This window comes from Megasphaera sp. SC8-1 (assembly GCF_024436295.1).
GTDB classification, from domain to species: Bacteria; Bacillota; Negativicutes; order Veillonellales; family Megasphaeraceae; genus Megasphaera; species Megasphaera elsdenii.
Window position 1 is genome coordinate 230687 of the sequence record NZ_JANFQH010000006.1, and the last position, 57671, is coordinate 288357.

The 57671-nt window shown below is 53.7% G+C and carries 54 protein-coding genes and 5 tRNA genes (2 of these 59 running past the window's edge); 17 read left to right on the forward strand and 42 right to left on the reverse strand.

Annotation, left to right across the window (positions count from 1 at the left end; genetic code table 11):
- The 3 genes from hisG to NOS26_RS02480 all read right to left on the reverse strand — a co-directional run.
- A protein-coding gene (gene hisG, locus NOS26_RS02470; protein WP_014015201.1) for an ATP phosphoribosyltransferase crosses the window boundary here: on the reverse strand, nt 1-111 show its beginning. It extends 525 nt beyond the left edge of the window; only the first 111 of its 636 coding nucleotides appear in the window; its start codon is at nt 109-111; the stop codon falls past the left edge of the window.
- A gap of 1 nt (nt 112) precedes the next feature.
- Nucleotides 113-1330, reverse strand: coding sequence for an ATP phosphoribosyltransferase regulatory subunit (locus NOS26_RS02475; RefSeq protein WP_027894995.1), 1218 nt, complete (start codon nt 1328-1330; stop codon nt 113-115).
- Between the two features lie 109 nt (nt 1331-1439).
- Nucleotides 1440-1655 carry a DUF951 domain-containing protein gene (locus NOS26_RS02480; protein ID WP_022497379.1) on the reverse strand — a complete coding sequence of 72 codons (216 nt, stop codon included), beginning with the start codon at nt 1653-1655 and terminating at the stop codon, nt 1440-1442.
- A gap of 147 nt (nt 1656-1802) precedes the next feature.
- On the opposite strand from NOS26_RS02480, the gene NOS26_RS02485 reads away from it, so the two are divergent.
- The 4 genes from NOS26_RS02485 (at nt 1803) to rbr (ending at nt 3970) form a co-directional block, all read left to right on the forward strand.
- A complete protein-coding gene (locus tag NOS26_RS02485; protein WP_014015204.1) occupies nt 1803-2111 on the forward strand; it encodes a hypothetical protein in 309 nt (102 codons plus the stop codon).
- Nucleotides 2098-2814 (forward strand): HAAS domain-containing protein, encoded by a 717-nt coding sequence (locus tag NOS26_RS02490; RefSeq protein WP_255917218.1) that lies wholly within the window; start codon nt 2098-2100, stop codon nt 2812-2814. Before NOS26_RS02485 ends, NOS26_RS02490 begins: the two co-directional genes overlap by 14 nt.
- Complete coding sequence (locus NOS26_RS02495) at nt 2815-3303, forward strand: hypothetical protein (protein ID WP_255917219.1); 489 nt, start codon at nt 2815-2817, stop codon at nt 3301-3303.
- A gap of 127 nt (nt 3304-3430) precedes the next feature.
- A complete protein-coding gene (gene rbr, locus NOS26_RS02500) occupies nt 3431-3970 on the forward strand; it encodes a rubrerythrin (RefSeq protein WP_014015207.1) in 540 nt (179 codons plus the stop codon).
- 72 nt (nt 3971-4042) lie between these two features.
- Here the strand turns inward: rbr and NOS26_RS02505 are convergent, their stop codons facing one another.
- The 10 genes from NOS26_RS02505 to NOS26_RS02550 all read right to left on the reverse strand — a co-directional run bounded on the left by NOS26_RS02505 (nt 4043) and on the right by NOS26_RS02550 (nt 9542).
- Nucleotides 4043-4750, reverse strand: a complete 708-nt coding sequence (locus tag NOS26_RS02505; protein WP_014015208.1) for a response regulator transcription factor — start codon at nt 4748-4750, stop codon at nt 4043-4045.
- Between the two features lie 32 nt (nt 4751-4782).
- Nucleotides 4783-5625, reverse strand: a complete 843-nt coding sequence (locus NOS26_RS02510) for a D-alanyl-D-alanine carboxypeptidase family protein (RefSeq protein WP_255917220.1) — start codon at nt 5623-5625, stop codon at nt 4783-4785.
- A 589-nt stretch (nt 5626-6214) separates the two neighbouring features.
- Entirely contained in the window at nt 6215-7015 is an 801-nt protein-coding gene (locus tag NOS26_RS02515; protein WP_027894990.1) for a CpXC domain-containing protein, read from the reverse strand.
- Nucleotides 7016-7018: 3 nt separating this feature from the next.
- Nucleotides 7019-7765 carry a macro domain-containing protein gene (locus NOS26_RS02520; protein WP_014015211.1) on the reverse strand — a complete coding sequence of 249 codons (747 nt, stop codon included), beginning with the start codon at nt 7763-7765 and terminating at the stop codon, nt 7019-7021.
- A 45-nt stretch (nt 7766-7810) separates the two neighbouring features.
- Nucleotides 7811-8728, reverse strand: a complete 918-nt coding sequence (locus NOS26_RS02525; RefSeq protein WP_074786899.1) for a metal-sensing transcriptional repressor — start codon at nt 8726-8728, stop codon at nt 7811-7813.
- 329 nt (nt 8729-9057) lie between these two features.
- A tRNA-Leu gene (locus tag NOS26_RS02530) sits at nt 9058-9143 on the reverse strand.
- Between the two features lie 25 nt (nt 9144-9168).
- Nucleotides 9169-9245: transfer RNA gene (locus NOS26_RS02535), tRNA-Asp, on the reverse strand.
- A gap of 33 nt (nt 9246-9278) precedes the next feature.
- Nucleotides 9279-9364: transfer RNA gene (locus NOS26_RS02540), tRNA-Leu, on the reverse strand.
- Between the two features lie 18 nt (nt 9365-9382).
- A tRNA-Phe gene (locus NOS26_RS02545) sits at nt 9383-9458 on the reverse strand.
- A 7-nt stretch (nt 9459-9465) separates the two neighbouring features.
- A tRNA-Asp gene (locus NOS26_RS02550) sits at nt 9466-9542 on the reverse strand.
- Between the two features lie 206 nt (nt 9543-9748).
- On the opposite strand from NOS26_RS02550, the gene NOS26_RS02555 reads away from it, so the two are divergent.
- The 6 genes from NOS26_RS02555 (at nt 9749) to NOS26_RS02580 (ending at nt 17853) form a co-directional block, all read left to right on the forward strand.
- Complete coding sequence (locus NOS26_RS02555) at nt 9749-11569, forward strand: phosphoethanolamine transferase (RefSeq protein WP_014015213.1); 1821 nt, start codon at nt 9749-9751, stop codon at nt 11567-11569.
- A 155-nt stretch (nt 11570-11724) separates the two neighbouring features.
- Nucleotides 11725-13086, forward strand: a complete 1362-nt coding sequence (gene amrA / locus NOS26_RS02560) for an AmmeMemoRadiSam system protein A (protein WP_255917221.1) — start codon at nt 11725-11727, stop codon at nt 13084-13086.
- 8 nt (nt 13087-13094) lie between these two features.
- On the forward strand, nt 13095-13946 hold the full coding sequence (amrS, locus tag NOS26_RS02565; RefSeq protein ID WP_036202451.1) for an AmmeMemoRadiSam system radical SAM enzyme: 852 nt from the start codon (nt 13095-13097) through the stop codon (nt 13944-13946).
- A gap of 116 nt (nt 13947-14062) precedes the next feature.
- Nucleotides 14063-15370 (forward strand): nickel-dependent lactate racemase, encoded by a 1308-nt coding sequence (larA, locus tag NOS26_RS02570; protein ID WP_014015216.1) that lies wholly within the window; start codon nt 14063-14065, stop codon nt 15368-15370.
- Nucleotides 15371-15846: 476 nt separating this feature from the next.
- Nucleotides 15847-16173, forward strand: a complete 327-nt coding sequence (locus tag NOS26_RS02575) for a cupin domain-containing protein (RefSeq protein WP_014015217.1) — start codon at nt 15847-15849, stop codon at nt 16171-16173.
- 375 nt (nt 16174-16548) lie between these two features.
- A complete protein-coding gene (locus tag NOS26_RS02580) occupies nt 16549-17853 on the forward strand; it encodes a dicarboxylate/amino acid:cation symporter (RefSeq protein ID WP_014015218.1) in 1305 nt (434 codons plus the stop codon).
- Nucleotides 17854-18043: 190 nt separating this feature from the next.
- Here the strand turns inward: NOS26_RS02580 and trpA are convergent, their stop codons facing one another.
- The 8 genes from trpA to NOS26_RS02620 all read right to left on the reverse strand — a co-directional run bounded on the left by trpA (nt 18044) and on the right by NOS26_RS02620 (nt 26286).
- Nucleotides 18044-18820: a tryptophan synthase subunit alpha gene (trpA, locus tag NOS26_RS02585; protein WP_074786903.1), complete on the reverse strand. Its 777-nt coding sequence runs from the start codon at nt 18818-18820 to the stop codon at nt 18044-18046.
- A complete protein-coding gene (trpB, locus tag NOS26_RS02590; protein WP_074786905.1) occupies nt 18813-19997 on the reverse strand; it encodes a tryptophan synthase subunit beta in 1185 nt (394 codons plus the stop codon). Before trpB ends, trpA begins: the two co-directional genes overlap by 8 nt.
- 4 nt (nt 19998-20001) lie before the next feature.
- Complete coding sequence (locus tag NOS26_RS11705; protein ID WP_014015221.1) at nt 20002-20604, reverse strand: phosphoribosylanthranilate isomerase; 603 nt, start codon at nt 20602-20604, stop codon at nt 20002-20004.
- Nucleotides 20597-21385, reverse strand: coding sequence for an indole-3-glycerol phosphate synthase TrpC (gene trpC, locus NOS26_RS11710; protein ID WP_014015222.1), 789 nt, complete (start codon nt 21383-21385; stop codon nt 20597-20599). The genes NOS26_RS11705 and trpC overlap by 8 nt, the downstream gene beginning before the upstream one ends.
- 11 nt (nt 21386-21396) lie before the next feature.
- Nucleotides 21397-22419, reverse strand: coding sequence for an anthranilate phosphoribosyltransferase (gene trpD / locus NOS26_RS02605; RefSeq protein ID WP_027894984.1), 1023 nt, complete (start codon nt 22417-22419; stop codon nt 21397-21399).
- A 36-nt stretch (nt 22420-22455) separates the two neighbouring features.
- Nucleotides 22456-23022, reverse strand: a complete 567-nt coding sequence (locus tag NOS26_RS02610) for an aminodeoxychorismate/anthranilate synthase component II (protein ID WP_027894983.1) — start codon at nt 23020-23022, stop codon at nt 22456-22458.
- Nucleotides 23019-24488, reverse strand: coding sequence for an anthranilate synthase component I family protein (locus NOS26_RS02615; RefSeq protein WP_054335920.1), 1470 nt, complete (start codon nt 24486-24488; stop codon nt 23019-23021). The genes NOS26_RS02610 and NOS26_RS02615 overlap by 4 nt, the downstream gene beginning before the upstream one ends.
- Before the next feature lie 502 nt (nt 24489-24990).
- On the reverse strand, nt 24991-26286 hold the full coding sequence (locus NOS26_RS02620) for an amino acid permease (protein WP_014015226.1): 1296 nt from the start codon (nt 26284-26286) through the stop codon (nt 24991-24993).
- A 597-nt stretch (nt 26287-26883) separates the two neighbouring features.
- Here NOS26_RS02620 and NOS26_RS02625 point away from each other — a divergent pair.
- Nucleotides 26884-27813 (forward strand): LysR family transcriptional regulator, encoded by a 930-nt coding sequence (locus tag NOS26_RS02625; RefSeq protein WP_027894981.1) that lies wholly within the window; start codon nt 26884-26886, stop codon nt 27811-27813.
- Between the two features lie 180 nt (nt 27814-27993).
- Here NOS26_RS02625 and nifJ read toward each other — a convergent pair whose 3' ends face one another.
- The 11 genes from nifJ to NOS26_RS02680 all read right to left on the reverse strand — a co-directional run bounded on the left by nifJ (nt 27994) and on the right by NOS26_RS02680 (nt 41364).
- Nucleotides 27994-31506, reverse strand: coding sequence for a pyruvate:ferredoxin (flavodoxin) oxidoreductase (gene nifJ / locus NOS26_RS02630; RefSeq protein WP_014015228.1), 3513 nt, complete (start codon nt 31504-31506; stop codon nt 27994-27996).
- Nucleotides 31507-31863: 357 nt separating this feature from the next.
- Nucleotides 31864-32295, reverse strand: a complete 432-nt coding sequence (locus tag NOS26_RS02635) for a YbjN domain-containing protein (protein WP_014015229.1) — start codon at nt 32293-32295, stop codon at nt 31864-31866.
- 110 nt (nt 32296-32405) lie between these two features.
- Nucleotides 32406-32957 carry a glutathione peroxidase gene (locus NOS26_RS02640; protein ID WP_014015230.1) on the reverse strand — a complete coding sequence of 184 codons (552 nt, stop codon included), beginning with the start codon at nt 32955-32957 and terminating at the stop codon, nt 32406-32408.
- A gap of 19 nt (nt 32958-32976) precedes the next feature.
- Nucleotides 32977-33429 carry a desulfoferrodoxin family protein gene (locus tag NOS26_RS02645; protein ID WP_014015231.1) on the reverse strand — a complete coding sequence of 151 codons (453 nt, stop codon included), beginning with the start codon at nt 33427-33429 and terminating at the stop codon, nt 32977-32979.
- Between the two features lie 148 nt (nt 33430-33577).
- Nucleotides 33578-34732: an autotransporter outer membrane beta-barrel domain-containing protein gene (locus tag NOS26_RS02650; protein ID WP_074786906.1), complete on the reverse strand. Its 1155-nt coding sequence runs from the start codon at nt 34730-34732 to the stop codon at nt 33578-33580.
- 37 nt (nt 34733-34769) lie between these two features.
- Nucleotides 34770-35756, reverse strand: coding sequence for an MBL fold metallo-hydrolase (locus NOS26_RS02655; RefSeq protein ID WP_074786908.1), 987 nt, complete (start codon nt 35754-35756; stop codon nt 34770-34772).
- Nucleotides 35757-35904: 148 nt separating this feature from the next.
- A complete protein-coding gene (gene pth, locus NOS26_RS02660; protein WP_095340558.1) occupies nt 35905-36468 on the reverse strand; it encodes an aminoacyl-tRNA hydrolase in 564 nt (187 codons plus the stop codon).
- Between the two features lie 17 nt (nt 36469-36485).
- Nucleotides 36486-37451, reverse strand: a complete 966-nt coding sequence (locus NOS26_RS02665; RefSeq protein WP_014015235.1) for a ribose-phosphate pyrophosphokinase — start codon at nt 37449-37451, stop codon at nt 36486-36488.
- Between the two features lie 32 nt (nt 37452-37483).
- Nucleotides 37484-38857, reverse strand: coding sequence for a bifunctional UDP-N-acetylglucosamine diphosphorylase/glucosamine-1-phosphate N-acetyltransferase GlmU (gene glmU / locus NOS26_RS02670; RefSeq protein ID WP_014015236.1), 1374 nt, complete (start codon nt 38855-38857; stop codon nt 37484-37486).
- A 118-nt stretch (nt 38858-38975) separates the two neighbouring features.
- Nucleotides 38976-39542, reverse strand: a complete 567-nt coding sequence (locus NOS26_RS02675; protein ID WP_255411307.1) for a peptidoglycan-binding protein — start codon at nt 39540-39542, stop codon at nt 38976-38978.
- A gap of 247 nt (nt 39543-39789) precedes the next feature.
- A complete protein-coding gene (locus tag NOS26_RS02680; RefSeq protein WP_014015238.1) occupies nt 39790-41364 on the reverse strand; it encodes a ClC family H(+)/Cl(-) exchange transporter in 1575 nt (524 codons plus the stop codon).
- Between the two features lie 204 nt (nt 41365-41568).
- Here NOS26_RS02680 and NOS26_RS02685 point away from each other — a divergent pair, with 204 nt between their 5' ends.
- The 6 genes from NOS26_RS02685 (at nt 41569) to NOS26_RS02710 (ending at nt 48135) form a co-directional block, all read left to right on the forward strand.
- A complete protein-coding gene (locus NOS26_RS02685) occupies nt 41569-42762 on the forward strand; it encodes a M20 family metallopeptidase (RefSeq protein ID WP_022497923.1) in 1194 nt (397 codons plus the stop codon).
- Between the two features lie 73 nt (nt 42763-42835).
- Entirely contained in the window at nt 42836-43810 is a 975-nt protein-coding gene (locus NOS26_RS02690; RefSeq protein WP_095340555.1) for an AEC family transporter, read from the forward strand.
- 298 nt (nt 43811-44108) lie between these two features.
- A complete protein-coding gene (locus NOS26_RS02695; protein ID WP_095340554.1) occupies nt 44109-45518 on the forward strand; it encodes an ammonium transporter in 1410 nt (469 codons plus the stop codon).
- A gap of 11 nt (nt 45519-45529) precedes the next feature.
- On the forward strand, nt 45530-45895 hold the full coding sequence (locus tag NOS26_RS02700; RefSeq protein ID WP_014015242.1) for a P-II family nitrogen regulator: 366 nt from the start codon (nt 45530-45532) through the stop codon (nt 45893-45895).
- 154 nt (nt 45896-46049) lie between these two features.
- Complete coding sequence (gene aroD, locus NOS26_RS02705) at nt 46050-46799, forward strand: type I 3-dehydroquinate dehydratase (RefSeq protein ID WP_095340553.1); 750 nt, start codon at nt 46050-46052, stop codon at nt 46797-46799.
- Nucleotides 46800-46959: 160 nt separating this feature from the next.
- On the forward strand, nt 46960-48135 hold the full coding sequence (locus tag NOS26_RS02710; RefSeq protein ID WP_095340552.1) for an MFS transporter: 1176 nt from the start codon (nt 46960-46962) through the stop codon (nt 48133-48135).
- 95 nt (nt 48136-48230) lie between these two features.
- On the opposite strand, the gene NOS26_RS02715 is transcribed toward NOS26_RS02710, so the two are convergent.
- The 10 genes from NOS26_RS02715 to yqeC form a co-directional block, all read right to left on the reverse strand.
- The gene (locus tag NOS26_RS02715) at nt 48231-48737 is read right to left on the reverse strand and encodes a shikimate kinase (protein ID WP_027894971.1); all 507 of its coding nucleotides are present in this window, start codon (nt 48735-48737) and stop codon (nt 48231-48233) included.
- Complete coding sequence (aroE, locus tag NOS26_RS02720; protein WP_255917222.1) at nt 48730-49560, reverse strand: shikimate dehydrogenase; 831 nt, start codon at nt 49558-49560, stop codon at nt 48730-48732. Before aroE ends, NOS26_RS02715 begins: the two co-directional genes overlap by 8 nt.
- Entirely contained in the window at nt 49535-50413 is an 879-nt protein-coding gene (pheA, locus tag NOS26_RS02725; protein WP_255917223.1) for a prephenate dehydratase, read from the reverse strand. Before pheA ends, aroE begins: the two co-directional genes overlap by 26 nt.
- Nucleotides 50413-51504 (reverse strand): chorismate synthase, encoded by a 1092-nt coding sequence (gene aroC, locus NOS26_RS02730; RefSeq protein WP_255917224.1) that lies wholly within the window; start codon nt 51502-51504, stop codon nt 50413-50415. The genes pheA and aroC overlap by 1 nt, the downstream gene beginning before the upstream one ends.
- A 1-nt stretch (nt 51505) precedes the next feature.
- Nucleotides 51506-52795 (reverse strand): 3-phosphoshikimate 1-carboxyvinyltransferase, encoded by a 1290-nt coding sequence (gene aroA, locus NOS26_RS02735; protein ID WP_255917225.1) that lies wholly within the window; start codon nt 52793-52795, stop codon nt 51506-51508.
- Nucleotides 52795-53865 (reverse strand): 3-dehydroquinate synthase, encoded by a 1071-nt coding sequence (aroB, locus tag NOS26_RS02740; protein ID WP_255917226.1) that lies wholly within the window; start codon nt 53863-53865, stop codon nt 52795-52797. Before aroB ends, aroA begins: the two co-directional genes overlap by 1 nt.
- The gene (locus tag NOS26_RS02745; RefSeq protein WP_255917227.1) at nt 53846-54733 is read right to left on the reverse strand and encodes a prephenate dehydrogenase/arogenate dehydrogenase family protein; all 888 of its coding nucleotides are present in this window, start codon (nt 54731-54733) and stop codon (nt 53846-53848) included. The genes aroB and NOS26_RS02745 overlap by 20 nt, the downstream gene beginning before the upstream one ends.
- 23 nt (nt 54734-54756) lie before the next feature.
- Complete coding sequence (gene aroF / locus NOS26_RS02750) at nt 54757-55779, reverse strand: 3-deoxy-7-phosphoheptulonate synthase (protein WP_255917228.1); 1023 nt, start codon at nt 55777-55779, stop codon at nt 54757-54759.
- Nucleotides 55780-56209: 430 nt separating this feature from the next.
- On the reverse strand, nt 56210-57088 hold the full coding sequence (locus NOS26_RS02755) for a polysaccharide deacetylase family protein (protein WP_255917229.1): 879 nt from the start codon (nt 57086-57088) through the stop codon (nt 56210-56212).
- 30 nt (nt 57089-57118) lie between these two features.
- Nucleotides 57119-57671 carry the 3' portion of a selenium cofactor biosynthesis protein YqeC gene (yqeC, locus tag NOS26_RS02760; protein ID WP_014015255.1) on the reverse strand. The gene runs 236 nt beyond the window's last position, so the window shows 553 of its 789 coding nt (coding positions 237-789); the start codon falls outside the window, past its right edge; the stop codon is at nt 57119-57121.

The window sequence follows — 57671 nt, forward strand, 5'->3', positions numbered from 1 at the left end:
GAGCTTGCGGCTTTCTTCGGAATACGTCGGGAAATCATAGCCGCTTTCGGCTAAATACTTCATGACTACTTTATGAATACGGCCCTTGGCCAGTGCAATATGAATCGCCATGTTACAACCTCCCCATGAGTGCTTCCAATTCTTCGGCCGTCATGGCCTTGCCGTCCTTGTAGTACGAGCCGTTGCGGTAAATAGCGTGGATACTGTAGTCGGCGCTGTCGATGAAGGACGAATCGGGATAGGCGGCGACGCGGAAGCCGCGGTCGCGCCAGTTCATGAGGTCCCGGACCAGGGTCTGGTCGCCCTGGGTGTAGGATACGGCCATCTGGAAGGACGGTTCCGTATCTTCCAGGAGGCCGGCATCGCTCATGTATTCATACAATAAATTGATGTTCATGCCGAAGCCGCAGGCCGGGCGGTCGACGCCGAACCGCGACGACAGCTGATCGTAACGGCCGCCGTCGATGATATCGTACAGGGCACCGTCGACGTAGACCTTGAAGACCGTATCCGTATAATAGCCCAGGCGGCTGGCAAAGCCGAAGTCGAGCTGGACCTTATCGGCATAGCCGGCATAGAGGATGTAGTCATAGACCCGTTCCAGCCGCGACAAGGCGTTGAGCATGCCGCTGTTGATGGAATAGTCCCGGGCCTTGCTCAAGGTCTGGGCATAGGGCCCGAAGAGGACCGGCAGGGCTTCCAGGGCCTTGCGGGCATCGGACGAAATCGGCAGGGACGCGATATAGGACTTGCAGGCCACGAGGTTGCGTTCGGCCATATACCCCTTGAGGGTTGCCTTCTGCTCTTCCGAAAGGGGAAGGCCATCGAACAAGGCCTGCGTATAAGCGGCCGTACCGATGTCGATGCGGATGTTTTCGACGCCGACGGCTTTGAGGATCTCTGCTGCCGTGACGATGACTTCTCCGTCACATTCGGGGCTGGAGTCGCCCAGGATTTCGATTCCCCCCTGCAGGAAATCCTTGCCATACGTCGAGCGGCCGTAATATTCGCGGAAGACCGTGCTGACGTAGCCGAACTTGAGCAGCTGGTTCGACCGCGGAAATTCCCGGGCCGCTGTTTCGACGATGGGCAGGGTCACATCGGGCCGCAGGACCAGGACCCGTCCGTCCGTATCGATGGTCTTGACCATCTGCTGGCGGAGCTGCGGAAAGAAGTGCTGGTACACATCGTAATCTTCAAAACTCGGCGTTTCAATAATCTTACAGCCGTGGTTCATAATAACGGAAATTATTTTTCCCTGGATCCGGTCATAATTGCGCATTTCATCATGGTGGAGCATCTTCACTCCATCCAAGGTATTGTTGTTCATCCTATGACCTCCCTTTCTTTAGTTCTTTATCTCAGTAAAGTATTAAAATATCAGCTGTTGAATATTGTACCACAAAGTCCTAAAAATAAAAATACCTTTTTCTAACTTTTTACGCTTTTTCACTTTCATCACCAGCACATTTTAATCGTTTCTTTACGGACTTTTCAAATTTAGGCCGGGGAATCATGACCCGGTGGCCGCAGCCAGTGCAGCGGATGACGAAATCGACGCCGATACGCAGCACCTCCCATTCATTGCAGCCGCAGGGATGGGCCTTCTTCATCTGGACGATGTCACCTACATAATAACGGACAAAATCAGCCATCAAAACTCCTCCTTCAAAAGACAAATAGAATTATATATCATTATATAGCCCAAAAGCCCGGTCTGCAAGGGAATGGGCCGCCGCGATTGACCTGCCATAGTGCCTGTGATAAGATAACAAGGAATGAATGAAAGAGGAGGAATTGCTTTGAAATCATCGATGAGCCGGCAGAGCCTGCGCCGGTCCTATCTCATCTGTTACATCATCGGCACGCTCTGTACGATTTTCGCCGTCGCCCTCCTGGGCTGGGTCGCCATCTGTATCGCCCTGGAAAAGGAACCCCTGGCGTCGGTCGCCTTTTTGCCGGACATGCCGGTATTCGCTATCTTCATCGTCATCATCGCCATCGCCGCCCTCAGCGTCGCGGCCTGGCAGCATGGTGCCACGTTCCACCAGCGTTATGAAGCACTCATCGGAAAGGAAGGGCCTGACAGCGTAAAGAATGAGAAAGAATGAATTTATGGACCTCTTGCGCTATTATTTCCGCAAGAGCGATAAAAATGACTTGAAAGGCATCATCGAAGACTGCGAAGAACAGTTCCGCCTCGGTGCCAAAGAAGGCAAATCGGAAGAAGAGATCTGCTGCAAACTGGGGCATCCCAAGAATATTTACCGCTATTACATCGGCGAACCCATCGTGCCCGAAGACAACCCGCGCATGCCCGGCGACGAATACGGCGGCTACGGCGATTTCGGTCCCGGCATGGAGGACCGCGTTTTCTACGACCAGGATCGCAGCGACGACTACTACCGGCAGCAGCAGCTGGCCCAGCAGCAGCGCCGCTACGACCGGGAACAGGTCATGCGCCAGCGCTATGCCGCAGAAGCCGCTAAAACCGGAAAGGATTTCAACTGGAACGACGGCAGCAGCCAGATGGGCCAAGCGGCCAAAGCCGTCGCCAGCCCCTTCATGGACATCCTCGGCACCTTATTCGGCATCCTCAGCGGCTTCCTCTACCTGGCCCTGGCCATCGTCATCCTGGCAGCCGTCGGCATTTCCTTCATCCCGGCCTATGCCTATACGGACCTCCTGCCCCTGCCGACCCTGTCCCTGGTGACTCGGGTCCTGGCCGTCCTGACGGTCCTCTTCGCCGCAATGACGGCCAGCTCGGCCAGCCAGGCCTGCCACGCCGCAGCCCGCGGAAAGGGGGCGCAGTAAATGAAGCGCGTCCTCATCTGCCTCATCCTGACCCTGGCCTGCGCCTTCGGCAGTTATATGTCCTTCATGAGCAACGACTACGGCCCGTTGAAACACTGGATGGCCTACTATAAAGAATATAAGGAAATCCAGGGAGCCCTGGACAAGGGCAATGCCAGCAAGGCCGAACTCCTGGCCAAACTGAAGGCCATGTACCCGGAAAAGGCCGACCAGATCGAAGCCCAGTTCAAGGCCAAATACGGCAGCCTCAAGGACTCGGCCGAAGATGCCGGCGACACGGTCAAATCGAAGTGGGATTCCTATACCCGCGACGACAGCCCCAGCCGCAGCCGCTCCCAATCTCAGTCCCAGATCCATAACGGCCAGTCCTCTTCCCGAACAAGCCAAATCCAGAACAGCCGCAGCAGCCAGAACAGCCATCTGGACAACACCCCTGACAATGAACGCAGCCATCGGACCGATAGCCACGACAACCATACAAGCCGTTAAACTTTTCTACTAACAAATAACAATTATCCGTTGACACCAAGGTTGAAAAGTGCTACAATGAAATCAACCCAAAGAGGTGCTAAAAACTAAATTAAAATATAACTTTTTGTCAAGGAGGAAATGAATTATGGAATTAAAAGGTTCGAAAACAGAAAAAAACTTACAGGCTGCTTTTGCTGGTGAATCCCAGGCCCGTAACAAGTACACCTACTATGCCAGCGTAGCTAAGAAAGCCGGCTACGAACAGATCAAAGCTTTCTTCGAAGAAACGGCCAACAACGAAAAAGAACACGCTAAGATCTGGTTCAAACTCCTCAACGGCGGTGAAATGCCCAACGACATCAATGCACTGAAAGACGCTGCTGCCGGCGAACATTACGAATGGACGGAAATGTACCCGACCTTCGCAAAAGAAGCTCGCGAAGAAGGCTTCGACAAAATCGCCTTCTTATTTGAAAAAGTCGCTGAAATCGAAAAACACCACGAAGAACGCTACCTCGCTCTCCTGGCTAACGTCGAAAAACAGGAAGTCTTCAAGAAATCCGACAAGAAGACCTGGATCTGCCGCAACTGTGGCTTCATCGTAGAAGCTGTCGAAGCTCCGAAAGTCTGCCCGGTCTGTGCACATCCCCAGTCCTTCTTCGAACTCCGCAACGTCAATTACTAAGCAGTGACTCGTGCTCGTAGCTCGTTAGCCAAACGCAAAAAGAGGCTGTCGCCAAGGCGACAGCCTCTTTTGCTATTCTTCTACGCGGAAACGATAACCGTTTCCCCAAACGGTTTCGATAGCCGTAAATTCCGGCTGGACTTCGTTGAGCTTGTCCCGCAGGCGGTTGACGTGGACCGTCACCGTCGCCAGTTCGCCCAGGGCATCGAGATGCCAGATCATTTCAAAGAGGTACTTCTTGGAGAAGACCTGATTGGGATGGCGGGCCAGGAACAAGAGCAGGTTAAATTCTTTGCCAGTCAGATTGATTTCTGTTTTTCCCCGGAATACCTGGTGGCGCTTGATGAAAATACGCAAGTCGCCGACTTGGATATCCGGCTTGTTGTCATCGGCATCCTGGAGACGTACCCCTAACAGTCTCTGATGGATTTCCAGATGAGCTTTGAGGCGGGCCATCATTTCTGATGGATTGAAAGGCTTGACGATGTAGTCGTCTGCCCCGAGCCCCAAGCCCTTGATCTTATCGTCGTCGCTCCCCCGAGCGGTGATGAAGAGAATGGGGACGTTGCTGATATCCCGCAGTTTGCGGCATAACATGAAGCCATCCGTGTCCGGCAGGCCGATATCCAGCAAGACCGCTTCGATAGTCCCGCTGTCAAAGATCTTCATGCCTTCCTTCCCCGTCATGGCTACGGATACTTCGAAGCCGTTGGCCTCGAGAAAGTCCCGTTCGATGGCAGCAATCATGCTGTCATCTTCAATAATCAAAACGTGCGCCATAACTATACCCCCTCGTTGTGCTTCCGGTCAGGCTATTTCCCCGTCTGTAATCTTCGGAAGCCGTAATCTAAAATGGTCGGTGCATCAGTCCAGCGGTTGTCGTCATTGAACAGGACTAAGACCAGCGTATGGCCGTTGCGCGTTGCCGAAGCTACCAGGCAATCGCCGGCAGCGTTGGTGAAGCCCGTCTTCACGCCGTTGGCACCGGGATAACCACTTGTCAGGAAGTGGTTCGTCGTCGTGACGTGTTTCGGTTCCCGACCGTCCAAATATTTTACATCATAGGACTTGAGTCCTACAATATAACGAAATTCAGGGAAGTTCTTCATACCGTAGGCAGCCATCTTGGCCATATCGATGGCCGTCGTGTGATGGTGGGCTGCCGTTAAGCCGTTCGGATTGACGAAATTCGTATGAGTCGCTCCCATTTTGACCGCTTCCTGATTCATCTTTTCGGCATAACCGGCGACAGAACCGCCCAAAGTCTGGGCCACGGCGACGGCGGCATCGTTCCCGGAAACGACCATCATACCCCGCAGGGCTTCGCGGATGGAAATCGGATCGCCCGGCGAAATCCCCAGACAGGAAGGTTCCATATTGGCTGCTTCCCAGGAAATCTGTAAAGGCTGGTCCAATTTATCTTTATACTGGTCCAGGGCCGTAATGAGGGTGACAATCTTCGTCGTGCTCGCCGGGTGGACCCATTTGGTCGGATAGACCTGATATAATACCTTACCTGTATCGACATCGATCATGCAAGCCGATTCGGCAATCGTCGGCGGCATATCGGCCTGAGCCGTCACCGTCATGGAGCTAATTATAAAACCGACAGCAATGACCGTCGTCAGCATAATGCGCTTTAAAATAGAAAACATCCAAGGTCTCCTTCCTCATCTAACAAAATTATGAATTGCCAGGGAATACAAATTCTACAATCAAAACATCTGTCATTGAACCTCTCCCACTTATAGAAGTGCGAGATTCTTGAGAAGTTTGATACATGGACTACCGCCTGACAGCCTATTCCAAAGGAGTTAGCTGTCAGAATATCCTTATTCTCAAAGGGCTGTCCAAAAGCCCCTTACACAGTCCCTCGAAATCGAAGTTCTGCTTACTTGAGTAGATACACATTTTGCACTTCTTTTCTACCCGTCGCGATTCGCCTATGGCGTCGTGCTGCGGCAAGGGGGAGTGCTCCTCCGAAAACGGCTCAAAGACCGTTGATTGAAAATACTTTTTTGTTCTCGCAGAAGTTCTAACTGCTATTAATATTATACCACAAGCTCGCCATTCATCCACCACCTAAGAGGTGGGAGTCTTTTGGCGGGAAAAGATAAAAAGAGGCTGTCGCATTAGACAGCCTCTTTAGCAGTTCATACCTAGCCAGCCTGATAGCATGTTTTGTTTACGACCTGCGGCCTGCGAACCGCGACCGGCAGGCGCCCCACGTGGGCGCCCTACAAATTATTCCGGCTTCACTTCGGCCCGGAAGATTTCGTCGCCGATGGTCTTGACCCAGAAACCGATGAGGTTGCCATAGGTTTCGCGGTTCTTGTCTTCTTCGGCAGCCTTAATGATGTACGTCGTGAACTGCCGGGCCCAGGAATAGCCGAAACGGTCGAACTGTGCCTTGCGGTTGGCATCGGCGATCTGTTCGATGATGGGCAGGAAAATATCTTTCGTCACTTCTTTCAAGTGTTCCGTAATGGGATAGACATAGGCCATGCCCTTGGCATCTTTCTGCATGAAGACCAGGGCCAGCTTATCCGAATCATGGCTGTCATCGGCATAGTCGATGTGATAAGCTTCCAGAGGCAGGCGGTCCTTATCTTCCTGACTGAGGAGCTGATAGGCGCCGTACTTGATGATTTCGTACAGGCGGTCGTCATAGGAACTTTCCAGTTCGATGATCTTTTCCCGCCATTCGCCCCAGGTCAGGGCGGCCCGGCAGGTGTAGGTCGTGAAGGACGGCGAACCCAGGGCATCCTGGACTTCCTTCGACGTGACCCGTTCCTTCGGGTCCGGGATGTGCCAGACCAGGAGCTTCTTGTCGCGGTCGATATAAAGGCACTTGCTTTCCATATGGATCTTGGCGTGACAATGAGGGCACGTATAGAAGAATAAGTTTTCGTCGAAATGAACGCGTTCGCTCAATTTCGCATCAGCCGTATCGATGACGTCCCACGTATGGAAAACGCCGTATTCGTGGCAGGCCGGGCACTGGATAGTAACGTCCAGGTCATGGGTTCCGTTTTTCTTTGCCATAAGTTACACTCCTTCCGTACGACTTGCCGGATATAAAGCCATGATTTTCGAGGCGGCCTGTTCGATGTCGACGAGGCTGCGCTTCCTCAATTTCAAGAAAGGATGGACAATGGCTTCGATTTTCTTGACTTCTTCAGACAAGGCAATGGGGTCCGGTGCATCGTCGCAGCTCTGCAGCAAGGCCAGGGCCGGACCGGCTTCTTCCATCATGGCTGCCTGTTCGTTGCCGGCAGCTTCTCCCAGATGGCGGAGCCAGAAAAAGACAGCGGCTTTTGTATAGGCTTCCTGTTCTTCCGGGCTCGTGCAGACCATGTCGATGCGATCGAAACCGGCCCCTTCGGTCAAGAGCAGGGGGACAGCAGCGGCCGCAGCCCGCTGCAGGGGATAACGCTTTTCTTCCGTACTCAGCGAGGCAAATGCAAGGTGCTTCAAATGTTTTTCATCGGCCAGATGAAGGGCTTTCTTATAAGCCGACAACAATTCCCCTTCTTCGCCACGCTTGCCGCCGACCCAGTAGGGGCCGACAGCATGGATAATGAAGGAAGCCTTTAATTTATAACCCTTGGTCATGACAGCACTGCCGACGTGGCACATGCCGAGGGTACGGCATGAAGCGGAAAAAGACAGGCCGCCTTTCTGATGAATCTTACTGCTGACGCTATTCGTTGGCAAGAGAGTCGAGCTGGCGGAATAGACGAGGCCGTCAGCCTTCCACTCGGATAAATCACCTAGTAATACACGAAACTGCATCGTAGTCACACCCTTTCAAAATGGTTACTCTGTCCTATTATACCATTACTTGACAAAGGTATTAATAGCTTTCTTGAGATTTTCTACGGCTTCTGCGTCTCCTTCATGGATGGCATCGACGATGCAGTGGTCGATGTGGTCCTTGAGGATGACCCGGCTCACGCCGGCAATGGCCGAGTGGACGGCCGCCAGCTGGACCAGGACGTCGCTGCAGTCGCGGCCGTCTTCGATCATGCGCTTGATGGCTTCGACGTGGCCCGTAATGCGCGACAGCCGGTTGAGGACGCGTTTCGTTTCCGTATGGTGATGGTCATGATGGGTACCGGCGTGTGCCTGAGCAGGCTGTTCTTCTTCATCGTCATAGACGAAATCGGCTTCGTCGGCGGCCTTGACGACCTTGATGAAATAGAACCGGTCCGTATCCATGGCCATGACGATGGAAAAGCCGGCGCTGATCAGCTTCTCTTCCAAAATATCCACCGGCGGCAGCACGGGCGCGCCGCCATGGATGGCGTTGACGGCCTGGCGGGGCAGGTCGTGCATGATGAGTAGCATCCCGCCGGGCATCAGGGCCTCATAGAGGCGGCGGATGACATCGCGGCTGTGTTCCGCAATGTGGGGATAGAAATTGAGACAGCAGACGACATCATAATGTTTCCTAGGAAAAGCATATTTCAGGACATTGCCCGTCGTAAAGGTGACATTGGCCAGGTGAGAAAATTTATCCTTGGCCACGTCGATCATCTGCTGGGAATAGTCGAAGCCTTCCACACTGCCTTCATCTCCAGCCGCTGCGGATAAGTAAGGCAAGAGCACGCCCGTCCCACAGCCCGCATCGAGGATGGCTGAACCGGGCCGGATGGCCGCCAGCTCCATGAAAGACGATAAGACCCGGTCGTCCGCCTTGCGGTCGCGGTCCCAATTTTTCGCATAATTTTCAAAAAAGACATGTTCCTTATCCATAGGGATTCCCCTTTTTTCGAGTTTATAGTAAGCAGTGGCTCGTGGTTCATGGTTCGTGGCTCGTGACTTGTACCCCACGGTTTGTAGGGGCCGTCCCAAAGGGAGGCCGTAAAAAACATTCCCTCAGGCTGACCAACGGTATGGCTGACTGTTCACGGCGGGCCGCCTTGACAGGACGGCCCCTACGGAACACTAACTGCTAAAAAAGGGACTGTCGCACAAAAGCTATTGCTATCATGCGTGGTCCCTATCTCTTTGTAGTTCGGAGTTAGTGGTTAGCCACTAATCACTTAAAAGGGCTTGTCGTCATACGACAAGCCCTTTTTACATGGTGCGGTTGGGGGGACTTGAACCCCCATGAACTTTCGTTCACTACCCCCTCAAAGTAGCGCGTCTGCCATTCCGCCACAACCGCATATAAAATTGTAAAAAAAAGAATATGGCGACCCCGATCAGATTTGAACTGACGATCTTCGCCGTGACAGGGCGACATGTTAAACCGCTACACCACGGGGCCGTTTCTATTCAGCGCTCCTCTTTTGAGAAGCTATGGTGCGGTTGGGGGGACTTGAACCCCCATGAGCTTTCGCTCACTACCCCCTCAAAGTAGCGCGTCTGCCATTCCGCCACAACCGCATGATAGGTAATTGATGTTGGTGCTCAGGGACGGAATTGAACCGCCGACACGGGGATTTTCAGTCCCCTGCTCTACCGACTGAGCTACCTGAGCAAAAAAGTGGCGACCCCGATCAGATTTGAACTGACGATCTTCGCCGTGACAGGGCGACATGTTAAACCGCTACACCACGGGGCCGTTTCACCATTGTTTCAGCACGGAGTGCCTCAACGAAAACTATTCTACCATGACCTGTCGTTTTTGGCAAGTCTTTTTTTATCTTTTTTTCCGGTAATTCAAAAATTCCCTCTATGTTATCAGCCCCGTTTGATGTATAATATAGCCGGTATGCTTTGTTTACATCGTTTTTACAAAGAGTTTTACAGAGAGGATAGAACAAACACATGGTTCATGCAATGAAGACCTTCAGCAAATGGCGGCACAGACTCTTGCCGCTGTGTATCATCTTTGCCGTAGTTTATGGCTGCTGCTTTGAATGGCAGTTTCTCATTTCCCTGGGCATGGGGCCCGACAATATCGAAGACATGACCTTCGGCTTGCTGCCCGGCGTCGGCGCTGTCGTCCTGTCCCTGGCCCTGTATTGGAAACACTTGTCCCCAGGCGCCATCATCCCTCCGGCCCTCATCGGCCTGGGCTGGATTATCACGGGACCTTATTTGAGTTACATTTCCCTGATCAATACCAACACGATTTACTTGAACAATATATATGATATATACGTAGGACTATACTTTTTTGCTATCTTTTTCTGCCTGAACATGATTGTCCGGCAGTACATCCCCCACAAAACCGGAGCGGTCTTCATGACGATCGTCCAGTTCGCGGCCTTCTTCGTCATCCTGCTCCAGTGGGTCTACTATTTCCTTTACAACTCGTCGATCACGACATCCGGCGCCCTGCTCATCTTCCAGACGGGCCCGGCTGAGACCCTGGAATACTTCCATTCCCTGGGGCTGTTCAAGGTAGCCGCCATCGTCATCGTCCTGGCCCTGATTTTGGCAGGACTGTTCCTCTTGAACTATCGCCAGCGCGTCCTGCCCAGGACCCACGTCTACCGCAAGGTCCTCCCTATCGTCTCGCTGCTGCTCATCATCGCCCCGTCCGTCGGCGCCTTGAGCGAAGAAATCTTCCCGGAAGCCTTTCCGATCCGGACCTTCATCGACACACACGACTATATGAAGCGGTCGGCTATGTACGCCGAAAACCATGACGACAAATACACCGCCCTCCAGGCCGTCCAGCTCCATCCGGCCGACTACCCCAACACGGTCATCGTCGTCATCGGCGAATCGGAAACGCGGACCCTCATGAACGCCTATAATCCGGACCACGTGCCCAATACGCCGTGGCTGACGGCGATGAAATCCAACCCGGACTTCACACTGTTCACCAACGCCTACAGCTGCGTCTGGTACACCGTCCCCGTCCTGGAACACGCCCTGACGGAATCGAATTTCTACAACGACAAGCCCTTCAACGAATCCATTTCCATCATCGACATGGCCAAGAAAGCCGGCTATAAGACGTACTGGTTCAGCAACCAGGGTTCTGTCGGCGTCGCCGATACGCCTATCACCTTGGTGGCCAATACGGCAGATGTCTCCGAATGGGTCGACCGGGACCTGAAGGAATCGACGCTGGACGGCGCCCTCCTGCAGTTCCTCAAGCGCGTCGATCCCAAGGAAAAGAACTTCGTCGTCCTCCACATCATGGGCAGCCATATCGAATACCGCAACCGCTACCCCAAGGAATTTCAGAAATTCAATGACGGCAAGATCAACCAGGAAGCCGATTTCGACAATACCGTCCTCTATACGGACTGGGTCTTGTCGCAGATTTACGACTACGCCCGGGACAACCTCCATCTCGACGCCATGGTTTACTTCTCGGACCACGGCAGCGATCCCGACGTCGCCCGCCAGCCCGACAGCGCCAGCTTCAAGGTCCTGCGCATCCCCATGTTCTGCTACCTGTCCGACGCCTACCAGAAGCGCAATCCCGATGTCGTCAAAGCCATCAAGGCCAATAAAGACAAGTACTTCACGAACGACCTGGAATACGAATTTATCTGCGGCGTCCTAAACATGCAGTCGCCGAACTACGACCCGGCCATGTCCATCGCCTCGTCGAAATGGAGCATGGAACGGAAAGACCTGAAGACCCGCTTCGGCAAGACCAGCCTCATGGAGGACACAGAATATTAGGAGCCTTCGGCTCCGTGGGGCGTGGGTCGTGAACCGTGGACCGTAAGTCGTCTTCGCCAAACGAATCACGAAAAGAGCTTATCGCTACGCGACAAGCTCTTTTTATTTGGAGTATAATAGAACTAACACCACATTTTCCCAAAGGAGGTATTTCTATGGAACATGCTTGTGTCGCAGCCGGGTTATTTCCCCATCCGCCGATTATGCTGCCGGAAATCGGCGGCGATGAGCTGCAAAAGATAGCATCTACGGTACGGACTGTCCAGGCAGCGGCCCGATTGATTGTCAGCCAGAAACCGGAAACACTGGTCATCATGTCGCCTCATAACTACGTCTTCCCCGACGGGGCGACGCTCTTGGAGGCGCCCCGCCTGTATGGCAATCTCGATGCCTTTGGCTATCCGGAACTGGCCATGGATGTACGCACCGACATGGACCTGGCCGAAGAAATCTTTGAAATCGCCGCCCCGAAAACCGATATCTACCGCCTCGACGCGGCCTGGAGCGACCGTTTCGGCCATCCCCTCTACGTCGACCAGGGTACATTCGTCCCCTTATACTACCTGCGCCAGGCCGGCTTCACGGGCCAAGTCGTACTCATGGCGCCGCGCTTCGATGACTACGACAGCATGAGCCTGTTAGGGGACCTCGTCGTCCAGGCCGCTGCCCGCCTGGGCCGGCGTATCGCCATCGTCGCGTCCGGTGACTTGTCGCACCGCCTCCTGCCCGGTTCCCCCAACGGCTATACGCCAAAAGGGGCCGTCTTCGACAAGACCGTCATGGAAGCCCTGCAGAAACAGGACCCGGCCATCCTCAAGACCCTGAGCCGCAACCTCATCGACGAAGCCGGCATGTGCGGCCTGCCGTCGGTGTACTTTCTCTTCGGCGCCCTGCGCCATTTCCGTCCGGTCATGCCGGTCTATTCCTATGAAGGCCCCTTCGGCGTCGGCTATGGCGTCGCCTTATACCTGCCGGAAGGCCAGGAAAAACGGGCTGAAGAACCGGCTGTCGCCGACATCCGCGTCCGCCTGGCCCGGGAAAGCATCACCTACTACTTGAAGCACCACAGCCTGATGACCGTCCCCAAGGACCTGCCTGAAGACCTGCAGGACAAGGCCGGCGCCTTCGTATCCCTCCACAAGGGGAGCCGCCTGCGCGGCTGCATCGGCACCTTCCTGCCCATGCAGATGAACATTGCCAGCGAAATCATCCACAATGCCGTATCCGCTGCCACCAGGGACCCGCGGTTCTATCCGGTCAGCCTGGACGAGCTGAAAGACATCGATATTTCCGTCGACGTCCTGGGCCAGCCCGAAGCCGTCGCTTCGCCAGCTGACCTGGACCCCAAGAAATACGGGGTCATCGTCATGAGCCATGCCCAGACAGGCCTGCTTCTCCCCGACCTGGAAGGCGTCGACACGGTCCAGCAGCAGATTGCCATCGCCAAGGAAAAGGCCGGCATCCCGCCGCAAATCCGGCCGGACCTCTACCGCTTCACGGTCACGCGCTATAAGTAGGTGACATCATGGAAGCCGCTTATTACGATATCGCCAAAGACGGCCGGGCAGCCTGCCGCCTTTGCCCTCATCACTGCTCCATCGCGCCGGGCCATCGCGGCCGCTGCCAGACCCGCTATTATGACGGCCATACCCTCCAGGCCCTGAATTACGGCCAATGCACGGCCCTGGCTCTGGATCCGATTGAAAAGAAGCCACTGGCCTATTTCCATCCCGGCTCGCGCATCTTGTCCCTCGGTTCATGGGGCTGCAATTTCACCTGTCCCTTCTGTCAGAATTGGCAGATTTCCCAGCAAGAAGCACCGTACCGGGATCTGACGCCGGAACAGGCCCTTGCCCTGGCCAAAAGCTGCACGGACAACGGCAACATCGGCCTGGCTTATACCTACAACGAACCATCGCTCAGTTATGAATTTATCGCCAGGACAGCCCGCCTTATCCACGAAGCGGGACTGGTCAACGTCATGGTCAGCAACGGCTATATCGAAAAGGAACCGCTCCAGGCCTTGCTGCCTTATATCGATGCCTGGAACATCGACCTCAAAGGGTTCTCCCAGGCCTTCTACCAGTCCCTCTGCGGCGCATCGCTCCAGCCCGTCCTGGATACGATTGCCGCTGCTGCCACCGTGAGCCACGTCGAAGTGACGACGCTGATCATCCCCGGCGAAAATGACGACCCGGCCCAGATGGACGCCGAAGCCCGCTGGCTGGCCGCCCTCTCGCCGGACATCCCGCTGCACCTGACCCGCTATTTCCCGCAGTACCACTGGTCCGCACCGATGACGCCGTTACAGACGATGGAACAGCTGCAATCAATAGCCCGCCAGCATCTCCATTGTGTCCATTTGGGCAATGTATAGGCTGGTCGCCATACGTTAAACGATTATTGTCAACTTTAAACTTGTATACTGGCCATGGCATGATATAATAAGGTACAATTTGTTTTTTTATTTTTAAAAAGAAGTGGTGGTACAAAATGGCATTAAAAGAATTTACGTTCAATATTGGTGAAAATACACAGTCCGTCATGCTCCCGGAAGAACACATCGTCGGCGTCATGGAAGGCAAACACGTCCCGGCTGTCGATGTCAAACAGGCGACGATCGACTGCATGCGTCATCCGATCGGCAGCGCCCCGTTGCAGGAAAAAGTCCAGAAAGGCGATAAAGTCTGCCTCGTCGTCGCTGACGTCACCCGTACCTGGAACCATTCAAATCAATTCCTCATCTACATCATCGACGAATTGAACCTGGCCGGCATCCCCGATGACGACATCTGCATTGTCTTCGCTCAGGGTTCGCACCGCGCCCAGACGCCGGAAGAAGACGTCCGCGTCTGCGGTGAAGAAGTCATCCGCCGCATCAAGACCTATCAGCATGACTGCATGGACCCGACCCTCGTCGACTGCGGCACGACCAAGCTCGGCACGCCGTTGAAACTCAACAAACACGTTGTCGACGCCGACAAAGTCATCATCGTCGATGGCATTACGACCCATCTCTTCGCCGGTTACGGCGGCGGCCGCAAACTCATCCTGCCCGGCGTTTCCGGTTTCGAAACGATCCAGCGCAACCACTGCCACGCTCTGGCTGACGAATTTGGTCACGGCATCAACCCCAAGACGCGGGCCCTCAAGATCGACGACAACCCGCTCAACGACGACATGGTCGAAGCCTGCAGCAAGATCAATCCGTGCTTCCTCGTCCACTCCGTCATCAACGGCGACGGCGAAATCTGCCGCATGGTCGGCGGTGACTGGTACGACGCATGGCGGGCTGGCACCGAAGCCGTCCTCGACATCCAGCGCGTCCCGATGAAAGAAAAAGCAGACGTCGTCATCGCCTGCGCCGGCGGCTATCCCAGCGACGTCAGCCTCTACCAGGGCTGCAAATGCTATGACCCGGCTGAAATGGCTGTCAAAGACGGCGGCGTCATCATCGCCATCATGGAAGCCCGTGACATCAAAGAACCGGCTATCTACATGGACAGCTTCAAATACGATACGATGGAAGAAATGGAAACGGCCCTGCGGGCACACTTCACCATCCCCTTCTTCGTCGCCTTCAACCTCTTCTGCCTGACCCATAAAGACACGGTCATCCTGGTCACGCTGCCGCGCAACTTCGACGACATCCGCCGCACTGGCCAGATTCCGGTCGCCACCGTCCAGGAAGCTTGGGACCTGGCTCAGCAAAAACTGAAAGAACAGGGCAAAGATAAAGATTACACCATCAACATCATGCCCCATGCCACCAAAGTCATGCCGATTTTGCAGGAAAAATAACGAAGTTATTTTTCCCGTAGGGGACGCCCAGAGGGCGTCCCGCTTGATTCCACAATCCCGTAGGGGTCGCCCAGAGGGCGTCCCGCTTGATTCCACAATCCCGTAGGGGTCGCCCAAAGGGCGACCCGCTTGATTCCATAATCCCGTAGGGGTCGCCCAAAGGGCGACCCGCTTGATTCCATAATCCCGCAGGGGGGCTGTCGCACGAAGGTTTTTACCATCATGAAAGGCCCCTTTCTCTCGAAAGTTTGTAGTACGGAGTTTGTAGAAGAAGGCGCTGTCTTCATGCGACAGCGCCTTCTTATTATTCCCAAAGGCTATACTTATCCATTCCTTGATGCATAAGTGACATAATATATTTTCGCGTACCGCATGACAAACGTAAAATCCTATGCTATAATATAGCCAAGAGATGCGAAAGGAATGGTAAGCAAGTTCCCCTTCCTTTGTAAGCGCATTAGAAAGGGGTGAGTCCAGTGGAAATAGAGAAAGTAGAACATGCCTCCGGCGGTAAGGGGTACATCTTGAAGAAAAAACTTCTGAGCGCCACCGAGCTGAAGGATAAAGTAGGTATGTTCGCCGAAATCACATTGAAACCTGGATGTTCCTTAGGCTATCACGTTCACAGTGACAACGCAGAAGCATATTATATCCTTTCCGGAGAGGGAGAATATGACGACAACGGAGAAATCCGGACCGTTAAACCAGGAGACGTTACTTACACATCAGATGGTAAGGGTCACAGCTTGGAAAACAAAAGTCAGAACGATTTAGTTTTCATTGCGTTGATCATTAACAACTAAATAATGTCCATAGGATCAGCAAGCGTTCGTCGATGAACATTACGAATTAACTTATCTTGATTGAAGTGCTTCGAACTTTTCGAATGGGTGTGATGTTTTTCAAATAGGTTAGTCTAGTAAATCCAAGCGCAACGAACGATTATTGTTTCACATTTTTGTACGAGGTTAAAGTAACCAGAACCAAAAACGAGATGAATATGAATCCTATAACGTAGAGGACCGGTAGACATATGTCGCGTGTGTATCGGTCCTTTTACGTGTCTTTTTTGCCTTGACTTCTCCCTTCTCCATTGACAGAAACCGTCCCCTCTTCTATAATATACTGAAACGGTATTCTATAGAATTCGTTTAGATTTATCAAAGGGGGAGACAATCATGTCCAACGAATCTCAAGACCGGGTCCAAGAACAGGCCCGGGAAGCCATCCGCGGCAGCCAGGGCCAGCATCGCGGCCGTCAGTTCGCCTTGTGGATGGGCGCCTTGATCATCGGCGCCATTTTAGGTTGGCTCGGTATTCCGGCATTGAACCAATTATTCGATTTCATTGCAACTGTTTTCACGCGCTTATTCCAGTTCATCGCCGTACCGACCATCGCATTAGCTGTCATCACGACATTATCGGCTCTGGGAGCCAAGAAAGAAACGGGCCGTATCTTCGCCCACGCCGTCACCTACACGCTTTTGACGACGATCTGTGCCGCTGCCATCGGCCTGGTCCTCTATCTCTGGATCGCACCGGGCAACCTGCCGGTAGACCTCATCAATTCCGGCGTTTCCAACGTCCCGCAGAAATTGGAAAAAGTCACCTATTACGACCACTTCCTGTCGGTCATCCCGAACAACATGCTCCAGCCGTTCTTGTCGGGCAATGTCCTTTCGGTCATGCTCATCGCGGCTGCCGTCGGTCTGGCTCTGGCATTCATGCCTAAGACAGAAAACCGCGCTGTCCTCTTGAAAGGCCTCCTGGGTCTGCAGGAAGTCCTGTTCACCCTCATCCGGGCCCTGCTCTGGATCTTGCCGGTTGGCATCCTGGCTTTCTCGGCACAGCTGTCGGCACAGATTGAAGCTGGCGTCATCGTCGGTGCCCTGGGCAAATACACCCTGGTCATCCTCGGCGGCAACCTCATCCAGTTCTTCATTGTCCTGCCGATTTTCCTCGTTCTCCGTGGACTCAATCCGATTTACGTCTTCCGCAAGATGGCTCCGGCCATTGCCGTCGCCTTGTTCACCAAGAGCTCTGCCGGCACCTTGCCGGTCACCCTGGCTTCGGCAGAACAGCGCCTCAACGTCCATCCTCAGGTATCGCGTTTCGTCCTGCCAATCTGCACGACCATCAACATGAACGGCTGTGCTGCTTTCATCCTGGTCACGTCCCTGTTCCTCATGCAGAACGGCGGCTTTGACCTCTCTATCGGCACCATGATTGCCTGGCTCTTCGTCGCCGTCCTGGCTGCCATCGGTAATGCCGGCGTCCCCATGGGCTGCTACTTCCTGACCTTGTCGCTCATGTCCGGCATCGGTGCCCCCATCGGCATCATGGGTATCATCCTGCCGATCTACACCATCATCGACATGATTGAAACCGCTGAAAACGTCTGGTCCGACTCGGCCGTCTGTGCCATGACCGACCACGACTTAGCTTCTGAACTCGATGCCCAGCCGGCACCGGCTCAGCATTAAAAGCATAAAAAAAGGGGTTGTCGCACGAAGGCTTCTGCCATCATGCGAGGGCCCTTTTTCTTAAATGTTTGAGGTTTGATGTATGATGTTTGAGGCGATGGCTTTTAAATTTTGTCCCCTCCACATCAAACTTTCAACTTCAAACTTCAAACTCAAAAAGGGCTTGTCGTCATGCGACAAGCCCTTTTTATTATCCCCGAATCGTAGCTTCCTTCATGGCTTTGACGTAGTCATAGATGTGGGGGGCGGCATCGTCACCGTATTGGGCGATGATCTTGACGATGGCACTGCCTACGATGACGCCGTCAGCGACGCGGCCGATTTTTTCGGCCTGTTCCGTCGTATTGATGCCGAATCCGACGGCACACGGTACGTCTGTGACTTCTTTGGCCGTATCGACGATTTCTTTGAGGTCCGTCTTGATTTCCGTCCGCGTCCCGGTGACCCCCAGGGAGGACACGATGTACAAGAAACCTTCGCCGACTTTAGCGATTTTCTGGATACGGTCTTTCGACGTCGGCGCAATCATGGAGATGATGTCGATGCCATGGGCTTTGGCATCTGCCGCACATTCGTCACGTTCTTCAAAGGGCATATCAGGGATGATGATGCCATCCATGCCCGTTTCCTGGCAGCGGGCAAAGAATTTTTCAGCGCCGTAATGGAAGACAGGATTGAGGTAGGTCAAGAAAACCAGGGGAATCTGCGTTTCCTTACGGACCCGTTCGACCAGGGCAAAGACGTCGTCAATGCGCGTCCCGGCTTTCAAGGCCCGCAGGTCCGCTTCCTGGATGACGATGCCTTCGGCGATGGGGTCGGAAAAAGGAATACCGATTTCGATGAGGTCGGCTCCGGCTTTTTCCATAGTCATGATATATTCATACGTCTTGTCCAGCGACGGGTCGCCAGCTGTCAAGAATCCGATAAATGCTTTGCCGTTCTTAAAGGCGTTGCCAATCTTACTCATGTAAGTCCCTCCCTTTATATCTTGCAATGGCGGCGACGTCTTTATCACCGCGGCCGGACAAGCAGACGATGATGCTGTCGTTTTTGCTCATCTTCGGCGCTATCTGCATGGCTTCATAGACGGCATGGGCGCTTTCGATGGCGCAGATGATGCCTTCCGTGCGGGCCAGGTATTCAAAAGCTTCGACGGCTTCGTCGTCCTTGACCGGTACATACTGGGCACGTCCCGTCTGGTGGAGATAAGCGTGTTCCGGCCCGATGCCCGGATAGTCGAGGCCGGCCGAAATGGAATAGACTTCGTCGATCTGGCCGTCTTCATTCTGGCAGAAAATGGATTTCATGCCATGGAAGATACCGACTTCCCCTTTGGCGATAGTCGCTGCATGGAGCTTGGTGTCGATGCCCTTGCCGGCCGCTTCACAACCGATGAGTTTGACGTCCTTATCGCCGATGAAGTGGTAGAACATGCCCATGGCATTGCTGCCGCCACCGACGCAGGCCAGGACAGCCGCCGGGAGCTTGCCTTCCCGTTCGAGGATCTGCTGGCGCGCTTCCTTACTGATGACGGCCTGGAAGTCGCGGACCATCATCGGGAACGGATGGGGTCCCATGGTCGAGCCGATGACGTAATGCGTGTCGTCGACGCGGCTGACCCATTCGCGCATGGCTTCATTGACGGCATCTTTGAGGACCCGCGAGCCGGAAGTGACGGCGTGGACCTTAGCGCCCAAGAGTTCCATGCGATAGACGTTCAGAGCCTGGCGGATTGTATCTTCTTCGCCCATGAAGACTTCACATTCAAGGCCTAAGAAAGCCGCTGCTGTCGCCGTAGCGACGCCGTGCTGGCCGGCACCGGTTTCAGCGATGACCCGTGTCTTGCCCATCTTCTTGGCCAACAGGCACTGACCCAAGGCGTTGTTGATCTTATGGGCGCCTGTATGGTTCAAATCTTCGCGCTTCAAATAAACTTTCGCGCCGCCCAGGTCCTTGGTCATGCGTTCGGCATAGTAGAGCAGGGACGGACGGTTGGCATAATTATCGAGCAAATCCTTCAATTCTGCCTGAAAATCGGGATCATTTTTATAATGGCTGTAGGCTTTTTCCAAGCGCTGGATTTCATTCATCAATGTTTCCGGTATGTATTGACCGCCGAAGGGGCCAAATCTTCCTGTACTCATGTAGTTACCTCCTGTAAGCACGTACACGTGCCATGAATAATTTCATCTTTTCTTTATCTTTCACGCCGTCTGTCTCAATGCCACTGCTCACATCGAGGGCATAGGGATGGAACGCCGCTGCCTGGACAGCATTGTCAGGATTGAGGCCGCCGGCCAGAAAATACGGTCTGTTTAACTGGCCCAGCAGGGCCCAGTCGAAGCAATCGCCGGTCCCGCCGGCACCGTGGTCGAGCAGGATGTAGTCGGCCCGGCTTTGCTCTGCCTTGCGGACATCATCCTGGCTGGCAATGGAAAAAGCCTTGATGACCGGGACTTGCAGCGATTGCCGGACGGCATCAATCATAGTGTCGTCCTCCTGCCCATGGAGCTGGACGATTTGGATCGTACCCGCTGCGACCAGCTTTCCCATATGTTCCAGGCTGTCGTCGACGAAGACGCCGACGGCAGGGATGCCCGGGTCCAGGTCTTTGCGCAAGGCCGCCGCCTGGTCATCGCTGACGCGGCGCTTCTTGCCGGCAAAGACGAAGCCGGCGTAATCGGGACGGAGTTCATTAGCCCAGGCGATATCACAAGGGCGCTTGAGGCCGCAGAACTTGACCTTAACCACGAGAGCCTCCGGCCAGCTCATCGAGCATGGCTTTCTTATCAGGGCTTCTCATAAAGGTCTCGCCGATGAGGACGGCATCGACGCCGTGGTCGCGCAGGACCTTTGTGTGGTCGGCCGTCTTGATGCCGCTTTCGGCAACGAAGAGAATATCCTTCGGCACCAGCGGCCGCAGGCGGCAGCTCGTATCGAGGGAGACCGTGAAGTCCTTGAGGTTGCGGTTATTGACGCCGATGACGCGGGCGCCGCTGGCGATGGCCCGGCGCACTTCGTCTTCATCGTGGGCTTCGACCAGGGCCGATAATCCCAGGGAGTCAGCCAGCTGGAAGAAATGCCGCAACCTTTCATCATCGAGGATAGCACAGATGAGGAGCACTGCCGACGCGCCCAGGGCGCGGGCTTCGTAGATCTGGTATTCGTCGATGACGAAATCCTTGCGCAGGACCGGTGTCGTGACGGCTGCGGCAATTTCCTGCAAGTACTGCGGGCTGCCGAGGAAATAATCCCGTTCCGTCAGGACGGAAATGGCCGCAGCGCCGGCCTGTTCATATTCTTTGGCAATGGCTACATAGGGAAAGTCGGGAGCGATGAGGCCCTTCGACGGCGAAGCCTTCTTGACTTCGCAGATGAAGGACAGCCCCGGTTTTCCCAAATTCTTTTCAAAAGGGAAGCCTTCCTTTTTCGGTGCCGCCAGGGCCCGCGCCTTCATGACTTCCAGGGGTACCTGCTGTTTATCCGTAACCAGCCGCTTGGCGACGGCCGCCGTAAGATCATCTAATATCATAGGGCACCTTCTTACTCGTTGCTGACGGCAATGCATTTTTCCAGGGCTGCCGTCGCCTTACCTCTGTCGATGAGGCTGGCGGCGAGCTGGATGCCGTCGGCGATGGAATCGGCTTTGCCGGCGACGAACAGGGCGGCACCGCTGTTCATGAGGACGGCATTGCGTTTCGTCCCCTGGATTTTCCCGGACAGGACGTCGCGCGTAATCTGGGCATTGACTTCGGGCGTACCGCCGACGAGGTCTTCTTTTTTACCCGGCGTCAGGCCGAAGTCTTCCGGCTTGATGACGGACGTCCGGTAATAACCGTCGCGGAGTTCACAAATCGTCGTCGGCCCGTTCGGCGAAATTTCGTCGAGTTTTTCCTGGCCGTAAGCGACGAGGCCCCGTTTGACGCCGAGGGAAGCCAGGACCTTGGCCAGCGGTTCGACGAGATAGCCGTCATAGACGCCGAGGAGGAACATTTCCGGCTTGGCCGGATTGGTCAAGGGCCCGAGGATGTTGAAGACCGTCCGGAATCCCAGTTCCTTGCGGATGGGGCCGACGTACTTCATGGCGGCGTGGTATTTCTGAGCGAAGAGGAAGCAGAAATTCGTTTCTTCGAGCATCTTCAGGGCCAGCTGCGGATCCTGCTGGATATTGATGCCCAGCGCTTCCAGGCAGTCTGCCGTGCCGCACAGGGACGACGCAGCCCGGTTGCCGTGCTTGGCGACTTTGACACCGCCTGCGGCCAGGACCATGGCCGACGTCGTGGAAATGTTGAAGGAATGAGCGCCGTCGCCGCCGGTGCCGACGATTTCCAGGACATCCATACCCGGATGGGGAACGGGTGTAGCCAGGGAGCGCATGGCTTCGGCACAGCCGGAAATTTCATCGATCGTTTCAGCTTTGGTGCTCTTCGTCGAAAGGGCTGCCAGGAACGCCGCATTTTGCGTCGGCGTCGTTTCGCCCTTCATGATTTCCATCATGACCTGATGGGCTTCGTCATAGGTCAAATCACCTTTATTTACAATCTTGATAATCGCTTCTTTAATCATTGTAAGTACCTCCCCTGTTAGACTCATCTATATCACTTATAATGCAAGGAAATTTTCTACCATCATCGGCCCTTGAGGCGTCAAAATCGATTCGGGATGGAACTGCAGGCCGTAGACGGGATACTGCTTATGGCCGACGGCCATGATTTCACCATCTTCCGTATGGGCCAGGACTTCCAGTTCATCCGGCAAGGTATCCGGGTCGAGGGCCAGGGAATGATAGCGGCCGACGTCGACCTGTTCCGGCAGTCCCTTGAACAAGGGGCTGTCCGTCTTCAGCGTGGCGACGGATTGTTTGCCGTGCATGAGCTGCTTGGCATAGGTAATGGTACCGCCGTAGACTTCGCAGATGGCCTGATGACCTAAGCAGACGCCCAGGATGGGGACCTTGCCGGCGAAGTAGCTGATGGCCTGTTCGCAGATACCGGCATCGGCCGGACGGCCCGGTCCGGGAGAAATGATGAGGTGATCCGGACGCATGGCTTCGATGTCTTCGACGGTCTTTTCATCGTTGCGGATGACCGTGATATCCGGGTCGAACTGACCGAGGAGCTGGTAGAGATTATAAGAAAAACTATCGTAATTATCAATGAGCACTATCATTTGTCGATCCCTCCATTAGCCTGCTGCAATGCAATGACGACAGCTTTGGCCTTGTTCAGACATTCCTGATGTTCCTGTTCGGGGATACTGTCGGCGACGATGCCCGCGCCGGAGCAGGCGTAGACGTGATTTCCTTTCTTATAGGCCAGGCGGATGCCGATGCAGCAGTCCATATTGCCCGTAAAGTCGATGTATCCGATGGCGCCGCCATAGACGCCGCGTTTATGGCCTTCCAGTTCGTCGATGATTTCGCAGGCCCGGATTTTCGGTGCCCCTGACAGGGTGCCGGCCGGCAGGACCGATGCAATGGCGTCGATAGCCGTCTTATCCTTGCGGATCGTGCTGTGAACAGTCGAACCGATATGCATGATATGAGAGAAACGCAGGACGTCGAGATAGCGTTCGACGTGAACGCTGCCAAATTCACTGATGCGGCCCAAATCGTTGCGGCCCAAGTCGACGAGCATGTTGTGTTCGGCCAGTTCCTTCGTATTGTGCAGGAGTTCATCTTCCAAGGCCTGGTCTTCTTCCGGCGTCTTGCCCCGCGGCCGCGATCCCGCCAGGGGGAATGTGAACAGGTCGCCGTTTTCCAGGCGGGTCAGCGTTTCCGGTGAAGAGCCGGCGAGCTCGATATCATCGCCGGAGAAGAAGAACATATACGGCGATGGATTGAGGGTCCGCAGGACGCGGTACGTATCGAGGAGGCTCCCCTCGGCTTCAGCGCTCAGGCGGTTGGCCAGGACGACCTGGAAAATATCGCCTTCGCGGATGTAGGTCTTGCCCTTTTCGACCATCTGGCAATATTCTTCTTTATTGAACAAAGGCTTGAAATCACTCTTGAGCTGCAATGGGATGTCCGGGGCTTTCTTGCCTTCCCGGATAAGGCTTTCCATGCGTTCCATTTCCAGGAGAGCCCGGTTATAATTTTCTTCGGCCGAGTCGAGGCGGACGTTGACGATAAGGTAAATCTGCTGTTTCAGGTTATCGAAGACGATGACCTTATCGAAGAGCATGAGGTCGAAATCGTTGAAGCCATCGTCATCGACGGCATTGAGTTTCAGCGACGGTTCGGCGTATTTGATGAAATCGTAGGCAAAATACCCGACCAGTCCGCCTGTAAAGGGAGGCAGGTTCGAAAGGCGCGGCGCCTTATTGTCGGCCAGTATCTGGGAAATAAGCTGTTCCGGATGGTCCGTATGGATCTGGACTTCAGCGCCGGTCTTGATGTGGACCGTACCGTCCTTGCAGTACAGACCCATCTGCGGATCATAGCCGATAAAGGTATAGCGGCCCCAGCGCTGGGAATCTTCCATGCTTTCCAGCAAATAGCAGTGAGAGCTGATGTTCTTGACGATGCGCAATACTTCGATAGGCGTGCGGACGTCGGCATACATGCTGCGGCAGATGGGCACGACCTTGTATTCACCTTGATATGCTTTTACCTGTTCCAGACTGAGCGTTTCCATATGAACCTCCTAAAAAAAGAATCCGTCCACGACAATGTTACTTGTCAAGGACGGATTAAGTTCCGCGGTGCCACCTTGTTTTAGGGGTTGAACCCTACTCTCGACGGAATACCAACATATTCCCGGCAACTGACGTATGCCAACACGTCGCAGAATACTCGGCCTTCCAGCTTTTGACTGCGCCCTCAGCGGTCCATTTAACGAGCTGCGTCGGCCGGCTCTCAGCATCCCGGCTCTCTGTACGTGCACGTCATCGTTTTTACTTCCGCCTCAATGGTTTCATGGACGATGTTCGGTTGATGGTTGTATGATACACCGCATTATGTAACCTGTCAAGGCCATTTTTGTCCACTATTTAAAGACAATCGTTTTACTAATAAAAAAAGCTTGTCGCGTACACGACAAGCTTTTTAGTGGCTAGTGGTCAGGGGTTAGTGGCTCACATGGCGTTACGAACCATGAGCCACCAACTGCTAATCCCTAGCGGCTAACTGCTAGGAAACTACATCATCGCGATGACCGGCGAGATGATGAGCAGGATACCGGCGAAGACGATGAGGACTAAGGAAATGCCTTTATACTTGTGCAGGGCATTGACCTTATAGACCAGGTAGGCCGGGATGAGGCAGGCAATGATGCCGAAAATCGGGCCCAGCAGGGTCAGGAGCTTGAGGACCGGTGCATTGAGGACGATGGCACCCCAGGCTACGGCTACGGCGAAGATGAGGATACCGTGGCGGACAACGGTCTTGCTGATTTTTTCTTCCGGGATGAAACGGCGCAGGATATTCATGGCAATACCCTGGCAGGCTTCACGGAAGCCAAGGAAGACACTGAAGAAGGCTGTCATAACGGCGAAGATGTTGAGGATAAGGCTGAAAATCTTGACGGCGCTGCCATCGAAACCTCTGGCGACGATAGCCAGAGCCGAAATGTTCTGGGAGTAAGCGATGACGGCCTGGTCATGGCCGAGAGCCAGGTTGAAGGACATGGCATACGAGAAAATCGTGATGAACAAGACGGAGAAAGCGATTTTCATAGCCCGCATGGCTTTATAACGGGCGACGTGGATCGATTTATTATGAGAGCGATAGGAAATGACCATCGGGCTGATGCTGGGAATGAAGAGAATCGAGGTCAGCGTGACCGGCAGCATGGCAATCGTATTCTTGACCAGGTAGCCCAGGTCCGGGAAGACACCGATATTGGCCAGGTTCCAGTGCTGGATCATGATGCCACCCAAGCAGATGACGACTAACAATTTCGTCAGGACCATGAGCGTCGATACGCGGAACAAGAGCTGTTCGCCCCGGGAAGCGATGAGGACCATGACACAGATGATGGCCAGACCATATAAGGGGTTATCCGACAGGAGCGTATCGGTGACGCCGAAGGAAAATAAGAAGGACGCGCTGTCATTGGTCAAGGCTGTCGAATACATGAATACGCAGATGAGGATGCTCAGGAAGTAGAGGATCCCCAGGAGGAAGCCCCAGTTCTTCCCCAAATATCCGCTGATGACGCTGGGATAATCTTCACACCGCGGCGAATCGGCCAGGGTGTTGATAAACAACCGTTGTAAGAGATAAATAGCCGGATAGGCGATGATGGCCGAGAATAAATAGACCCACACGCCGACCAAACCGACCTGGACAGGTAAAAAGACGATGCCGGCGCCGATGGCCATGCCGATACTCATAATAATCCAGCCCCAGTCCGTACTGTCGAACTTGACGGCTTCTTTCCATTGTGCATCTGTCATGCCCGCCTGCCGGGCCAATGCTGCTGATGAGTTCATATGAATTACCTCCTGTGGCAAATACAACTAAGCGATGATGTCCCCTCTGATACTACATTTTTCTCCCCTGTCGCCGTTCTCTTTCTCAATTTCTTTTCATATACATTTCTGCTATGGTTTATAAGTGGGTTTTATTTAAAACCATAAAATTTAATGTATAGTCCGGCGTTTCACCTTTTACTAAAACGTTCTATTTCATACTTAAAGTATAGCATGGAAGGTGTAACCTGTAAAATATTCATTGTGCAATTTACTTTCATAGGAATTTCCTATGACAATAAGATATTTCCTTTAATTTTTTTCTATCTCTTTGCGATTTTCCATCATATTGAGAATAACTTATTCTCACTTTTCCAGCATAGCCATAAATAACTGTCCTTTCCAAAAAGTCAAATTTAGATAGATTTTCTTTATATTTTTTATGTCACATCAGAGAGCTTCTTTTCACTTTTTCGCCATTATCTATTCTATATTTTCATTTTAAATATTCCTTTATTGTATCAAAAAGTCATAACTTTTCCCTATTTTTTTATTTTGATACAATAAAGGAAGCAGAAACGATTCTATAGGTACCGTTGATATTCGAGGTGTTTCATTATGACTTTACAGCAACTTCGTTATATCCTGGAGTTATCAAAGCACAATTCCATTTCGGCTGCAGCCCATGCCCTGAACATCTCCCAGCCCAGCCTGAGCACGGCTATCAAAGATTTGGAAAAAGAGTTTTCCCTGACCCTGGTCGAACGAAACCGCCACGGCATCACCTTCACGCCAGCAGGACTGGAATTTCTCCATTACGCCGGCCATATCCTGTCCCATGCCGAAGCCATGCACGACCATTTCCAGGCAGAAAAAAAACAGGATCTGCCTCAGGTCCTGTCCATTTCATCCCAACACTATCCTTTCGCCGATGAAGCCTTCATCCATGCTCTGCAGCACGTCCCGCCGAACGCGGCCTGCACGTTCACCCTGCGCGAAGGCCGGACGTCGCAAGTCATCCATGACGTCGTCACCCGCGAAAGCCAGCTGGGCATCCTCTTCTTATCCCACATGAACGCCCGTTTCCTGAAGGACTTGTTCCACAAGAATAAGCTGGAATTTACGCCTCTCTGCGCCTTCACGCCCTGTCTCTATGTCCGCAGCGGCCATCCCCTGGCAGAATTTTCTCACGTCGTTCCCGGCCAATTCAGCAGCTATCCTTGCGTCCGCTTCGAACAAGGTCACGACAAATCGCAGTTTTCCGAAGAACTGCTCCTGCCCAACCGGGCCAGCCGCCAGTGCATCTACGTCACCGATCGGTCGACGCTGTTCAGCATCATCCGGGCCACCGACGCCTACACCATCGGGACGGGTCACGCAGCCCCATCCATCATCGGCCGCCACCTCGCAGTCATCCCCATCGAAAATCCCCTGGACACGATGACTGTAGGCTGGATCAAGATGGCAGGAGAACCCCTGTCCGAAGAAGCTTCCCACTACATCACCATCCTGACGGACTTGTTGAGAGGACGGGAGAATAAGGAATAGTGGTTCGTGGTTCGTGGTTCGTGATTCGTGACTCGTGGCTTGTGGCTCGTGGCTCGTGGCTTGTGGCTCGTGGCTCGTAATCCGTAGGGGCCGTCCCAAAGGGCGGCCCGCTTAATTCCTTGCAAACAAAAAGGCGCTGTCGCGATGCGACAGCGCCTTTTTTCATTTACAACGAACTATTTATTTTTCATCATATGCTTTTGTCAGGCGGACATAGCCTTCGTAACGGTCTTTGGCATCTTCTTCGGTCTTTTCGAAGAGAGCTTCTGCCGTATCCGGGAAGGTGCGCTGCAAGGACGAGAAGCGTGTTTCGCCCATGAGGAAGTCGCGGAAGTTAGCTGTCGGCGGCTTGGAATCAAGGATGAAGGGGTTCTTGCCCTGTTTCTTCAATTCCGGATTATAGCGCCACAGATGCCAGTAACCGGCTTCGACCGCCCGTTTTTCTTCGAGCTGGCTCTGACCCTGGCCGACTTTCAGGCCGTGGTTGATGCACGGTGCATAGCCGATGATCAGGGACGGGCCGTTATAGGCTTCTGCTTCTTTGAGGGCCTTCATGAACTGGTTCTTGTCGGCACCCATAGCGACTTGAGCGACGTAGATATAACCGTACTGGGCTTCCATCATGCCCAAGTCTTTCTTACGCGTCTTCTTGCCGGACGCAGCGAACTGAGCCACAGCGGCCGTCGGCGTAGCTTTAGATGCCTGGCCGCCCGTATTGGAGTAGACTTCCGTATCGAAGACCAGGACGTTGACGTCTTCGCCCTGAGCCAGGACGTGGTCCAGGCCGCCATAACCGATATCGTAAGCCCAGCCGTCGCCGCCGAAGATCCACTGGCTGCGTTTGACCAGGAACTGTTTCATATCATAGACCTGTTCCAGTGCCGGTTTGCCGTCTTTTTCAGCTTCCAAGAGGGCGATGACCTTATCCGAGCGTTCGCGGGTCCCTTCGCTTTCAGCCTTGTGTTCTTTCCATTCCGTAAAGGCTGCCTGCAGTTCCGGGCTGGCCACATCCATAGCGGCATCGATGTACTGTTCCAGCAGTTTCCGTTCCGTCTTTTCAGCCAGCATCATGCCGAAGCCATATTCTGCGTTGTCTTCAAAGAGGGACGTCGACCAAGCCGGGCCATGGCCCTGAGCGTTCTTGGTATAGCCGCAGTCCGGTGCACTGCCGCCCCAGACGCTGGAGCAGCCGTGAGCGTTGGCAATCATCATGCGGTCGCCGAAGAGCTGGGTGACGACTTTACAATACGGCGTTTCAGCACAGCCTGCGCAAGCGCCGGTGAATTCGAGGAGCGGCTGTTCGAACTGGCTGCCGATGACGGTATTCTTGTCCATCGGGTTGGCTTTCGCCGGCAAATCGATGACATAATCCCAAAGAGCGGCTTTGTATTCTTCGTCGTCGAAAGGTTTCATGGTCAAGGCCTGTTTCGGGCAGACATGGGTACAGCTGCCGCAGCCCAGGCAGTCCATGACGGAAACGACGATATTGTATTTGTACCCCGGAGCCACTTTGATTTCTTTATCCTGGTAGCCTTTCGGAGCCTTAGCGGCTTCATCCGGCGTCATCAGGAAGGGACGGATAGCAGCATGAGGGCAGACGAAGGAACACTGGTTACAGCCGATACATTTTTCAGCATCCCAGCTCGGTACGAACATAGCGACGCCGCGTTTTTCTTCGGCGCAGGTCCCCGTCGGCCAGCGGCCGTCTTCGATGCCGTCATAAGCGCTGACCGGCAGGTCATCGCCTTCAAGGGCATTGACAGGGATGGAAAATTCGCGGAAGAATTTCGTATGTTTCGACATATCAACCGGTTCATCGACAGCATCAGCCCAGGCGGCCGGTACATCGACTTTGACGATAGCCGACAGGCCCTGATCAATGGCTTCATTGTTCATGTCGACGATGTTCTGGCCTTTCTTGCCATACGATGCGACGACGGATTCTTTCAATTTAGAGATAGCCAGGTCCAAGGGGATGACATCTGCCAGTTTGAAGAAGGCCGACTGCATGATCATGTTGATGCGGCCGCCGAGACCGATTTTCTGAGCAATGCCGACGGCGTCGATGATATAGAACTGGACGTCGTTGCGGGCAATGGCACGTTTTAATTTAGCCGGCAGTTTTTCGTCCAGTTCTTCCGGTTTCCAGACCGTGTTGAGCAGGAACGTACCGCCCTTTTTGATGCCCCGCAGGAGGTCGAAGCCATGGACATAGGACTGGCGGTGGCAGGCGATGAAGTCGGCATTATTGATGAGGTACGGCATCTGGATCGGCGTATCGCCAAAGCGCAGGTGCGATACGGTGACGCCGCCGGATTTCTTGGAGTCATAAGCGAAATATGCCTGGGCATACATGTCAGTGTTATCGCCGATGATCTTGATGGCACTCTTGTTGGCACCGACCGTACCATCGGAACCGAAGCCCCAGAACTTGCAGGCTTTCAGGCCTTTGCCGCCTGTCGTGATGCCTTTGACGCGCGGCAGGGATTTATAGGTAACATCATCGACGATGCTCAAGGTGAAGTCGTTCTTCGGTTCAAAGGCCTTGAGGTTTTCAAAGGCAGCGACGACGTCGCCCGGCAAGAATTCTTTCGATGCGATACCATAACGGCCGTGGTAGACCTTCGGTGCATTGTCAGCTACGGCAAAAGTAGCGGCTACGCTGTGATAGAGCGGTTCGCCGTTGGCACCGGTTTCTTTCGTGCGGTCCAGGACGGCGATTTTCTTGACCGTATTCGGCAGAGCAGCCAGGAAATGTTTTTCCGACCACGGACGGAACATGTGGACGTTGATGCAGCCGACCTTTTCGCCTTTGGCGACGAGCATCTTGACCGTTTCTTCGATGGTCTGGGAACCAGAACCCATGGAAACGAGGACAAATTCGGCATCCGGTGCGCCGGTATAATTGAACAGATGGTATTCACGGCCCGTGATTTCGCTGATTTTCTGCATGTAGCCTTCGGCGACATCGGGGACGCGGTCATAGAATTTATTGAGGGCTTCGCGGTGCTGCATAAACGTTTCAGCTGGTTCGCAGAAAGAAATGGCTTCCGGATTATCCGGGTTCATGCCGCGTTTGCGGAAGGCCCGGACGGCGTCCATATCGAGGAGAGGACGGAGTTTTTCATACGGCAGGACTTCGATTTTCTGGATTTCGTGGGATGTGCGGAAGCCATCGAAGAAGTTGATGATCGGGATACGACAGGAAATAGCCGTTGCATGGACGACAGCTGCCAAGTCCATAATTTCCTGGACACTCGATTCACACATCATGCTGATGCCCGTGCCGCGCATAGCCATGGCATCGTCATGACCGGCAAAAATCGTATAGCCGTTGGTAGCGACCGTACGGGAGGCGACATGGAAGACGCCGGGCAGGAGTTCACTGGAAATCTTGAACATGTTGCTGAGCATGATCATCATGCCCTGGGAAGATGTAAAGGTCGTCGTCAAGGCGCCAGTGTTCAAAGCACCGTGCATGGCACCGGCAGCCCCTTTTTCAGACTGCATTTCCTGAACCTGGACAGTCGTACCGAATAAGTTCTTACGGCCATGGGCGGCCCATTCATCGACGTGTTCCGCCATCGGCGACGACGGCGTTATCGGGAAGATGGAAGCCAGTTCGGTAAAGGCGTAGGCAATATAAGCCGCAGCTTCGTTGCCGTCCATTGTCTTGAAAATTTTCTTTGCCATAGTACTTGTTCCCCTTTCTGTAAAACCTGATAAATGAAAGAATCCGTGTACACTTAGGAGTCATCTGATAGATTGCGCAGATAAAATCATCATTTTTCACTATGTGACTAAGGTATTTTCTAGATGACTATTTGTTATCTTCATTGTACTATTTCGAAAAAATTTATGCAAGGCCTTTCTAGTAAAACGTTCATCTTATGCCGATTTTGTCTAAAAGCGTGAATATTCATGAAAAAGAGTCATAAAAAAAGGCGCTGTCTGCAAGAGACAACGCCTTTTTAAGTTTGAAGTTAAAAGTTTGATGTTTGATGTAATCCGTTTTTAAATTTAAAAATCGTCGCTTCAAACATCGAGCCCTTACGCCCAGATGGATTTCATGAGCTCTTTGTACGATTCGCCGAGGTGGCGGATGATGACGTCGAACATGGCGTAAATCAAATCACCATCGACTTCATCGTCTTTGAGGAGGACGCACGTGTCGAGGATGAGGTTGCCTTCATCGTCGATGTAGTATTTAAAGGATTTGTACTGCTTATTGTACGTGTTGAGCAGCTTGAGGACAGCCGCTTCATTGTCATCGTGCAGGACCTTCGGTGCTACCAGGACGCGGATCATGCCGTAAATGCTGGTATCGAGGATGACGATGAGGGGCAGGCGGTTGCCGTTGATGTCAGCAGCCGACCGGAAGACGACCGTCTGGAACTGGTCATCTTTGATTTCGTCGACCGTAAAGGCTTTGATTTCTTTTTCGTCGAGATATTTTTTAAAGTTTTCAGCTTTCTTGTTCATTGGAAAACACTCCTTTTTTTACAAATAACGCTTCGATTTTATTATACCCCATTTTTATAACGTTTGTCATAAGAAAAAGGCTCGCCGCTATGCAGCAAGCCTTTTTCTTATTAGGAGAGGAGTAGTTTTTCGAGGATCGGGTCTAATTCTTCCGGTGTCGTGCTGGGTTCAAAGCGCTGGACCTGGCTGCCGTCCCGGTTGATGAGGAATTTGGTGAAATTCCATTTGATGCCGTTGCCCTGGGCATTGTCCGGATAGTGTTCGGAAACGACCTTCTGGATGAGCTGGCCGCTTTCTTTATCCGTTTCGTAGCCTTTGAAGGGTGCGGCTTCTGTAAGGTATTGGTACAGAGGTGCTGCCTGGTCACCGCGGACGTCGATCTTGGCGAAGAGCGGGAAGGTGACGCCGTGGTTGAGGCGGCAGAACTGTTCGATGTGCTGGTTGTCTTCCGGATCCTGTTCCAGGAACTGGTTGCACGGGAAGCCGAGGATGACCAGGCCTTTATCCTTATATTTCTGATATAAGGCTTCCAGACCGTCGTACTGCGGCGTGAAGCCACATTTGCTGGCCGTGTTGACGATGAGCAGGACCTTATCTTTATATTGGCTCAGGGATACATCGTGTCCCTGGATGTCTTTGACCGTGAAATCGTATACGTTCATAATATAACCTCCTTATTGTTTATAATTCGTGGATAACGCAGCCGCCGAATTCGGGCGAGCAAGTGGCGCCATCGAGGGACGGAGCTTCTTTGACGGCGAATGATTCTTTCCACAGGCCGTGGAGATTGCAATATGCATAGACTTCACCGGCATCGCCCGTTTCAAATTCAGCCTTCGGTTCTTCACCGGGTTTCAGGTAGCGGATGTCGACGCCGTTGTCATCGACGAGGGCAATCCATTCGATGTAATGCTTTTCTTCCATCGGGTGTGTCACCGAACCGACATGGACTTCCAAGTGGCCATCGATTTTCTGGATAGCCGGTACGTGTTTTTCTTTAGCTGCGTCGACAGTGTCGGCGACGAGATGAGTCAATTCCTGGCCGGCATAGATGAGTTTTTCCGGTACTTGCGTGCCTACAGATACTAAAACGCTGCCATCTTTATCGTTACGGTAAAATTCTACGTGTTTCATATGGGTTCCTCCTTTGGGGCCTGGCCCCTGACTAAGGTACAATCTATATATGAGAAGTTATTTCTTAATTAATAATTATTTTTTCTTTATGTGCTTATTATAGACTAAATTGGTACACTTGTCAATAACGGAGAACGATTATTTTTTATTATTTTTTCTTAATATCCAAATCGAGGCTGTGTGGGTCTTTTTTCAGGGCTTTCATCCGTTCCCTCGTCGTCCGGCTGGCACCGCCCCACTTGAGGACCAGGCCGCCGTTGACGCTCCATGTCGGCGTCATATTGGAGCCGGACCGCCGCGTCAATTCGCCCCAGACAGAATTTCCCTGTCCCAGCGACAAAGAAGAGCCGAAAGTCATATCGTACCAGGTATACGTCTTGGACCCGACATCGCCAAAAATAGATGCTGTATTTCCCTGGTCCAGGGTCCCTGTCGTCGTGCCGTCCAGAGCCCGCTGGACGCCGAAGCGACCGTAGAGCAGGCCGGCATGGCCGTTGACCGAATAGGCTTTCCCGGCCATGATGCCCAGGCGGCCGCTTACATAGGGCTTATTCCCGGATCGGTAAGTCACGGCATCGCCGCTGATCGTATAAGGAAAGACATAGCCCAGGGACAGGCCGGCCTGGGGTTCCCAGAAGAACTGCTTGGGCAGGAGCCGTGTTTCATAATAACGGATGCCCGCGCCTAACAGCCAGGTCCGATAGTTGACCAAGTCGCTGTTCCCGTCAGTATCGCTGTAGGACACGGTATGCTGCAGCTGCGACAGGCGGATGACGGCATCGCCATGGCGGTCGCGTTTATCGCCCCATTCCACGGCAAAGCCGCCGCCATATTCTTTCATCGAGTCCGACCCGCTGCCATAGGGCTGGCTGCCGTTTTTCCCGTCGGTATAGACATTGGACGTGCTCATCGTATAAAAAGCCCCCTGGTGGAGGGTCCCGCCCCAGCGGGCCATGTTGTGCGGCGATTCGTAGCCGATGAGGGTCGCACTATAGTCCTGGCTGTAAGACAGGCTGCCATAATCCGGGAAGGTATAGCTGCGGTAATCGGTCTTGACCCACCAGCCCGTGTCATCAGATGGTTCCAGCAGGTCCTTGTAGGCCGTAAAACGGTTGTCATCAGACCGGCGCCAGAGAAGATCCGACGCCATCTGATAAAACGTCGCCGTCCCGGCCTGTGTCGCCGCCAGGGACCGGCCGGCAGACTGCCAGTCCGCGCCCTGTACGGCATCTGCTCCCGCCAGATAAGTCAGGGCCATAAAGACGATTATACAGTTACGCAACCTAGGCAGACTGAATTTCATGACAAACCTCCCGAGAGGATTTATAGTTCCTTTCTCGTTAAATCAAATTATAGCGGCGGCAGCCCTGTTCTTCACAGCAGCGCAAGGTACCGTGATCGACGAGGTATTCGATATGGGCCAGCGTTTCGCCCAGGGCGAACCACTTCTGCGTCGGCGGGAAATCCTTCCACTTCTTGCCGCGCATGGACCAGGTCATATGCGGGGCGATTTCGTAAGCCGTGCTGTGCGGATAGCACTTTACCAGATGGCATATTTCGGCCAGGCGGCGGTCGTGATGGGCCATGATTTCATCAATACGGCCGACAATAGACGTATCGCCTTCGCGATGCCCCGGCAGGGCCAGTCGGACGGGCAGGTCGCGGACCTTCTGTAAACTTTCGAGATAACGCTGCAATGCGTGTTTCATGTGATACCAGACCTGGATGTTCGGCGTAATGTCGAAGAGGATGTGGTCACTCGTAAAGAAAACCTGCTCTTTCGCCAGGTACAGGCAGCACAGCCCCGGCGTATGGCCCGGCGCGTGAATGACCTGTAAATCGCAGCCGGCCAGATGAAGGTGGTCTCCGTCCTGGACGGTCGTCACCGGGAAATGAGGGTCCGGCGAAAAGGTCCGGGCCTGGTTGGAAAACTGGGTCCTGATTTCTTCCGGTGGCATGCCTTCGCGCATGAAATTGTCTTCAGCCGCCTTCCATGTCGAGCCGTCCTCGGAATCGACGAGATACTGGTAATCGACGGGATGCATGTAAACAGGGCAGCCGGCAGCGGCAAAAAGGCCGACAAGGCCGCTGTGGTCGGCGTGGAGATGGGTGATGAACAGGGCCGTATCGGATTGTAAACAGATACCCAATTCTTGTAAACCCTGACCCAAGGCCCGTTTACATTCAGGGCGGTTGAAACCCGTGTCGATGACCAGATTGCCAGACGGCCCTTTGATGACATAAGCATTGAGATATTGCAAGAGGTTGTCGGGCAGATCGACGCGGATACGGTAAATATCGGGATGAGAATAGACTTGCTGGATCATAGGACCTCCTTTTAAGGAATCAGGCGGGCCGCCCTCTGGGACGGCCCCTACGGATAAAGGCCTTTAAATTTAAAACCATTTGCTAACCACTAACCACTAGCTGCTAACCACTTAAAAGGGCTTGTCGCACATGCGACAAGCCCTTTTCTTATTTCTTCTTCTTTGGGTTATAGCGATTCATGCCTTTGTCGACGCCGAGGCTCAGGCAGCCTTCGATGGCTGTGGCCGCGTCTTCGATGCCCTGCTGGTAGGCTTCGCGGAGTTCTTCCGGGAAAGGAGTCAGGACATGGTCGACGACGTCATGGTGCGGCAAGGGCCGGCCAATGCCGACGCGGAAGCGGGTAAAGTCCGTACAGCCGTTGGCGAAAAGGCTCTTGATGCCGTTATGTCCGCCATCGCTGCCGTTCTTGCGGATCCGCAGGCGGCCGACGGCCAGGTCCATATCGTCATACGCGACGTAGACGTCAGGCTGGTCGATCTTATACCAGCGCATGAGCGGGCCGACGGCGCGGCCGCTTTCATTCATGTAAGTCTGCGGCTTGACCAGGATGATTTTTTCACTGTTCACGGTAGTCTGGGCTACGAGGGCGTCCATCTTATCCTGCCACAAAGTCACATTCCAGCGCTTGGCTAATTCATCGACGACACGGAAACCCGTGTTGTGTTTCGATTCTTCATATTGACGGCCCGGATTGCCCAGGCCAACGATCATATGCACGATGGATTTCCTTATTTGTCGAAGAGACGGCTTACGGAAACGTCGTGGAAGATGCGCATGATAGCTTCACCGAGGAGCGGTGCAACCGAAAGGACTTTGATCTTGTCGATCTGTTTTTCCGGCGGCAAGGGGATGGTGTTGGTGATGATCAGTTCGGAAATGACCGATTTCTGGATGCGTTCGACAGCCGGATCGGTGAGGACGGCATGAGCGCAGGCAGCAAAGACACGGGAAGCGCCCATTTCTTTCAGGGCTTTGGCGCCACCGCACAAGGAACCAGCCGTATCGACGATGTCGTCGACGAGGATGCAGGTCTTGCCTTTGATGTCGCCAATGATGTTCATGACTTCAGCAACGCCCGGACGGGGACGGCGTTTTTCAATGATGGCGATCGGTGCATTGACGCGGTCAGCCAGATCGCGGGCACGCGTTACGCCACCGAGGTCAGGAGATACGACGACGATGTCGCCCATATCCGTTTCTTCTTTCTTCTGATTGATGTATTTGGCAATGATGGAAGCCGAGCCGAGGTGATCGACAGGAATGTCGAAGAAACCCTGGATCTGGCCGGCATGCAAGTCCATGGTAACGACGCGGGTGATGCCGGAGGTCGTCATCAAATCAGCAACCAGTTTGGATGTAATCGGTTCACGGCCGCGGGTCTTGCGGTCCTGACGTGCATAACCATAATACGGAACAACGGCGGTAATGTGTTTAGCCGAAGCGCGTTTGAGGGCATCTGCCATGATGAGCAGTTCCATGAGGGTATCGTTGGCCGGCTGGCATGTCGGCTGGATAACGAATACGTCCTTACCGCGGACACTTTCGTCGATCATGACCTGGATTTCGCCGTTGTTGAATTTGCCAACAAAGGCTTTGCCCAGTTCCAAACCGAGGTAATCGGCAATTTCCTTAGCCAATTCCGGATTGGCATTCCCCGTAAAAATCTTCAGCTTTTTCCCGTCTTCGTAACTCATAGTGAGCCTCCCTGTGTAAGTAGTGATTAATATTATTTTTTATATGTATCTTCCTTGACCCAGCCTTCAATGTTGCGCTGCCGTGCCCGGGCAACGGATAAGGCTTTGGCCGGAATATCTTTGGTAATGGTCGAGCCGGCGCCGACATAGGCGTAATCGCCGACTTTGACCGGTGCGACCAGGTTGCTGTTGCAGCCTACGAAGGCATGGTCGCCAATGGTTGTGCGGTGCTTGATCTTGCCGTCGTAATTGACAGTGATCGTGCCGCAGCCGATATTGACACCGCTGCCGACATCGCTGTCGCCGATGTAGCTGAGATGCGGCAATTTCGTGCCGTCGCCGACAATGGAGTTCTTGACTTCCATGTAGTTGCCGACCTTGACCTGATTGCCAATGACCGTATTGGGCCGGAAATGAACGAACGGACCGATTTCGCAGCCGTTCTTGATTTCGCAGTCATGAGCATACATGAACTGGACATGGTCGTCGTCGCCCATCTTGACGTTAGTCATGCGGACATACGGACCGACCTGGCAGCCTTCGCCGATGATTGTATCGCCTTCGAGGATCGTCCCCGGATAGAGGACGGTGTCGCGGCCGACGGTAACCGTCGTGTCTACATAGGTATTATTGGGGTCAATGATGGAGACGCCATCGGTCATGAGTTCATCCAGTTTACGCTGGCGCAGGACCCGTTCGGCTTCGGCCATCTGCTGACGCGAGTTTACACCGAGCGTTTCCGCATAGGACGGTGCGGCAAAGGCACTGACGACCTTGCCTGCCGATACGAGCATGCCGATGATATCGGTCAGATAATATTCACCTTGGGCATTGTCATTGGTGACGTTGTGAAGCATATCCCACAAGAGAGACATATCAAAACAGTAAATGCCGGCGTTTACTTCGTCTACAGCCAGTTCTTCCGGCGTACCGTCTTTCTGTTCGACGATTTTGACGACCTGCCCTTTTTCATCACGGATGACGCGGCCGTATCCCGTCGGATCCGGCATGTGCGCCGTCAGGACCGTCGCAGCTGCGCCGCTCTGTTCATGACAGTGGATAAGGGCTGTAAACGTTTCCTTCGTGACCAGCGGCGTATCGCCACAGGTGACAAGGAGGGTGCCAGCTTCACCCTGGAGCAGCGGTTCGGCCTGCAGGACAGCGTGGCCTGTGCCGAGCTGTTCTTTCTGCATGACCGTTTCGGCCTGGTCACCGAGGTAATCCCGGACCGTTTCACCGCCAAAACCGACGACGACGACCTGGCGCTGCGTCCCGGCTGCTTTGACAGCCCGCAGTACCTGTTCGACCATCGGGACACCGCCGACTTTGTGCAAAACCTTGGGGAACTTCGACTTCATACGCGTCCCCTTGCCGGCAGCGAGGATAAGTGCAATAGTATTTTTCATCCAGTTATAGCCTCCCTGAATTCCATAACTATATAATGTCCTTTTAAGGATAACACAAAACGGGGCGAAAAAAAAGAGGCAGTCCCATAAAGACGCCTCTTTTATCCAATAGCTCGTATTAACCTAATACATAGACAACGACATCGCGACGGCCGAAGTCCAGGGCTTCGCTGGTCGAATCCATGGCCAGGTCGATGCGGTCGCCAACGATGGCTCCGCCCGTATCGGCAGCTACGGCATAGCCATAGCCTTCAATGTAGAGCTGCGAGCCGAGAGGGATGACATCGGGGTCGACAGCGACCATGCCGCGCTGGAGGTACTGGCCCGTTGCCGTGTAGCCATCACCGCCGCCATCGGCAGCCGTATAAGCCGTAGCTTCCATGACAAGACGACGCTGATAGCCTTCTGTCGAAGACGATTCTTCAGGAATCGGACGGCCGCTGGCTTCCGACAAAGCTTCCATGGTCTGGGAGCCGACGACACCGTCTGCCGTAAGGCCGTGGTCAGCCTGGAACTGTTCGACAGCAGCTTCTGTCGAAGGACCAAAATCGCCATCAGCACTGCCGGACAGATAGCCCGTGTCCTGAAGCATATATTGAACGCTCTGTACGACAGAGCCACTCATACCCATTTGAACGCTGGCACAGGCCAGGGATGTAAACGCAAATATGCAGATTGTTGTCATTAATATCAGTATACGATTTCTCAAAAAACCACCTCTTTGAACGAACACAATATCAAGTACGTCCTGAATTATAGCAAACTTCCCACCATAAGTCAAAAAAATAGATAATTATAATTCATTTTCGATGATTTTATACCCTATTCTGTACGTTATCCAATCAGTATATGGCCGTTAATGCTCAACTTTGAGTTGTATTTTTTAGTACCTGGTGCTAGTTTTTTATAATTATTATGCATTTTTACCTATTTCAAGACTTTGTCTTCTCCACAATATTTCTTATGGATTCGGCCCCTTCGACAGAATCCGTAAGGACATAAAGGTAGTCCCCTGCGCGCAGACACGTATCGTCATCGGGGATGATGTCACCACTGCCGCGCTTGACATCGACGATGACCGTATGAGCCGGCCAGGCGATACGGCCGATATATTTCCCATCGGCCTGACTGCCGCTGGATACGGTCAATTCCAAGAGATTCCGCCGTTCTTCCGACGATAAGACAGGCTTATTCTTGGCCAAGTTCCGTTGCAGCAGGGCTTCGTAAATCGGTTCGCCCTGACAGAGCTGGGCTACGACCAAAGCGACCAGTGACGCCGTACAGAGGACGAGCAGGTGTTCATAAGAGCTGGTCATTTCCATGATGAGAATCGTTCCCGTAACCGGTGATTGTACCGAGGCCGCAAAAAAAGCAGCCATGGAGATGACGACGATGTTAGATAAGTAATACGAAGAGATGAGGCCCAGCTGCACGAAGACGATGCCCGTAATGCCGCCCGTCAAAGCCCCCAGGACCAGCATGGGCAGGAAGAAGCCGCCAGGAACGCCGCAGCCATAGCTGACCAGGGTAAAGAGGAACTTCCCGATGAGCAGGCCGGCAAAGAGTTTCAGCGACAAGGGCAGCGTATAAAGACTGTTGACCAGGTCGTTGCCGCCGCCAAGGACTTCGGGGAAGACATAGCCCAGTACGCCGGCCATGCATAAGGCAAAGGCAATGCGCATATATTGATTGCGAAAAACGGGTAAGTCATAAAAATAATGAATATTCAGCAAGCCTTTATTGAAAATAACGCCCGCAAAACCGATAATAATTCCTAAAATAACTACAATCCACATGTACCGGAGAGGAAAGGGCGGCAGCATACCGAAATGGAAGACCGGCGCCCGGCCAAAGACGTAACGGCTGACCATGGTAGCCAATAGGGCCGCTGCCATGGACGGTGCCAGGACGACACCGGAAAAATTGCGGTGCAGTTCCTCCAGGGCAAACATGACGCCTGCCAGTGGCGCATTGAAAGCCGCCGCCAAGCCGGCGCTGGCACCGGCCGTGATGAGATAGCGTTCTTCCATCCGCGTCCGGCCGAAAGCCCGGCTCAAGCCCTGGGCGGTGACGGCACCGATCTGGATGGACGGTCCTTCGCGGCCCAGGGACAGGCCCAGGCCGATGCCGACGATGCCGCCGACGAGCTTGACCCAGAGGATGCGCAGCCAGCGCATGCGGATGGCCCCTAAGATGACGCCTTTTACCTGTGGGATGCCGCTGCCGCCGGCATTGGGTTCATACACGCCCAGACGCCATAAGAGCAGGGCCGCGGCCAGTAAGACAGCGAACCAGCCCAGGTTCAGGAGTATGCCGCCGCTGGCCAGGACATTGGCATAGATCCATTGGCGCCAAACTGTCCCCATTTCCAGGCCCCAGCGAAAAAAACTGATAACGGTTCCCGATAATATTCCGACTAAAATGCCTTCAAAAAAAAGGCGCAGCCGGAACCGCGGCCAATGGTCCAGAGCCCGCAGAGCCGCTTCTAACTGTGTATCGACATGCATATCTTTCACAATCCTTTCTATTCGTATGACCAAAATTATACCACAAGTACTGCGGCTTTAGCAGGCCCTCGAAGGCCTTCTCCAGGTCTTATTATAGTAATATAGAAAAAAATCCGCTGTCGGTGGCAGGATTTTTTGTTTTATTATAGAATAATATATACATATATAGAAAATGCATCCGGCTCAATAAAGGGGGACTGTCCTATGAACGATAGATACACACCGACATTTAATATTCACGAAGCAGTGCGCAAGACCTTGCCGTATATGATGGAAATGCGCGAGTATTTCCATGCCCATCCGGAATTGAGCGAAAAGGAATTTGATACGTGCAAGACAATTTTCCAGGAACTGTCCCTCATGGGCATTGAAGACGTCAAGATCATCGCCGGTACGGGCGTCACCGGCCTGATCCACGGCGCCCTGCCCGGTCCGGTCATCCTCTTGCGGGCCGACATCGATGCCTTGCCGCTGACAGAAAAATTCGACTGCCCTTATTCATCCCTCGTCGACGGCGTCATGCACGCCTGCGGCCATGACGGCCATGCCGCCAACCTGCTGGGCGTCGCAAAAATCCTCAACAAGCATAAAGACTGCCTGCGCGGCACGATACGCCTGGCCTTCCAGCCTGCCGAAGAAGGCAATGGCGGCGCAGCCCGCATGATCGACGCCGGCATCCTCAACAATCCCCGCGTCGACTACGCCCTGGGCCTGCACGTCGCCGGCAGCCTGCCGAAAGGTTATGTCGGCATCGGCCGCGGCGAAATCTCGGCCTCCTGCGACGACTTCACCATCACCCTCCACGGCCGCGGCGGCCATGGTTCCCAGCCGTCCCTGTGCATCAGCCCGATCCAGATGGGCATCGACATCATCCAATCCGTCCAGAACTTCGTCTACAACTGCCACGCTGACGGCGACGGTGTCGTCCTCACGTTCGGCCAGTTCCAGGCCGGCCATAATCCGAATGTCATCCCGGAAACGGCCGAATTGAAAGGGACCCTGCGGACCTATGATGAAACCAAGCGGCACCGCATCCTCGCCGCGTTGCAGGCCATCCTGGAAAACGTCACGACGACGTACGGCGGCACCTTCGACCTGGACGTCGTCCCCTTCTCGCCGGTCTGTGTCAACGACGACGGCGTCACCGACCGGGTCGTCCACATTTTACAGGACCACTGTGCAGACCGGGTCGACCTGGTTCCCTTGAAACGCGGTTCCGGCTCGGAAGACTTCGCCTACTTCAGTGCTGCCGTCCCCAGTTCCTTCTATTACGTCGGCGTCTACAGCAATGAACCCGTCATCGGCCATTCGCCGGAATTCCACTGGGACAGCAATGCCTTGAAGTACATGTGCGAAACGATGCTCAACATCGTCTATTACTTTGAAAGCTATCAGTAAAATTACGAGTTGTTTAATTTCATATTGAGCGTATAATGAGGGGTATCCATCTCGAAAAGGAGTGATACCCCTCATGGTTTTCTGGTTCATCATCGAACACACGATGCTTCCCATTTTCTTTCTCGTCGTCCTCGGCTATTTCCTCGACAAGAAATTCCATCTCGACGTCAAGACCTTATCGAAGCTCATGTTTTTCTTGGTCATCCCCAGTTTCATCTTTACCAATATTTATACGACCCAATTCCCGGCGACGAGTATCAACATCATCGCCGCCATTGCCGTCTTCATGGTCATCTGCTTCATCATCGCCAACATCGTCGCCCGCATCCGCCATTACGACGCAGCCATGCTAGAATCATGCCGCAACGCCTTCATGTTCAACAACACGGGCAACCTCGGCGTCGCCTTGATCATCCTCGTCTTTTCCCATGAGCCCTTCGTCGTCAACGGCCAGACGCCGTATCTGGCCGAAGCCATGGTCGTCCAGATCATCATCTTCATGATCCAGAGCATCTCCCTCAACACCCTCGGCCTTTACCAGGCCGGCCGGGGCCGCCTGACGGCCCGGGATACGCTGTCCGTCATGTTCCACATGCCCCTGCTCTACGTCCTGGCCGCCGCCCTGATTGCCCGTTACGTCGGCTGGGATGCGAAGGACTTCTTCTTATGGCCCATCATGGAAATGGCCAGCAAGGCCCTCCTGCCCCTGGCCATGGTCAGCATCGGCGCCCAGTTATCGCAGACGAAGATCCATTGGCTCGACAAGGATGTCTGGATTGTCAGCATCCTCAAGATGACGGCCCTGCCCCTCATCGGCCTGGCCATGATCTATATCGCCAACGCCTTCCGGCCCGGCACGTTCACCGCCGTCAGCGCTACGGTCTTCCTCATCTACTGCGCCATCCCGACAGCCGTCAATACGGCCTTGTTCGCCATCGAATTTGACAACAATCCCGATTATGCCACGCAGGTCGTCATGAATACGACGGCCCTCAGCGCCGTATCCCTGACCTTCTATATTTTCCTGGGACACACCCTTTTCGTCTGAGTTTACATTTTTTCTTGAAAAGTTAGGAAAAATACGTTTTTCTAACTTTTCTCGAAAGAATTTCAGAAAAAGTTATTGACATAACGGCTTTTTACTTATATAATGAGTCCATCAACAGAATAAACGGCAATGAAGCCCAAGCGACAGTGACCAAACCTGCCGCTTGGGCTTTTCGTATATTCTGGAGAAAATAAAATATGGCAATAGACGATGATGTCCATGGATTTTCACACAAAGCACGCAATGGGAATAACGTGAATCCAGGACATCTTTTTTCATTTGTCAGGAGGTTAGGAATATGAAAAAATTATGGTCACGTTTAGGAGTGCTGCTCCCGTGTCTGCTCATGGCAGCGCCGGCAGCCTTCGCTTCCGATCCGGGGACGATCGATACAGGCGATACGGCCTGGGTCCTCATCAGCGCCGCCCTGGTATTCATCATGACACCGGGCCTGGGCTTCTTCTATGGCGGCATGGTCCGCAATAAGAACGTCTTGACGACGATCATGCAGAGTTTCTTCATCGTCGCCATGATTTCCGTAGAATGGATCCTCATCGGCTACGCCATGACATTCGGCACAGATATTAATGGTTTCATCGGTTCTCTTGATAAAGTCGGCCTGGCCGGTGTCGGCATGTCCGTCCTGGAAAACGGGACCATTCCGGAAATGGCTTTCGTCGCTTTCCAGTGCATGTTCGCCGTCATTACTCCGGCCCTGATTACAGGGGCCTTTGCGGAACGCATGAAGTTCCACGCTTTCGTCGTCTTCATCCTGCTCTGGGCCATCTTCATTTACAACCCCATGGCACACTGGGTCTGGGGCGGCGGCTTCCTGGCTAAACTCGGTGCCCTGGACTTCGCCGGCGGCCTGGTCATCCACATCCTCTCCGGTGTTTCTGGCCTGACGCTCTGCGTCCTCCTGGGCAAACGCTATGGCTATGGGAAAATCCCCATGGTTCCGCATAACCTGCCCATGACCGTCCTCGGTGCGGCTCTCCTCTGGTTCGGCTGGTTCGGTTTCAATGCCGGCAGTGCACTCGGCGCCAATGCCCTGGCTGCCAGCGCCTTCATCGCTTCGCAGGCTGCCGCTGCGGCAGCTACCGTCACCTGGGTTGCCGTCGAATGGATTGTCCAGGGTAAACCGACCATCCTCGGTGCCGCTTCGGGCTGCATCGCCGGCTTAGTTGCCATCACACCGGCAGCTGGCTTCGTCGCTCCCCTCCCGGCCTTGATTATCGGCGCGATTGGCGGCGTCATCTGCTACTTCGCCGTCGCTGTCGTCAAAGCCAAACTCGGTTACGACGATTCCCTCGACGCCTTCGGTATCCACGGCATCGGCGGTACCTGGGGTTCCATCGCTACCGGCATCTGGGCTACGACAGAAGTCAACCCGGCCGGTGCTGACGGCTTATTCTACGGCAGCTCCGACCTGCTCGTCGCTCAGATCATTTCGACCGTCGTCGCTTACGCTTTGGCCATTGTCGGCACATTCATCCTCTTCAAGATCATCAGCTTCTTCATGACTGTCCGCACCGATAAGAATGAAGAAATCACAGGTCTCGATATTGGCGAACACGGCGAACGGGGTTATAATTATGCTATCATGTCCGGCAGCCCCTTCGGCGAAACGCCGACGACGCCGCTCGGCAATGCAGCTTTAGACAATGCCGCCGTCAACAGCGCAGGCATTAACGGTCGTAACTTATAGAGGTGATACGAATGGAAGAACATCCGATTACAAAAGTAGAAATCATCACTCGTCCCAGTAAATTGGAAGAGCTCAAAGAAGCCCTGAACAACATCGGTGTCATGGGCATGACCGTCAGCCAGGTCTTCGGCTGCGGCCTCCAGAAAGGCTACGTCGAAGTCTACCGCGGCCAGCGGTATAACATCAACCTCCTGCCAGGCATCAAAGTCGAAACGGTCGTCTGTGAAGTCCCGGTCGACAAGGTCGTCGAAGTCGCTGAAAAAATCTGCAAAACAGGAAAACCCGGCGACGGCAAGATCTTCATCTACCGCCTGGACGATGCCGTCCGCATCCGTACTGGTGACCGTGGCCCTGTGGCCATTATGGACGAAAAGTAAGTGTATAAAAGGGGATTCGCATGATGATATAAGGTTTCATGCGAATCCCCTCTTTTTGTTATTAAGGGGCTAACAACTTATCATTTTTGCGCTATAATAGCGTCATGAAAGAAAAATCCACTGCAATTTGCTCGCAAGAGGAGGAATTCAACTTATGGTAAAAATCGGCAAGGTTGCCCTCGACAATGGCATGCCTAAAATCTGTGTTCCCCTTGTCGGTCATTCTACGGATGAACTCGTCCAAGAATGCCGCTATCTCCAAGACAAGATCTATGACGTCGTCGAACTGCGCATCGATTTCCTGAAGGACGTCACATCCCTCGACGCTGTCGGTGATGCCTTAGCCGCTGTCCGCCAGGAATTACCTGACAGCGCAATCTTGTTCACGTTCCGCACTAAAGAAGAAGGCGGCGAAATGGAAGTTCCTGAAAGCTACTACTTCGATCTCATCGATTATGCTGTCAAAAGCGGTAAAATCGATGCCATCGACGTCGAATACTTCCGCGACCGCGCCAGCATAAAAAAAGTCCTGACCATCGCAAAAGAACACGGCGTCACGGTCATCATGAGCAACCACGACTTCGACAAGACACCGTCTTTCGATGAAATCACGGGCCGTCTCATTGGCATGAAGAAACTCGGCGCTGACGTCGCTAAACTGGCTTGTATGCCGAACTCGGCCAAAGACGTCCTGACCCTCTTGTCGGCAACGGAATCCGTCAAATCCCAATATCCTGATGAGCCGATCATTACCATGTCTATGGGTAAACTCGGCGCCATCAGCCGCATCAGCGGGGAAATCTTCGGCTCCGCCCTGACCTTTGGTTCGGCCAAAAAGGCTTCTGCTCCGGGCCAGCTGGAAGTCACGACATTGCAGCAAATCCTGCGTGCCCTCCATTCCTGATCAGGGCATGGCTTGAAGAGAGAATCACATAAACAAAGGGCCTGGCTCGATTTATTTGTGCACAGGCCCTTTTTATCCGCCTTTCCTTCATTGACATTCCCCTTGCACCCGCTATAATGATAGGGTATCCGCAAAAAGAGCTTCAAAGGGGACGATAATAATGGCAAAAGAAAAGCTGTGGACAGGCCCATTTTTATCTATGGGCAGCACGAATTTTTTTCAACTCATGACCCAATATATCTTAGTAACGACCTTACCGCTCTGTATTATCGATTCTTTCCAAGGAAGCGAAATAGAAGCCGGCCTGGCCATGACTTTTTTCCAAATCGGTACGAGTTTATTCCGCCCGGCAGCCGGGTATTTTGTCGATAAGGAAAATAAACGGCACCTGCTGCTTTTCTCACTCATCGTCTTCCTCATCATTATCGGTGCTTTCAATGGCATTGAAAATGTAGCAGAAATCTATGGGCTACGGCTGCTCCACGGTATCATCTTCGCCTTAGCGACAACGACAGCAGCATCCATTGCCGTCCTGGTCATCCCCGCTTCGCGCCGCGGTGAAGGCATTGGATATTTTTCAGTGACGACGAATTTAGCCATGGTCATTGGGCCTTTAGCCGGTCTGCTGTTATATAACAGTCTGGGTATGTCTGGCCTGTTTTTATCCTTGACAGCCCTGGCCATCCTGACCTTAGTCATTGCCGCTATAGTCCCGCTCCCCAAGGCAGTCGTAAAGCCAGTACCCCGTACACATGACGAGCCGATATGGTCCCATATCGTAGAAAAGAAATCGCTGCCTGCATCCCTGCTAGGAGGACTGGTCTTCTTCGCTTACGGCGGTATCCTCACTTTTATTCCCTTATACGCCGCATCCCTACATCTGTCGGACAGCACAGGACTTTTCTTCGCGATCTTCGCACTGGTCATCGTCCTCAGCCGTCCTGTCGTCGGCAATGTCTTTGACCGAATGGGAGCCAGCGCCATCGTCTATCCTGGCTTCATCATCTTTATGGCCGGCTTCATGGTCTTCAGCCAGGTAACATCTCAGGTCACGCTCCTCATCGCCGCGGCAATCCTCGGCCTCGGCTTCGGCGCCTTGAGCCCAGCCTTCCAGACCTTGGCAATCCAAAGTGTCCCGGCCGAACGCGCCGGTGCCGCTACGGCGACGTACTTTTGGTTCCTTGACATCTTCGTCGGACTGGCGGCCATGCTGCTCGGCTTTGTAGCCAAGCTCTTCGGATACATGCTGTTATACGGTGGAATCTGTACGGCCGTTACGGCTGCAGCTATGATATTATATTATTTTCTTTTTACTCGCTCCGCCCAGCGAACCTAACCTCGCCTTCCCAAGACACATAGCCCATACGGGACTTCCGATTTTTAACGAAAAAGCTGCCGCATTAAGCCAAAAACACTTAATGCAGCAGCTTTTTAGTCTATCTCTTTTATGAGTTTTTCAAAATCATCAAGAACCGCTTCCATTGGCTTATTATTGGGGATGCAGTAATCAGCGGCATTGCGGTAAAGGGCAATGCGTTCGTCGTAGAGGTCGTAGACTTTCTGTTTGCCGTCTTTCAGCAAAGGCCGTGTCGATACGTCGACGTCACTGACGATATCATCAGGGGAACGGTCGAGAAAAAAGACCGTTCCGGTTTTCTTGAAGATGTCCATGTTTTCCGAGCGCTTGACGACGCCGCCACCGCAGGCTACGACGATACCCGATTTATGGGCCAGAAACTGACTGGCCCGGACTTCGGCATCGCGGAAGCAGTCTTCACTGATGGCGAAGAGTTCCGGAATGGTCTTGCCTTCCTGTTCGACAATGACATCATCGGCGTCGTAGAAATCACGGCCTAAGCGTTTCGCCAAAGCTTTCCCTAACGTACTCTTACCGCATCCAGGCATGCCGATGAGGATGATGTTCTGTTTATTATTCATAATAATGTTCCATCTCCTTGGCGATTTGTTCAATCACAGACGAATCGATGGTCCGGCCCATCCAGATTTCTTCTGAGCCGATGGCCTGAGCGACGAGCATGTACATGCCGTTCAGGGTCTTGGCGCCGTGGCGGCGGGCAGCCTGGAGAAGCTTCGTATCCTTCGGATTGTAGATGATGTCGACGACAGCCGGGAAGGCCGCAATGATCCGTTCCGATACGGGACAGCCGTTGATGTCGGGGAACATGCCGACAGGCGTACAGTTGACCAGGACGTCACCGCCTTGGGAGTGTTCCAGATCCTGGTAATCGATGGTGTCGGCGCCAATTCGTTGAATAAAGGCATCGAATTCCGTCTTCGAGTGAGGATGACGGGATACGACGGTAATCGACTGGGCCCCGGCATCCGATAAGTATTGGATGATGGCCCGGGCGGCGCCACCGGAACCGAGGACGACACAATCCTTCGCCTTCACATCAATACCGGCATGGTCCAGAGAACGGCCAAATCCGCTGTAATCCGTATTATAGCCAAAAATCCCGTTATCCGTAAAATGGAGTGTATTGACGGCTCCGATGATGCGGGCTTCGCGGGAAATATCCGTCAAGTACGGTATAACGTCGAGTTTGTAAGGAATAGTGACATTAGCTCCCGTATACCCTTCGTCGCGCAGGCGCTGAAGTTCATTAGGGATATCATTGCGATCCATTTCCAGGACGCCGTACTGATGCTGTCCTTCAATTTGTAAGATTCTGAATAATTTTTCATGGATTGCCGGGGATGCCGTATGCCCCAACTTAGCCCCGATAACGCCTAATTTCATCTGCATTCCCTCCTTGATCGGATACGTAATTTCCTAAGATTTTAAAATAATTGCAGTGCTCTGCCAGATTATGCAAAACCCGGGCTGTAGCCGGATTGCGCAGATTGCCCATAACGTCGATGTGGAAGAAATATTCAAAGGGCCGCCCCTTGAGAGGCCGCGATTCCAAGTGTGTCATGTTCATGCCGTTATAGAAAAAGTATCCCAAGACGTGGTACAGAGCGCCTGGCCGGTGCTGGGTCGTCAGGACCAAGGTAATCTTATCGGCCTCAGGAGACTGTTCCATATCGGCGGCGATGATGAAGAACCGCGTGTAGTTCATGGTATTATCATTGATGTGTTCCACCAGGACATCGAGGCCGTACATATCGGCTGCCGTTTTGTTGGCAATGGCTGCGATATGGGGATCCCCCATTTTTTGAACCTCTTCGGCACTCTGGGAGGTGCTGAAATACGGGTGGAGCTGCCATTCGCTGTGATGCTTGAGGTAACTCCGGCACTGGTTCAGACCCTGCGGATGAGAATACACTTCGCGGATATCTTCGAGCTTCGCCCCCGGCAAGGTCAGCAGGCAGTGTTCGACTTTGACGTATTTCTCACCGACGACGCAGCAGTCGTAGCGGTGGATGAGGTCGTATACGTCGGTAATGCCGCCAGTCGATGAATTTTCGATGGGCAGGACGCCGTAGCGGGCCTGACGGGTAGCGACAGCCTGGACGACGTCTTCAAAATGCGAACCATACGTAGGCAAAATATTCTTGCCGGCAAAATAGGTCTTCATGGCTTCATATGTATAGGAGCCGGGTTGGCCGAAACAGGCGATGTTCAACGGCATATCTTCAGAAGCATCCATTACCAGCACCGCCCTTTCTCTGACAGGCAGACGTCGAGGATGGCCCAGGCTGCGGCCGCTTCGATGACGGGAATGGCCCGCTGGACGATACAGGGATCATGACGGCCTTTGATGACGAGGTCACAATTCTCTTTCGTATCCGTGTCGATCGTTTCCTGTTTCTGGCTGATGGAAGCCGTCGGCTTGACGACCAGGCGGAAGATGATGGGCATGCCGTTGGTGATACCGCCATTGATGCCGCCGTTGTGATTGGTCCGGGTCTTGACGACATCGCCGTCATAATAAAAGTCATCATTGGCCTGGGAACCGCGGAGGTCTGCCAGGGCAAAGCCGTCGCCAAATTCGATGCCTTTAACGGCTGGTACGGAAAACATCATATGGCTGAGCTGGCTTTCGACGGAGTCGAAGAAGGGGTCGCCTATGCCGGCGGGAAGGCCGGTGATCATACATTCGATGACGCCGCCGACGGAATCGAGGTCGTTCTTAGCGGCCAGGATTTTAGCTTCCATCGGTCCGGCCTGGGCCTTGTCGAGGACGGGCAGCGTTTCTTTTTTCAAAGCCTGCAAGGTTTCTACTGTTTCCCCGACGGCATTGAAAGGCTTATCGGCGATGCCGGCCAGGCGCAGGATATGGGAGCCGACGGTAATGCCGTGGCGGGCCAGGATCTGGGAAGCCACGGCCCCGGCAAAGACCAGGGGCGCTGTCAGGCGGCCCGAGAAATGACCGCCGCCGCGGTAGTCATTGAAGCCGCCATAGCGTATCTTACCGGAGTAATCGGCATGGCCAGGCCGCATAAGATGCCGCAGCTGGTCGTAATCACGGGAATGTTGGTCACTGTTGCGGATGATAGCACACAGCGGCGTCCCCGTCGTATAGCCGTTGAAAAAGCCGCTTTGGACTTCAAAGGCATCTTTTTCTGAGCGAGCTGTCGACATTTGATTCTTTCCCGGTGCCCGCCGGGCCATTTCTGCCCGGACAGCGTCCCAGTCGATGGCTTCGCCTGACGGCAGACCGTCTAGGACGGCGCCAATAGAAAGGCCATGGGATTCACCGAAAATCGTCAGGCCGATTGTCTTTCCAAAGGTATTCATATTATTCTTCCCCCTCCTTTTGGATCATGCCGCCTAAGGCCTGGAAATCCTGCCAGAATTCCGGATACGATTTGCGAACACATTCAGCGCCTTCAATGCGCAGCGGCTGGCTGCAGCGCTGGGATGCAACGGCCAGGGCCATGGCGATGCGGTGGTCGTTCCAGCCGCTGACGGTACCGCCGGTGAAACCGCCGACACCGTGGATAATGAGGCCTTCGTCTTCTTCTTCGATATCGCCGCCGATTTTATTGAGCTCCGTAGCCATGGCGTGCAGGCGGTCACATTCTTTAAGCCGTACTCGTCCGGCATGGATGATACGGGTAATCCCTTTGGCACAGGAAGCCAGGACGGTCAGGACCGGCACCAGGTCCGGGCAGTCTTCGACGTCGATGACCCGGCCAACCAGGTCCGACGGACAGGCCGTCAATTCCGTCTTGCCTTCGACCTGGCCACCCATGTCGCGGATGAGGGAGACGATGACTTCGTCACCCTGGGAAGACTGCGACCGCAGGCCCGTACAGCAGATGGCCCGACCCAGGCTGCCAGCCGAAAGCCAGAAAGCAGCTTGCGAATAATCGCCTTCGACGACGTAAGTCCCGGACCGATAGTGTTGGTTGCCCGGAATCCGGTAGGAGCCATTCTGTTCTTTCTCAATGACGATGCCGTGCTGGCGCAGGCAGTCGAGGGTCATGTCAACATAGCTGGCCGATTCCAGCGGTGTCGTACTGCGCAGGACCGAGTCGCCATCGAGGAGGGGCAGGGTCATGAGCAGGCCCGTAAAGAACTGGGAACTGACGTCGCCGGCCAGAGAATACGTTCCAGGCTGTAAAGTCCCGGACACGGTCAGGGGCAGGGCGCCTTCTGTCGTTTCATAAGTCACACCCTTTTCATCGAAGAGTTCATAATACGGTGTCAGCGGCCGTTTGGCCAGACGGCCCTGGCCGGAAAAAGTCACTTCATTGCCGCTGAAGATGGCCACGGGGATGAGGAAGCGCAACGTCGACCCCGATTCATTGGCACTGACTGCGATAGGCCCATCTTGTTTCTTCAGACCGCCTCTGACGCGGTAAGCCGCCCGGCCGGGATGAGACGACATGACCGGCGTAATATCTGCCCCCAAAGCCCGTAGAATGTCGCACGTCGCTTCAATGTCCTGGGACAAGGAAATGTTGTCAACCAGGCTTTCTCCTTCTGCCAGGGCGGCGCAGATGAGGTCGCGGTGGCCGATGCTTTTGGAAGAGGGCGCTTCTACTGTCCCTTGCAAGGTATGTGGGGTAATAATGACATTCATTAAGCGTCCTTCTTTCGGATATATTTCGGCAGGTCTTCCGCAACCAGTGGCAACAGGCGGGCCTTGCCGATTTCTTCGATAATGACTAAAGTAATATGATTGCCACGCATCTTCTTATCATTGCTAATGTAAGGAATGAGGTCTTCTGCCGACGCATCGACATCGGTCGGCAAGCCGTACTGCTTGATAACCTTGCGCAGCCGTGCCGTCGTCCCGGCTTTCGTCAGCCCCATGACTTCCGTGACGCCGGTCAGCATGGACATGCCGGCAGCGACGCCTTCGCCGTGCGTATAGTGGCCGAAGCCATAACAGCCTTCGATGGCGTGGCCGATAGTATGGCCGAAGTTCAGCATCATGCGTTCGCCCATATCGAAGACATCGTGTTCAACAATATCGGCCTTGCTCTGACAGCAGCGTTCGATGATTTCTTCCCAATGTTCAAAGATGGATTGGTCATCGAGCTTTTCCAGGAGTTCAAAGAGAGCCAAGTCGCGGATGCAGCCGTATTTGATGACTTCGCCCATGCCGTCGTGGATGAAGCGCTTGGGAAGGGTCGATAACAACATCGGGTCAATGAGGACCCCTTTAGGCTGATAGAAATTACCGGCCTGATTCTTGCCGCTAGGAAGGTCGATGGCGACTTTGCCGCCGACACTGCTGTCGACCTGGGAAATAATCGTCGTCGGAATCTGGATGAAGGGAACGCCGCGCAAGAAAGTCGCTGCTGCGAAGCCGCCGAGATCGCCAGTGACACCACCGCCGAAAGTCAAGATACAATCGCTGCGGGTAATGCCGGCGTCAGAAAGCTGTTGATACAGGTCGAGGAGGGTCGCTGCGCATTTATGTTCTTCTCCGGCCGGGAAGACCAGGCGGTGGACGCGGAAGCCAGCGCCGGTCAGGGCCGTTTCCAATCGCTGCCCGTAGAGGGCATCGACGTTCGAATCGGTAATGACGGCCAGGGTCTGCGATTTCGTCAAATTGCGGATATAATCGCCAACCCGGTTGAGAAGACCATTTTCAATATGAATATCATAAGAATCTTTTCCTAATTCAACGTGAATGTGTTTCATGAACTAATTCCCTTCTCCGCATGGCAGCTTGCTGTAAAAAACGGGTCATTCCCTTCGTATCTTCTTCGGCGAGCATCGTCGAGAAAGATTGCAAGGCAGCGCTGAAGCGGTCTATTTCATATAAGAGGTTGTCTTTATTGGATAAGAACAGTTTCGTCCACAGCGGGGCGTTGATGTCGGCGACCCGTGTCCCGTCGCGGAAGCTGCCGGCTACAAAATACTTGGTCAGCGTATTCATGGATTCGCTGTTGACCAGGGCCGTCGCCAGGACGTGAGGCAGGCTGCTGGTATAGGCGATGAACCGGTCGTGGTCTTCAGGCGTCACCCGGACGACATGGGAGCAGCCCAGGGCCATGGCCATGTTCTTCACGGCCAGGATATGGTCTTCGTCATTGCCTTCCATGGGAACGAGGATGTAATTGGCACCGTTGAAAATGTCCGCACTGGCCATGGCATATCCCCGACCTTCGCGGCCGGCCATAGGATGACCCGGTACGAAATCGACACCTTCCGGCAGCAGGGCCGCAATGGCTGTCGCCGTATCACCTTTGATGCCGGCTACGTCCGTCAAGATCGTTCCCGGCGTGAAGAAGGCTTTGTTCTCTGCCAGGAATCGTATCATCACATCGGCAGCCGTGCAGAAGATGACCAGATCTGCCTGTTTCAAGGCTTCCGTCCCTGCCGTATAGATATCATCGACCATGCCCTCCTGCTTGGCCTGCTGCAGGGCCTTTTCGTCAGGATCGACGGCGATGATATGGTCGACGCCGAGGCGCCGCAGGCCGCGGGCATAAGAGCCGCCGATGAGCCCCAATCCGACGATAGCTACCGTCTGCTTCGTATTAAAACCACTAGCTTCCTTATCCATGATAGTCTCCCCCTCTGTATCCCTTATATTTCCCGACCGACGACAGGAGCCAGTTTGCGGAGCGAATCCATGAGGTCTGCGAACATAGCCGGCGTAATCGACTGTGCCCCATCGCACCAAGCTTTATCCGGGTTGTTGTGGACTTCGATCATCAAGCCGTCGGCACCGGCTGCTACAGCGGCTTTGGCCAGGTCGGCTACCATCCAGCGCTTGCCCGTAGCGTGGCTGGGATCGACGACGATCGGCAGGTGGCTCTGGCGTTTGACGGCCAGGACGGCGCTCAAGTCGAGGGTGTTGCGGGTGTACGTTTCAAAAGTACGGATGCCCCGTTCGCAGAGGATGACGTTGTGGTTGCCTTCAGCCATGATGTATTCTGCCGACATGAGCCATTCTTCGATAGTCGCGCTCAGGCCCCGCTTGAGGAGGACCGGCTTGTGCGTCTTGCCGACGGCTTTGAGGAGGTCGAAGTTCTGCATGTTCCGGGCCCCGATCTGGATGATGTCGACGCCATCTTCGAGGAAGACAGGCAGCTTATCGGCCGACATGATTTCCGTAATGACTGGGAGTTTAGCTTTGCGGCCGGCATCGCGGAGCATATCCAGGCCTTTATTGCCTAAGCCCTGGAAGGAGTACGGAGAAGTACGCGGCTTGAAGGCGCCGCCGCGAAGGATATTGGCGCCGGCTTTGGCGACGTCACAGGCAACGCCTTCGATTTGTTCCGGCGTTTCAATAGAGCAAGGGCCGGCGATGACAGCCAGCTTCTTGCCGCCGATGGTGACATTTCCATTGCCGATGGGAATGACCGAATCCTGGGGATGGAAAGCCCGGCTGGCCCGTTTGTACGGCACTTCGACGCGCATGACCTTGTCGACACATTCGTAACCCTGGATCTGTTCGACATCGATGACGTCCGTATTGCCGACGAGGCCCATGACGGTCTGACGGGCGCCTTTACTGATATCGACCTGGAGCCCCTTGGATTTAATGTGGTCAATTAACTGCTTCGCTTCTTCTTTCGGTGTGTTGGCTTTCAATACAATAATCATAACTCGTTTTCCTCCATTTCAGTAATAAAAAAAGCAGGCCCACATGAGCCTGCTCCTAAGATTCTCAGTTATCGCCTTTTCCGCGCGTCTTCCTTAGGCGGCCGCAGCCGTCTTCAGAAAAGGTGGAAGTCTTCTCATGCTTACATCATCTTTATGGAATTTGTCGTAGCCAAAATAGCCAGCGCTAAAATACAGATAGCCCCAGCTAAAATAAGTAAAGACGTATTCAGTTACGTGATGTAAGAATGACGTATTCATAGGAATCTCCTTGTACAACTTTTTAAAATTCGTTGTCGTCATTGTATACCTCAGGGAGAATATTGTCAAGACAAAAAAACAGGGATTCTCTGTATATATATGAGAATCCCCATGGACAATCGTTTTACCAGTAAATATATTGTATACTATTTTCGCATATATCCCATGCATTTTACCAGGAAGGTGGAATCGCTGTCGTGACGACGCGGAACGAATAGCCTTGATCCTTCAGGAGATGGATGATGTCCGGCAGGGCATCGACGGTGGCACCATGACCATAGGCATCGTGCATGAGGATGACCAGGTGGCGATGGAGATAAGGCCGCAGTTGCAGCTGCTGCTTGATGTTTTCCACTTCTTTATCGGCCGTCTTGCCCGTCCCGTCGGCATCGCCAGTCAGAGCATTCCAGCCGACTTCGATGTAGCCGATATCGTTGATGGCCGTCCAGAAATCCTTGGTGAAGTGGCCTTCCGTACCGCCAGGAGCCCGGGAAATGATGGGCCGGACGCCGAGTATCTTATAAATCTCTTCTTCCGTCTGCAAGAGTTCATCCGTATAGGCTTTGGGCGAAACGTATATTTTCTTATAATCATGCGTATACGAATGGACGCCGATGGCATTGCCGGACTGATAGATTTTCTTGACCACATCGGGATAACGGACGACATTCTGGCCGGTCAGGAAAAAGGTAGCATGAATGTTTTCTTTTTTCAGGATGTCCAAAATGCGCGACGTATTCTTATCGTTCGGGCCATCATCAAAGGTCAGATAGACGACCTTGTCGCCGTAATAATAGTCCCTCGTCTTGCCATACGTCGTGGGCAGGCCTTTTTCCTGGCGCTGCCGGGTCGTATATTTATCATAGACAGGTTTATCATTATCGACAGGCGGCAAAGAAAAATCATCGCCGACAAAGGCCACATCGGGCTTGCCGGACAGGACCTGCGGAACCGGGATATGCCGGGATTCAGCCGCCGCCAAGACGCGGTCGCGGTCAAAATTCAGGAACAGCCCCAGCGAAGCCAGGAAGAACAGTAAGATACATCCCAAAAACAGTCTGCCTTTTTGTTTCATTTTTGCTTACATCCGTTTCTTTTTGACATTACCATAGTGGATATACTGGCGTATCGTACACGTTTCCCGATAGCCATCGGCCAGGACGCTGGCCGTCAGGTCGAAGTCTTCCAAATCGTCGAGAAGGGCTTCGGTCATGCGGTGCTGAACGGCATTATAGCCCGTGCAGAAAAGGATCCGCGGGCAGCGCACGCCGCGGAACAAGCCGCGGGGATGCTTGATGAGCTTGGCCAGCATAGCCGGTGTAATGACAGCCCCGCAGGGACGGCCCATGATAGCCGCTGCCGTTTCGACGCCTTCGATTTTTTCATCGCTGATGACGTTGCCCAGCATCTGGAGGTTCAAGACACCGATGACAGTATCGCAGGAAGCCGGCAAGGGCACGTCGTCGGCCAAGGGCGCTTTAAGCCACTTATTGCCGGCTGCATCGCCTTCGATAAGGATATACCAGGCAGGATGGCGCATCTTGATGTCATCGATGACCTTGGGCTGGAGCCCGATATAGCGGTCCTGGTCGTCGAGCCCGGCGAACCAGGCCGGGACGTGACCGGCAGCAATG

What these genes read in the sequence shown, in the direction of transcription:
- NOS26_RS02475 (WP_027894995.1), bottom strand. Translation starts at nt 1,330, where the DNA reads ATGAACAACAATACCTTGGATGGAGTGAAGATGCTCCACCATGATGAA.
- NOS26_RS02480 (WP_022497379.1), bottom strand. Translation starts at nt 1,655, where the DNA reads ATGGCTGATTTTGTCCGTTATTATGTAGGTGACATCGTCCAGATGAAG.
- NOS26_RS02490 (WP_255917218.1), top strand. Translation starts at nt 2,098, where the DNA reads ATGAGAAAGAATGAATTTATGGACCTCTTGCGCTATTATTTCCGCAAG.
- NOS26_RS02495 (WP_255917219.1), top strand. Translation starts at nt 2,815, where the DNA reads ATGAAGCGCGTCCTCATCTGCCTCATCCTGACCCTGGCCTGCGCCTTC.
- rbr (WP_014015207.1), top strand. Translation starts at nt 3,431, where the DNA reads ATGGAATTAAAAGGTTCGAAAACAGAAAAAAACTTACAGGCTGCTTTT.
- NOS26_RS02505 (WP_014015208.1), bottom strand. Translation starts at nt 4,750, where the DNA reads ATGGCGCACGTTTTGATTATTGAAGATGACAGCATGATTGCTGCCATC.
- NOS26_RS02510 (WP_255917220.1), bottom strand. Translation starts at nt 5,625, where the DNA reads ATGTTTTCTATTTTAAAGCGCATTATGCTGACGACGGTCATTGCTGTC.
- NOS26_RS02515 (WP_027894990.1), bottom strand. Translation starts at nt 7,015, where the DNA reads ATGGCAAAGAAAAACGGAACCCATGACCTGGACGTTACTATCCAGTGC.
- NOS26_RS02520 (WP_014015211.1), bottom strand. Translation starts at nt 7,765, where the DNA reads ATGCAGTTTCGTGTATTACTAGGTGATTTATCCGAGTGGAAGGCTGAC.
- NOS26_RS02525 (WP_074786899.1), bottom strand. Translation starts at nt 8,728, where the DNA reads ATGGATAAGGAACATGTCTTTTTTGAAAATTATGCGAAAAATTGGGAC.
- NOS26_RS02555 (WP_014015213.1), top strand. Translation starts at nt 9,749, where the DNA reads ATGGTTCATGCAATGAAGACCTTCAGCAAATGGCGGCACAGACTCTTG.
- amrA (WP_255917221.1), top strand. Translation starts at nt 11,725, where the DNA reads ATGGAACATGCTTGTGTCGCAGCCGGGTTATTTCCCCATCCGCCGATT.
- amrS (WP_036202451.1), top strand. Translation starts at nt 13,095, where the DNA reads ATGGAAGCCGCTTATTACGATATCGCCAAAGACGGCCGGGCAGCCTGC.
- larA (WP_014015216.1), top strand. Translation starts at nt 14,063, where the DNA reads ATGGCATTAAAAGAATTTACGTTCAATATTGGTGAAAATACACAGTCC.
- NOS26_RS02580 (WP_014015218.1), top strand. Translation starts at nt 16,549, where the DNA reads ATGTCCAACGAATCTCAAGACCGGGTCCAAGAACAGGCCCGGGAAGCC.
- trpA (WP_074786903.1), bottom strand. Translation starts at nt 18,820, where the DNA reads ATGAGTAAGATTGGCAACGCCTTTAAGAACGGCAAAGCATTTATCGGA.
- trpB (WP_074786905.1), bottom strand. Translation starts at nt 19,997, where the DNA reads ATGAGTACAGGAAGATTTGGCCCCTTCGGCGGTCAATACATACCGGAA.
- trpC (WP_014015222.1), bottom strand. Translation starts at nt 21,385, where the DNA reads ATGATATTAGATGATCTTACGGCGGCCGTCGCCAAGCGGCTGGTTACG.
- trpD (WP_027894984.1), bottom strand. Translation starts at nt 22,419, where the DNA reads ATGATTAAAGAAGCGATTATCAAGATTGTAAATAAAGGTGATTTGACC.
- NOS26_RS02610 (WP_027894983.1), bottom strand. Translation starts at nt 23,022, where the DNA reads ATGATAGTGCTCATTGATAATTACGATAGTTTTTCTTATAATCTCTAC.
- NOS26_RS02615 (WP_054335920.1), bottom strand. Translation starts at nt 24,488, where the DNA reads ATGGAAACGCTCAGTCTGGAACAGGTAAAAGCATATCAAGGTGAATAC.
- NOS26_RS02620 (WP_014015226.1), bottom strand. Translation starts at nt 26,286, where the DNA reads ATGAACTCATCAGCAGCATTGGCCCGGCAGGCGGGCATGACAGATGCA.
- NOS26_RS02625 (WP_027894981.1), top strand. Translation starts at nt 26,884, where the DNA reads ATGACTTTACAGCAACTTCGTTATATCCTGGAGTTATCAAAGCACAAT.
- nifJ (WP_014015228.1), bottom strand. Translation starts at nt 31,506, where the DNA reads ATGGCAAAGAAAATTTTCAAGACAATGGACGGCAACGAAGCTGCGGCT.
- NOS26_RS02635 (WP_014015229.1), bottom strand. Translation starts at nt 32,295, where the DNA reads ATGAACAAGAAAGCTGAAAACTTTAAAAAATATCTCGACGAAAAAGAA.
- NOS26_RS02640 (WP_014015230.1), bottom strand. Translation starts at nt 32,957, where the DNA reads ATGAACGTATACGATTTCACGGTCAAAGACATCCAGGGACACGATGTA.
- NOS26_RS02645 (WP_014015231.1), bottom strand. Translation starts at nt 33,429, where the DNA reads ATGAAACACGTAGAATTTTACCGTAACGATAAAGATGGCAGCGTTTTA.
- NOS26_RS02650 (WP_074786906.1), bottom strand. Translation starts at nt 34,732, where the DNA reads ATGAAATTCAGTCTGCCTAGGTTGCGTAACTGTATAATCGTCTTTATG.
- NOS26_RS02655 (WP_074786908.1), bottom strand. Translation starts at nt 35,756, where the DNA reads ATGATCCAGCAAGTCTATTCTCATCCCGATATTTACCGTATCCGCGTC.
- pth (WP_095340558.1), bottom strand. Translation starts at nt 36,468, where the DNA reads ATGATCGTTGGCCTGGGCAATCCGGGCCGTCAATATGAAGAATCGAAA.
- NOS26_RS02665 (WP_014015235.1), bottom strand. Translation starts at nt 37,451, where the DNA reads ATGAGTTACGAAGACGGGAAAAAGCTGAAGATTTTTACGGGGAATGCC.
- glmU (WP_014015236.1), bottom strand. Translation starts at nt 38,857, where the DNA reads ATGAAAAATACTATTGCACTTATCCTCGCTGCCGGCAAGGGGACGCGT.
- NOS26_RS02675 (WP_255411307.1), bottom strand. Translation starts at nt 39,542, where the DNA reads ATGACAACAATCTGCATATTTGCGTTTACATCCCTGGCCTGTGCCAGC.
- NOS26_RS02680 (WP_014015238.1), bottom strand. Translation starts at nt 41,364, where the DNA reads ATGCATGTCGATACACAGTTAGAAGCGGCTCTGCGGGCTCTGGACCAT.
- NOS26_RS02685 (WP_022497923.1), top strand. Translation starts at nt 41,569, where the DNA reads ATGAACGATAGATACACACCGACATTTAATATTCACGAAGCAGTGCGC.
- NOS26_RS02690 (WP_095340555.1), top strand. Translation starts at nt 42,836, where the DNA reads ATGGTTTTCTGGTTCATCATCGAACACACGATGCTTCCCATTTTCTTT.
- NOS26_RS02695 (WP_095340554.1), top strand. Translation starts at nt 44,109, where the DNA reads ATGAAAAAATTATGGTCACGTTTAGGAGTGCTGCTCCCGTGTCTGCTC.
- NOS26_RS02700 (WP_014015242.1), top strand. Translation starts at nt 45,530, where the DNA reads ATGGAAGAACATCCGATTACAAAAGTAGAAATCATCACTCGTCCCAGT.
- aroD (WP_095340553.1), top strand. Translation starts at nt 46,050, where the DNA reads ATGGTAAAAATCGGCAAGGTTGCCCTCGACAATGGCATGCCTAAAATC.
- NOS26_RS02710 (WP_095340552.1), top strand. Translation starts at nt 46,960, where the DNA reads ATGGCAAAAGAAAAGCTGTGGACAGGCCCATTTTTATCTATGGGCAGC.
- NOS26_RS02715 (WP_027894971.1), bottom strand. Translation starts at nt 48,737, where the DNA reads ATGAATAATAAACAGAACATCATCCTCATCGGCATGCCTGGATGCGGT.
- aroE (WP_255917222.1), bottom strand. Translation starts at nt 49,560, where the DNA reads ATGAAATTAGGCGTTATCGGGGCTAAGTTGGGGCATACGGCATCCCCG.
- pheA (WP_255917223.1), bottom strand. Translation starts at nt 50,413, where the DNA reads ATGGATGCTTCTGAAGATATGCCGTTGAACATCGCCTGTTTCGGCCAA.
- aroC (WP_255917224.1), bottom strand. Translation starts at nt 51,504, where the DNA reads ATGAATACCTTTGGAAAGACAATCGGCCTGACGATTTTCGGTGAATCC.
- aroA (WP_255917225.1), bottom strand. Translation starts at nt 52,795, where the DNA reads ATGAATGTCATTATTACCCCACATACCTTGCAAGGGACAGTAGAAGCG.
- aroB (WP_255917226.1), bottom strand. Translation starts at nt 53,865, where the DNA reads ATGAAACACATTCACGTTGAATTAGGAAAAGATTCTTATGATATTCAT.
- NOS26_RS02745 (WP_255917227.1), bottom strand. Translation starts at nt 54,733, where the DNA reads ATGGATAAGGAAGCTAGTGGTTTTAATACGAAGCAGACGGTAGCTATC.
- aroF (WP_255917228.1), bottom strand. Translation starts at nt 55,779, where the DNA reads ATGATTATTGTATTGAAAGCCAACACACCGAAAGAAGAAGCGAAGCAG.